The organism is Patulibacter brassicae (assembly GCF_033949425.1).
GTDB lineage: Bacteria > Actinomycetota > Thermoleophilia > Solirubrobacterales > Solirubrobacteraceae > Patulibacter > Patulibacter brassicae.
The window spans coordinates 280,012-334,843 of record NZ_JAXAVX010000002.1 but is presented as its reverse complement, the minus strand read 5'-3'; the positions used below and the strand labels follow the sequence as shown (position 1 = coordinate 334,843).

Sequence of the window (54,832 nt, the reverse complement as noted above, 5' to 3'; positions counted from 1 at the left end):
GCCGTCGGGCCGGTAGCCGATGACGTAGCCGACGGCGAACGTCAGCGTCGCGGCGATCGCGTAGCGGACGAGGTCGGCGACCATCGGGCCCGCGAGCGGCGCGATCCGCGCGATCGGCAGGGCCTTGAAGCGGTCGAAGACGCCCTTCTCCATGTCCTCCCGCAGCTGGACGCCCGCGGCCATGCAGGTCGTGAGCACCGTCTGGGCGAGGATGCCCGGGATCATGAGCGGCAGGTAGCTCTTCACGTCGCCCGAGATCGCGCCGCCGAAGATGTAGGCGAACATCACGGTGAAGAGGATCGGCTGGAACGTGACGTCGAAGAACTGCTCCGGGTTGCGGCGCATCTTCTTCAGCGCCCGCCACGCGAGGGTCAGCGTCTGGGACGCCGCCTCGCGCGGGGACACGCGCGGGCGCGCGGCGGCGACGGCCGCGGCGGCGTCGACGCGGGCGGGGGTCGCGGCCGTCGGGGTGGTGGGGCGTTCGAGGCTCGCGGTGCTCATCGGGCCATCTCCGGGTCGGGGGTCTGGGCGTCGTGGCCGGTGATGGCCAGGAACACCTCGTCGAGGGTCGGCTTGTCGACGCCGACCGAGGCGACGGCGACCTCGGCCTGGCGCAGCGCGATCAGCACGTCGCCGGCCGCGTCGGCGGTCTCCAGGGGGACCGTCAGGCGGCCGGCCTCCGGCGTCAGGACGGGATCGACGCGCAGCACGCGCCGCACGACGTCGGCCGCCAGCGCGCCGTCGGCGCCCTCGGCGAGGCCGAGCGTCAGGGTCGAGGCGCCCACGGAGGCCTTCAGCTCGTCCGGCGTGCCCTCGGCGACCTTGCGACCACGGTCGATGACCGCGATCCGGTCGGCGAGCTGATCGGCCTCGTCGAGGTACTGCGTCGTCAGCAGGACGGTGCTGCCGCTGCCGACGAGCTCGCGGATCGTGTCCCACATCTGGCCGCGGGTGCGGGGATCCAGGCCGGTCGTCGGCTCGTCGAGGAAGATCAGCGGCGGGCGCGTGATGAGGCTCGCGGCGAGGTCCAGGCGCCGGCGCATGCCGCCCGAGAAGGCCGAGATCGGCTTGTCGGCGGCCTCCTGCAGCCCGAACTGCGCCAGCAGCGTGCGCGCCGAGGCGCGGGCGTCGGCGGCGCGCAGCCCGAGCAGGCGCCCGAACATCCAGAGGTTCTCGGTCGCCGTGAGGTTCTCGTCGACCGAGGCGTACTGCCCCGTGACCCCGACGAGCTGGCGGATGCGGTGCGGCTCGCGGCGGACATCGACGCCGAAGATCCGGGCCTCCCCGGCGTCGATGCCCAGCAGCGTGGCGAGCATGCGCAGCGTCGTCGTCTTGCCGGCGCCGTTGGGGCCCAGGACGCCGAAGATCTCGCCGGGGCGGACCTCGAGGTCGACCCCGTCGACGGCGCGGAGCTCGCCGAAGGCCTTCACGAGGCCCTCGGCGTGGACGGCGTTGGTGGTGGTCATGCTCGTCTCCCTCGTCGACCGGGGACGGGACTGCCGGTCGACGACGGAGACGCTAGGACCGCGCGGTTTCACCGCCCCTACGCGCCGGTTTCACGGTCGCGGGGTCCCGGCCGAGCCGCGGGTTGCCGGTGGTGCTCCGCGGGGGAGCACCACGCCATGCCCCGCGCCGCGACCCTGCCCCAGCCGACCCGCGGAGGCCCCGCCGACCTGCGTCCCGTCGAGCGCGTGCTCGGCTGGGCGAGCATCGGGCTGGGGGTGCCGCAGACCCTGGCCCCCGCGGCGTTCGCCCGGGCCATCGGCGCCCCCGACGGCCCGCGGTCGCGGGTGATCACCCGCCTGCTCTGCGGGCCCCGCGAGCTCGCCGTCGGCGCGGGGATCCTCGCGGGCGAGCGTCCCCGCCCCGCCCGGACGCTCCGCGCACGCGTCGCCGGCGACGCGCTCGACGCCGCGCTGCTGGCGCTGGCCTGGCGCACCGGACCGCGCCACCGCGGGCGCCTGGCGGTGGCGACCGTCGCGACGGCCGCGATCGGCGCGACCGACCTCCTCGCCGCCCGGCGCGCCGGCACCGTCGGCGCCTGACCGGACCAGCCGACCGGGTCTCAGGGGGCGACGGCGGCCCGCGCCTGCGCGATCTGCGCGGGGTCCGTCAGCCGCAGGACCGTCCCGTGGCGGATCGATCCGCGGCCACGGATCGGCTGCGACAGCGTCCAGCCGGTCTCGAGCGTCGGGTCGCTCGTCTCGGACCAGTACATCGCCTGGGTGTCGTCGCCCTCCCGTCGGTAGGCGTCGAAGTAGATCCGCCAGCGCCGCTCCCCCACCCGCACCACCGACTGGCCCTCGATCTGGCTCGCGCTCGCCGGCATCCAGTCGTCGGGATCGGCGACGGGGACGCGGTGCCATCGGCCCAGCAGCTCGTCGGCGATCGCGTGCTCGATGTGCCCGGTCGCCTGGTCCTTGTAGAAGAGGTGGTAGCGCCCGTCGTCCTGGCGCAGGACGAACGGGTCGATCATCGTGCGCCGCAGGCCCCGCGCGAGCGGGACCGGCGTCGACCAGGCGCGCCAGTCGTCGCCGACCGGCCGGGTCTCCCACAGGTGGATGCTCGCCCACGGCCCCGCCGCGAGCAGCAGGTGGACGCTGCCGTCGGCGTCCACGAACCACTCGGGTGCCCAGACGATCGGCGTCCGCGGATCGTTGCCGGGCGGTCCCGGGATCCGCGCGACGTGCGCCCAGCTCCGCAGGTCGTCGGAGACGGCGAGCGCCGCGTAGTCGGCGTAGCCGCCGCGGCGTGCCGGCCCGCCGCTCGTGTAGGCGAGCCACCAGCGGCCGCCGTGGTGCAGGATCGACGGGTCGCGGACGATGCCGTGGAGGCCCGCGTACCGGGGCCCGGCGGCGCGGGGGAACCGGAGCCCGTCCGACGAGCCGGTGAGGTGCAGGACCCGCGAGGCGGTCTGGAAGTGCGGCAGGAGGTAGTACGGCTCGGCCGCCGGCCACGGGGCTGATCGCCCGTCGTCGCCGGAGCCGCCGCAGCCGGCGAGCGCCAGCACGAGCCCCATCCCCAGGATCCGCCGCCACATGGTCGCGGCAGGATAGCGACGCCGTTCACGGCCGGGACACAATCTGGATCGATTCCAGATTTCCTGGCATACTGCCCCGCGTGCCGGCGGTCGCGGAGCTCGAGCGGATGTTGCGGGGGGCCGACCTGCGCGTCACCCGCCCCCGTCTCGCCGTGCTCCGCGCCGTCCACGCGCACCCGCACGCCGACACCCACTCGCTCATCGACGTCGTGCGCGCCGAGCTCGGCGAGGTCTCCCAGCAGGCCGTCTACGACGTCCTCCATGCGCTGACCGACGCCGGGCTGCTCCGGCGCATCCAGCCGCTGGGCTCCGTCGCGCGCTACGAGTCGCGCGTCGGCGACAACCACCACCACGTCGTGTGCCGCTCGTGCGGCGCGGTGGCCGACGTCGACTGCGCCGTCGGCCACGCACCCTGCCTCGCGGCGTCCGAGCACCACGGCTTCGTCATCGACGAGGCCGAGGTCATCTACTGGGGCACCTGCCCCGCGTGCGCGAGCCCGAGCGCTCCCTGAAGTCCACCCCTCACCCCGGAGACCCCGTGTCCGATCAGCCCGACGCCACGAAGCCCGACGCCGAAGTCGGCGAGATGAACCAGCCGGAGTCCGCCTCCGGCGGCTGCCCCGTCGCGCACGACCGGCTCCCGCACCCCACGACGGGCGACGCCAACCGCACGTGGTGGCCCGAGCGGCTGAACCTCAAGATCCTCGCGAAGAACCCGCCGGCGGCGAACCCGCTCGGCGAGGAGTTCGACTACGCCCAGGCGTTCGAGCGCCTCGACCTCGCCGCGGTGAAGCGCGACATCGAGGAGGTCGTCACGACCTCGCAGGACTGGTGGCCGGCGGACTTCGGCCACTACGGCGGCCTCATGATCCGGCTGGCGTGGCACAGCGCCGGCACGTACCGCGTGACGGACGGCCGCGGCGGCGCCGGTGCCGGGCAGCAGCGCTTCGCGCCGCTGAACAGCTGGCCCGACAACGGCAACCTCGACAAGGCCCGCCGCCTCCTCTGGCCGGTGAAGCAGAAGTACGGCCGCAGCCTCTCGTGGGCCGACCTCCTGGTCCTCGCCGGCAACGTCTCGCTCGAGTCGATGGGCTTCGAGACCTTCGGCTTCGCCGGCGGTCGCGAGGACGTCTGGGAGCCCGACGAGGACGTCTACTGGGGCGCGGAGACGACGTGGCTCGGCGACGCGTACCGCTACGGCGGCGGCGAGGCCGTCCGCAAGACGGCCGCGAACGCGCAGGGCCTCGAGAGCCCGCTCGGCGCCGTCCAGATGGGCCTCATCTACGTCAACCCGGAGGGCCCGGGCGGCAACCCGGACCCCGTCGCCGCCGCCCAGGACATCCGCGAGACGTTCGGCCGGATGGCGATGAACGACGAGGAGACCGTCGCGCTGATCGCCGGCGGCCACACCTTCGGCAAGACCCACGGCGCCGCCGATCCCGAGCAGTACGTCGGCCCGGAGCCCGAGGGCGCCGACCTCGTGGAGCAGGGCCTGGGCTGGAAGAGCTCCTACGGCTCGGGCAAGGGCGCCGACGCGATCACGTCGGGCCTCGAGGTGACCTGGACGACGACCCCCACGAAGTGGTCCAACGACTTCTTCGAGATCCTCTTCGGCTACGAGTGGGAGCTCGACCAGAGCCCCGCCGGCGCGGCGCAGTGGGTCGCCAAGGACGCCGAGGCGATCATCCCCGGCCCGGCCGCCGACTCGCCGAAGCGCAAGCCGACGATGCTCACGACCGACCTGGCGCTGCGCTTCGACCCGGCCTACGAGAAGATCTCGCGCCGCTTCCTCGAGAACCCGGACGAGTTCGCCGACGCGTTCGCCCGCGCCTGGTTCAAGCTCACGCACCGCGACATGGGGCCGATCCAGCGCTACCTCGGTCCCGAGGTCCCGCAGGAGGAGCTCCTCTGGCAGGACCCGGTCCCGGCCGGACCGCAGCTCTCCGACGCCGACGTCGCCACGCTGAAGGCGAGGATCGCCGAGACCGGCCTGACGGTGACCGAGCTCGTGAAGGCCGCCTGGGCGTCGGCCTCGACGTTCCGCGGCAGCGACAAGCGCGGCGGCGCGAACGGCGCCCGCGTGCGCCTGGACCCGCAGGCGGGCTGGGAGGTCAACGACCCGGCCGAGCTCGCGAAGGTCCTCGACGCGCTCGTCGGCGTCCAGTCGGCGTTCGACGGCGACGTCTCGCTCGCGGACCTCATCGTCCTGGCGGGCAACGTCGGCGTCGAGCAGGCCGCGAAGGCCGGCGGCGTCGAGGTCTCCGTGCCGTTCACCCCCGGCCGCGGCGACGCGTCGCTGGAGCAGACCGACGTCGAGTCGTTCAGCTGGCTCGAGCCGCAGGCCGACGGCTTCCGCAACTACGTCAAGGGCGAGCCGGCGCTGCCGCTCGAGCACCTCCTGATCGACCGGGCGAACCTCCTGACGCTCTCGGCGCCGGAGACGACGGTCCTCGTCGGCGGCCTGCGGGTCCTCGGCGCGAACGCCGGCGGCTCGACGCACGGCGTGCTGACGGAGCGGGTCGGCACGCTGTCCAACGACTTCTTCGTCCACCTCCTGGGCAGCACGTGGGAGGCGGCCGGCGACGGCACCTACCGGACGCAGGACGGGCGCTTCACCGGCACCCGCGTGGACCTCGTGTTCGGCTCGAACTCCGAGCTGCGCGCGCTGGCGGAGGTCTACGCCTCCGACGACGCGAAGGAGCAGTTCGTCCACGCGTTCGTCGCGGCCTGGGCGAAGGTCATGGACCTCGACCGCTACGACGTCCGCTAGGACCCGCGCGGCGCGCTCGCTCCGGCGAGCGCACCGCGCAGATGCGGGAGGCACGGCTGCGCGGTCGCGCGATGCGCCGCCGCGCGAGACGAGCCACGCCCGTGGTCCGGGCCGGGACGGCGATCGGACGGCACGAGCCTCGCGCGCGTGGTCGTCTCGGGCTGCCGAGCGGGAACGCGCCGAGACCGGCCGCGGGGGTCGTCCGGGCGTCCGGAGTGTGAGGTCCGTGACGGTTCGCCCCGAGGCAGCGGCCTACCGTCGGGTGCGATGGCCTACCTCCTCGCGCTGCTCTCCATCGCGGCGCTGTCGCAGACGCCCCGGCGCCTGCGGCAGTGGGCGGTCGCCCGGCCCGTCCCGGGCGCGGCGGCCCCGTACGCGCTGCGTCCGGCCTTCGCGCTCGGCCCGCCGGTCGACGCCGACCAGGTCGAGATCGCCGCGCGCGACCTCCGCGCCTACCACGCGGAGATCGCGGCGTTCCTCGCCGCCCGCGCCGGGCAGCGCTGATCGGCGGACCGGCGGTCGAGCGCCGGCCGGCCGCGCCGCAGGGGACGAGCGCGGGCCCGGACGATGCCCGCGCGGCCCGCGTCCCCGACGGCGACGCGACACCCCGATCGGCACGCGCCGAGCCCGCCGGATTCGACCGCCCCCGCCTGCGGGTAGGCGCCCCGCATGGGAACGATCCTGACGGCCGCGCCGCGCCGCCCCCGCCCGACGGTCGCGATCGCCGCTGGCTGGGCGGCGGCGCTCGTCGCCGTGGCGGTGGTCGGCGCGCTCGGGTCGGACACGAGCAGCACGTGGTACCGCGAGCTCGACCGCCCCTCCTGGCAGCCGCCCGGCGCGGTGTTCGGCCCGGTCTGGACGACGCTCTACGTGCTGATCGCGATCGCCGCGACGCTCGCCACCCGCAGCGCGCCCGCGCGTCGACGCGGCCTCGTGGTCGGGCTCCTCGCCGCGAACCTCGTGCTGAACGTCGGCTGGACGTGGATCTTCTTCCGGGCGCACGCGCCGGTCGCCGCGGGCGTCGAGATCGTCGTCCTGCTCGCGACGATCGTGGCGCTGATCCGGGTCATCGCGCCGCATCACCGCGGGGCCGCCCTGCTGCTCGTGCCGTACCTCGCCTGGGTGTCGTTCGCGACCGTCCTCACCTGGACGATCGCGGCGACGAACTGACCGAGGACGCCGGCTACCAGCCGGCGCCGGTGGCCTCGTACTCGTCGATCCGCGCCTGCATGAGCGTCCGGCACAGGTCGACGGGGAGCTCCCGGTCGTAGGGCAGCTTGATGAAGCCCTCCCCCGCGTCGTAGCCCGTGGCCTCCACCGTGGCGCGGTGCTCGGCGAAGAAGCGCGTCGGGAAGCGCAGCGAGCAGTGGGCCTTGTAGTCCTGCAGCATCCAGAGGCGGGTCTTCTCCCCGCGCACGTAGACCGGCAGGTTCCACGCCAGGCGCTCCTGCGCCTCCGGGTCGGCTTCCCGGCTCAGCGCCCGCAGGGCCTCGACGTGCGCGCGGCGCTCGTCGGGCAGCTGCGCGAAGTAGTCCTCGACGCTCTCGCGCTTGGGGCTCGGCATGCCGCGATCCTAGGGGCTCCCCGGTGCGCGCCTCCGCCGTCCCGGAGCGCCCGGCCGGGGGCGCGCTTCCGTGGAACCACCGATGCGGCGTGCCGCGACGCCGTGGTGTGATCGGTGCGTGCGTCGTCCGCTGACCGCTCTGCTCGTCGTCGCCGGCACGGTGCTCGCCGCGGGGAGCCAGGCCCGTGCCGACAGCCTCGTCTTCATCGACCAGGGAGGGGACGTCGCGATCGCGCGCCCCGACGGCGGCGCGGTGCGCAAGGTCACCCACGCGTCCTCCCCCGACAGCGGCTACCGGGCGCCGTCCGTCGCCGATGACGGGCTGATCACCGCGTTCCTGCGCCAGCGCGACGACGGCGGGAACTCGACCCTCGTCGCGCTGGGGACCGACGGCACCGTGCGTCAAGGGCCGTTCCTCTTCCCGCGCTCCGGGATCTGCGGGGGGCTGAGCCCGTTCCGCACCGCGACCTCGCCCGACGGCGCGTTCGTGGCGGCGCAGTACTGGAAGGGCTCCAACACCTGCCTCGGCAGCTCGCCGACGCCGTCCGTCCGCCTGGTGACGCGGAACGCCGCGACGCCGTCGCCGGACACGTACCCCTCCTACGACTACCTGACCGAGCCGCGCTGGGTGCGCCACCCCGACGTGCGCCTCGCCGGGATCAACGGCGGCACGCTGTCGGTCTGGCAGAACGACGCCACGAAGATGGAGCCGTGGCTCGCGCTGCCGGTGGACAGCCCCTACCGACTGGCCGGCTTCGACATCCACCCGACCCAGACGCGCCTCCTGCTCGATCTCGGACCGGCGAGCGGCACCGGCGTGCAGCCCCACCGACTCGAGCTCTACTCCTACACCGAGATGTCGACCGGCGACGCGCCGCCGACCGACCCGAACCCGCAGCTGCTCTGCGCGACCGACGGCTACGTCAGCAACGACACCGGCGGCGGTCGACCGATCTGGTCGCGAGACGGCACCCAGATCGCCTGGACCGGTCCCGAGGGCATCTTCGTCTCCCCCGCGCCGGTCCCCGACGGCGGCACCTGCAGGCTCCAGCCGCGACTCGTCGTCCCCGGCGCCGGGCCGGACGTCGCCTGGGCGCCGTTCGACGTCTCCGATCCTGCCGCTCCCGGCGGCTCCCCGAGCGGCGGCGGCACGGCGGGGCCCGGGGCCCCGTCCGGGACGGGCGGCTCCGCGTCGTCGGGGCCCGCGTTCAAGGGGGCGACCGTCACGGCCGCCCGTCGCGGCTTCGCGCTCCGGCTGACGGTCACGCGCGCCACGACGGTCACCGTCACGATCACGCGCCGCGGGGCGCGCAAGGCCCTCGGCGTCCTGCGCTACCGGGCGCGCAAGGGCACCTTCCGGCGCACGATCACGAGGGTCCGCGGCAAACGGCTCACGCGCGGGCGCTACCGGATCGTCGTCCGCGCCGGCACGACATCGCGGACGCTCCAGGTCCGCGTGCGCCGTCCCGCGCGGTGAAGCCTCGCGCCGGCGTGCCGGCCGGCCACCCATCCTGAGACGCCGAGCCGGCCGGTCCGTCGGCGATCGCCGACGAGCTCGGCGGCGGTCGCTCCGCAGCACCGCAGCGCGTCGGGTGGCGCCCTCCCCGTCGTGCTCCACCGCACCAGCGGGCCTCGGGGGCGAGGCGCCGCCACGCGGAGCGGCTGCGGGAAAGGACCAGCACCCCGTCGCGTGCACGAGGACCAGGGGCGACGCCCCTAGAGCGTCCTCGTGCCCAGGGCTCCTCCATCGACGACGACGGTCGTGCCGTGCACGTAGGTCGCCGCGTCGCTCGCGAGCCACACCGCGGCTGCGGCGATCTCGTGCGGCTCGCCGACGCGACCTGCCGGGAAGGCCCGGGCGGCGTCGTCGAGGAACGCCGCCGCACCGGCCGTCCCGGCCGTCCGCGTGATGCCCGGGGCGATCGCGTTGAAGCGCACCCCGGTCCCGGCGAACTCCGCGGACCACCCGCGGGTCAGCTGCTCGACCGCCGCCTTCGACGCCGCGTAGATGGCGCCCGAGGGCATGCCCACGGTGGAGATCCAGGACCCGAGACTCAGCACGACCCCCGACCCGCGCGCAGCCATCGCGGGAGCGACGGCCGCCGTCAGGACGTGCGGGGCACGGACGTTCGTCGCCCACACCGCGTCCAGGGTCGCGTCGTCGATCTCCGCCGTGGGCGCCGCCGGGTAGATCCCGGCGTTGTTGACCAGGACGTCGACGCGCCCCCCGAGCGCCTCGGTCGCCTCCTCCGCGAGCGCCCGGACGGCGTCGCCGGACCGTCCGAGGTCGGCGTGCACGTAGGTCGCTCGCCCCCCGGCGTCCTCGATCGCAGCCACCGTCGCGTCGCCCCGCTCTCGAACCCGACCGGTCACCACGACGTGCGCCCCTTCCGCGGCCAAGGACATCGCGATCGCCTGCCCGATCCCGCTCGTGGACCCCGTCACGAGCGCGGTGCGCCCGTCCTGCGTCGTTCCCATGCTGCGCTCCGTGTCTCGCAGGCCCCTTCTGGACCAGGCGGTCCATTCGTTGTAGCAGATTGGACCTGCTGGTCCATTTGGGTACGATCGAGAGATGGCGCCCGCACCGCTGACCGCGAAAGGCGAGGCGACGAGAGCGCGGATCGTGGCGGCCACCGCCGAGAGGATCCTGGCGGCCGGACTCGGCGGGACGAGCCTGGACGACGTCCGAGCGGCGACGCTGACGAGCAAGGGGCAGCTGTTCCACTACTTCCCCGGGGGCAAGGCGGAGCTCGTCCGCGCGGTCGCGGAGTGGCAGGGGCAGCGCGTGCTCGACGCCCAGCGCCCGGCCCTCGACGCGCTGGACAGCTGGGCGTCCTGGGAGGAGTGGCGCACCCGGCTCCTCGCGCACTACGACGCCCAGCACGGGTGGGGCTGTCCCATCGGGTCGCTCGCGAGCGAGGCGGCCACGAGCGACCCGCAGCTCGCCGCCGCGCTGGCCGACTACCTGCGCACGTGGTCGGGGTACCTGGCGGCCGGCGTCGAGCGCATGCGCCGCGCCGGCATCCTGCGCGCGGACGCCGATGCGAACCGGCTCGGCACCGCCGTTCTGGCGGCGATCGAGGGCGGGCTCCTCCTGACGCGCACCGAGCAGGCGCTCTGGCCGCTGGAGGTCGCCCTCGACGGCGCGCTGGCCCACCTGCGTTCCTGGGAGGCCCCGGCCGAATAGCGGCGGGCAGCCACGCGCCCGGCCCACGCTCCGCGAAACGGCGCCCGGCCGAGCCCCTCGAGAACGCGAAAGGCGCCCCCGAAGGGGCGCCTCGCGTGAGTAGCGGGGGCCCGCTTCGTTCGCAGTGGCGACCGGCTGCGGCAGGTCGTCTCGCTCCCGGCACCCAAACGCGAGCCGGTTTCGACGACATGAGACGCGGCCGGTGCGAGGCCGCGAGCCACCCGCCGGTTCAGCGCGGCCGGTACACGTCGCGCCGATGCTCGATCCGCAGCACGACGACCTCACGAGGCTCTTCCACGATCCGGTAGAGGACCCGGTACGTCCCACGCCGCGCCGACCACACGCCCTCGAGCTGGCCACGCAACGGCTTGCCGACCCGCCGTGGCTCGCGCACCAGCGCGGTCGTGAGCAGATCGATCACCGCACCAGCGACCGCCTCCGGCAGCTCGTCGGCCAGCGCCCGCCGGGCCGGGGGCGTCAGAACAAGGGCGTACTCCTCCCCCGCGCTCAACGCCGCAACGCGCGAACCGCGTCGACGCCCCGCACGACGTCACCACGAGCGTAGGCCGCATCCGCCTCGCGAACGTCGGCCATCGCCCCGGGGTCGGTCAGCACCGAGACCGTCTCCTCCAGCTGCGCCAGATCCTCCGGACTGACGATCACCGCCGCCTCATGACCGTTGCGGGTGATCGTGACCCGCTCGTGATGACGCTCGACACGGTCGACCACCTCAGAGAGATGATCCCGCACGCTCCGCAGCGGCTCCACGCTCATAGCCACAATTGTGGCCGGCTGCCGCTCGGCAGTCAAGGGCACGCGTCCAGATGGCGCGAAGCGAGCGCCGGTGAAGACAGGACCCGTGCCGGCAAGCCGGGCATCCGCGGCGCCTCCGCCGCAGGCAGACGCACATGCGCCAGCTCGCCGCCACCTGGCCCGACGAGCCATTCGTGCAAGGCCGCGTTGCACAAGTCTCCTGGACCCACCACATCGCGCTGCTGGACAAGCTCGACGACCCGCAGCTCCACCGCTGGTACGGCGAGAACGCCGCCGAGAACGGCTGGTCCCGCGACGTCTTCGTCTACCAGATCGAAGGGCACCTGCACCTCCGCCAAGGCCAAGCGCTGGCGAACTTCGACCGCACCCTGCCGGCACCCGGATCCGACCTCGCCCGCGAGCTCTCCAAGAGCCCCTACCTGTTCGAGTGGCTCGGCCTCGACGAACGCGTCGCGGAAGCCGAGATCGAACGCGGCCTCATCGACCAGTTGTGCATTCGGCCGGCGGTTGCGAACGTGCCCGCATGGACTACGAGTTGCTCGATCGCGGGTGGGCCGAAGTGCTCACTTCTCCGCTGAAGGCTGACCGTTCGAACGTACGAGTCGTCTCCCCGTTCATCAAGACGAGCGCCGCGCGTCGATTGCTGAAGTCGGGGCTCCCTGCCGAGATACGGGTGATCACCCGATTCAGCCTTGTGGACTTCGCTTCAGGGGTGAGCGACCTGACGGCGCTGCGCGTACTTCGCGAAGCTGGGGCCCGAATCCGGGGCGTTCGCGGTTTGCATACGAAGCTCTACCTCCCGACCCCCACGTTCGCCGTTGTCACGTCAGCGAACCTCACAGAGGCGGGCCTAAGCCGTAATCGAGAGCTCGGCGTGGCATCACGAGATCCATCGTTCGTTCAAGCGTGTTCCTCGTATTTCGAGTCGCTGTGGAACGGTGGAGGAGAAGACCTCTCGTTCGATCAGATCGACGCATGGGAAGCGACGATTGAAAGGGTCTGGGCACAAGGTGCGCCGCCAGACCTCCGTTCCCCGCTCCCAGACTTCGGATCTTCCATTGCCTCCGACGACGTTGCAGCAGGGGGCGACAACTCCTCGCCGCCAATCTTCGCTGAAAGTCCCCGGGCCTGGGTCAAGTTCTTCGGCGAAGGAACTAATCGCGAAAGTCGTGCGACTCCGGTGCTAGACGAGGTCCGGAGGTCGGGGTGCCATTGGTCGTGTACGTACCCAGCCAAACGGCGGCCGGTCAGCGTTCGCAACGGCGACACGATGTTCCTATCTCGCCTTGTTCGAGACCCGGACGACATCGTCGTCTTCGGTAGGGCGATCGGAATGGCGTACGTCCCGGGGCGCGATGATGCTTCCCCGACGGACATCGCCGAGCGTCCGTGGCGAGAGCAATGGTCTCGGTACATCCGGGTCCACAACGTTCAGCTCTTGGACGGCGCGCTCGGCGGCGGCGCTTCGCTGAACGCACTGATGAGCGACCTGGGTCCTGATTCCTTTCGCGTCACCCAGCACAATGCGATCGGCGGAGGGAACACGGAGCCGCGGCGGGCGTACCGTCAGCAGCCGGCGGTGGAACTTTCGGCACAAGGGCACGCGTGGATGTCGGCGGCGCTCGAAGAGCGGTTTGCTTTGTCCGGAACCGCAAGCAGGTGGGCGATGGCCGCCCTCGACTGGCCGATCCCGCCCGCCTCGACGTAGCTTGAGGACTCAATCGGCGGTCCTGGACGCGTCCGCGTCGCCGTCGACGGCGCATCGAGAATCGCAAGCCACAATCGAATCGATACCCGATCCGCGCTCAGATCAGGTCGATGAGCAGGCAGATCTCGATGTCACCTTAGGTCGAGTCGCCGGCCCGCTTCGTTCGGGATGGTGACCGCGTGCGGCAGGTCGAAGCCCTCAACGTGACGGGACGCCGCCCCCTCCCGCTGGCCGGCTGAGGTCGCGTCCCTACGGTCCGGTGCTCCGCCGCAGCCGAGCAGCGAACTGCGGTGCGCCAGCCCGACCGAAGGCATCCACGAGCGCGTCGACGTTCGGCCCACTCCACGCTCGCGCTTGACGCTCGACGATCCCGGCGACGAGGTCGGGCTCCTCGTCGACCAGCGGGACGAGCACCGCGTCGGGCGTCGCGAGCACGACACCGCTCGCCCAACGCATCTTCGGGCCGCTGCGCGTGGAGCGCCTGCAGAAGCAACTCGCCGCCGAGCAGCACGGACGCCAGACCCACCAACAACGCGCCGCCAAGCGCCTGCGCGAGCAGCTCACCGACCTCGACCGCCGCATCAAGGCCCAGATCCAGGCCCTGGAAGCCGGCATCGAACCGGACCTCGTCGCCGCACGCATCGCCGAGCTACGCAGCGACCGCGACACCGCCCAAGCCGCGCTGCACGACCTCGCCCCCCACGACCTCGACCAACGCGAGGACGACCTCGCCGACCGGCTGCGACGGATCCCCGACCTCACCCAGTCCTACCGCGACGCGCCGATCGAGGTCCAGCGCCAGACCCTCGACGCCTTCGACGTCCAGATCCTCGTCGACAAGCCCGGCGGCCGGATCGAGATCTCCGCCACCATCAGCGACCAGATCGCGACGGCCTTGGAGAACGAGAAGGCCCTCCGTGAGGAGGGCCTTCTGGTCACTAGTTCCGAGGTAGCGGGGGCAGGATTCGAACCTGCGACCTTCGGGTTATGAGCCCGACGAGCTACCTGACTGCTCCACCCCGCGGCGGACTGGGAACGATAGCGCGTCGCGCGCGCTGATGCCGTGCGGCCGACGCGTTCGGCGGGTCCGTCGGATCGGGCCTCAGACGCGCCGCAGGAGGAAGGCCAGCGGCTCGTCGTCGCCCTTGGCGTCCATGAGGCCCAGGACGGTGTCGGCGTCGATCGCGCGGAAGTGGTCGAGGATCGGGTGGTGGTCGTAGATCATCGTCGCGGTCGTGATGCCGCGGTACGCGACGCGACGCAGCGACGCGGCGCCGAGGACCGGGCTCGCGACCCGCTCGCCTGCCGCGTCGTGGCCGACGATCGGGTCGACGTCGTCGGGTGCGCGGAAGGTCTTGCCGACCCAGCCGAGCTGCGCCAAGCGACCCTCGCCGCGGTGGCCGGTCCGGACGATCGTGCCGTCCCACTCGCCGATCATCGCCTCGACGTCGACCGCCGGCAGCGCGTCGAACACGGTCAGCACGGCCTCGAGCTCGACGGGGTCGCCGGCGGCGGCCGCCGCGAGCAGCGCCTGCGGGGTGTGGGTCGTCGTGGGTGCCATCGGCGCACAGCCTACGGCGGCGTGGGACGGATCGGGCGCCTCCGTCCCATCGTCGCTCCCGCCTCCGGAGGGCCCGCACCACCACCGCGCGTACCGAAGGACGGCACCCGTCACCGCCTGGCGTGTCGTCCCAGCCCCGGGGGCCGGGGCTCAGCCGACACGCGAGGCGGCGGCCGTCCGCAGCGCCGGTCGGACGGCCCCGCCGCTCGCCCCGGCGCCGACCCCAGGCAGCGCGGGGCGCACCGGGAACCCGGGCCGAGGCGAACGCGAGACCCGGCGGACCTCAGCGACCCATGCGCCGCAGGCCTACGAGCGCCAGCGCGCCGAAGCCGACGGTCATCCCCGCCAGCGACACGAGCCCGGGCCAGGTGTGGGCGAGGCTCAGGTCGATCCCCGACACCGTCGCCTGCCGGCCGAGCTCCAGGACGTGGGACACCGGGTTGATCCGGGCGACGTGCTCGAGCCAGCCGGTCAGCAGCGGCTGGGGCGTGTAGGCCGTCGAGAGGAACACGCCGAGGAAGACGCCCATCTGCATCAGCGGCCCGGCCTGCTGGGTGCGGAAGATCACCGCCATCGCGATCCCCCACATCGCCGCCACCGCGCAGAAGCCGACCGACGCGAGGTACAGCAGCACCACGCCGAGCACCCCACCGGTGACCTCCGCGCCGATCGCCACGCCGACGACGAGGACGAGCGTCACGGGGATGAGCGCCCGCGTGATCGCCCCGAGGACGGGACCGAGCACGAGCAGGGGCCGCGCCACCGGGGCCACGAGCAGCCGGTCGAACCACCCCTGCTCGATGTCGCGGGCGAGGTTCGCGCCCGCCGCCGCGCCCGCGAAGCCCGCGCCCTGCAGGCAGCAGAGCGGCACGACCCACGACAGGTAGGAGTCCGTGGGGAACTCCGGCAGGCCGACGAGCCGGCCGAACTGGCCACTCGTGCCGAGCAGGAAGATCAGCGGCGCCAGCGAGGAGCCGAAGATCGCGCCGCGCACGCGCGTCACCTCGCCGAGCGAGCGGATCCACAGCGCCCAGGCCACCGGCGCGGCCGGCGTCGTCGTGCGGGCGCTCACGACCGCTGCTCCCGCGCGCGGCGGTCGGTGACGGACGGCGCGCTCACGAGCGCCGCGCCCGGTCGGCGAGGGCGAGGATCGCCAGCAGCGTCGCGCCGGCGGCGAGCGCCACCGCGGCCAGCAGGCCGAGCCACGGATCCCCGAGCGCGGTGTCGCCCTGCAGCAGGCCCCGCGCGCCCTCCACGACGTACGTCAGCGGGTTGAACGCCGAGACGTCGTGGAGCGTCGGAGTCAGCAGGTCGCGCGGGAAGAACGCCGGCGCGGTGAAGAGGAACACGAAGACGAACGGGAAGATCGACTGCATGAGGCTCATCGAGCCGGTCCGGATCGCGATCGCGCACGCCAGCCCGCCGATCCCGATCGCGGCGATCGAGGCGAGGCCCGCGGCGCCGAGCGCCCCGAGGACGCCCCCGTCGTAGTGGGCCCCGAACACGAGCGCGATCAGCAGGAACCACGCGGCCTGCAGGACGGCGAGCCCGAGCGTCCCCGCCAGCCGGCCGAGCACGAGGCTCGAGCGGCGCACGGGGGCGGCGAGCAGGCGATCGAAGAACCCGCTCTCGATGTCGGAGGCGATCGCGATGCCGCTCGTCAGCCCGGCGAGCAGCGCCCCCTGCAGGAGCGTGCCGGGGACGACGAAGCCGAGGAACGACGACACCTCCGGGAACGCCTCGAGGTCGCGCCCCGCCCGCGTCCCCGACGCGATCACCGCGAGCACGAGCAGCGGCAGCACGAACGTCGGCATGAGCAGCTGCGCCCGGCGGAACTGGACGCTCAGTCCCCGCCGTCCCAGTGCGCCGACGACCCGCGACTCGCGCGCAGCGCCCCCGATCACGCCGGCGCTCCCTGCGCGGCCGGGTCGGCGTCGGCCGCGGCCTGCGCGGCGCCCTCAAGCGTCGACCCGGTGACGGCCGCGAAGACGTCGTCGAGCGTCGGGCTCTCGACCTCGAGCGACTCGACGGCGATCCCCGCCTCGTCGAGCGCCCGCACCGCGGCGGGCACGGTCGCCTTGCCCTGCGCCGCGCGGATCGCCACCCGCGAGCCCTCCTCGCACGCCACCAGGGGCCCGATCGCCGCGAGCGCCGCGCGCGCGGCCGGCAGGTCGGCGCCCTCGGCGAGGTCGACGTGCAGCGTCGGCTCGCCGACGCGCGCCTTCAGCTCGTCCGGGGTGCCCTCCGCGACGAGCGAGCCGCCGGCGATGATCCCGACGCGTCCGGCGAGCTGCTCGGCCTCCTCGAGGTATTGCGTCGTGAGGAAGACCGTCGTGCCGTCGCCGTTGAGGCCGCGGACCTCGCGCCACAGCGCGGAGCGGCTCGTCGGGTCCAGGCCGGTCGTCGGCTCGTCGAGGAAGAGGACGCGCGGCCGGTGCACGAGGGCCATCGCGAGGTCCAGCCGCCGGCGCATGCCGCCGGAGTACTCCCCCACGCGCCGCCCACCGGCGTCGGTCAGCCCGACGCGCTCCAGCAGCTCGGTCGCGCGGCCGCGCGCCTCGGCGCCGCGCATGCCGTGCAGCGCGCCCTGCATCCGCAGGAGCTCGGTCCCCGTCATCAGCGGGTCGATCGCGGCCTCCTGCAGGGCGACGCCGATCGAGCGCCGCACGGCGTCGGACTCGGCCACCACGTCGTGACCGGCCACCCGTGCCTCGCCCCCGGTCGGCCGCAGCAGCGTCACGAGGATCCGGACGGTCGTCGTCTTGCCGGCGCCGTTCGGACCGAGGAAGCCGTAGATCTCGCCCTCGTCGACCGCGAGGTCGAGCCCGTCGACGGCCTTGATGCCGCCCTTGAAGGCCCGCTCGAGACCGCGGACGGCGATCGCTGGTCCGCTCGACGACGTTCGCTCGTGCACGGCGCGAGCCTAGAGGGTGCGCCGGCCCGGCCCCGTCGCGCGGCGATCGCGCCCCGGCCCGTCGCGCGCGGACGCGGCGCGTCGCCGCTCACCGGGGTCGGCGCAGGCGTCGTGGGGACCGTCGCGGCGCGCGCCTCAGCGCGGGACGACGATGCCGCCCTGGCCCTGCAGGACCAGCCGGGCGACCTGCTCGGCGAGCTCGTGCGGCGTCCACCGCTCCGGCTCGGCGAGCAGCGCGCGGGCGGCGGCCTCGGCGAGGCCGGCGAGCAGGAAGCCGAGCAGCCGACCCTGGCGCTCGGCGTCCGGGACGCGCTGCTCCACGAGCCAGGCCTCGACGAGCGCGGCGATCGCGTCGGTCTGCGCCTGCCGGCCGCGCTGCACGCGCCGATTGATGGCGGCGTCGGTGCCGCCGGCCCCGAGGAACACGACCTGGAAGGCGGCCGGCGCCTCGCGCACGGCCTCGAGGAAGGCGCCGAGCGCGTCGACGATGACCGGCTGCAGGTCCGTGTCGAGCTTCTCGGGCAGCGACCCGGTGATCGCCTTGAGGATCCGCTGCTCCTCGCGCCGCAGGAGCTCGCCGAAGAGCGCCTCCTTGCTCGGGAAGCTCGAGTAGACCACCGGCTTGGAGACGCCGACGCGCCGAGCGATCGCCTCCATCGACGCACCCTCGTAGCCCCGCTCGAGGAAGACCTCGAACGCCGCGTCGAGGATCATCGGCCGACGGCGCTCGGGGCCGAGGTGCGCGGCGCGCGGCCGCTCCGAAGCACGCCCGGTGGCGCGACCGGCGGCCTTGACGACCGCCTTCCGCGCCGAGCGCGCGGTCTTCGGGAGCGATGAGGGACGCGGAGGCCTGGCCATTCCTACCCGGGGTAGCAGGCTAGCGGGCGAAGGCGACGGACGCATCCCCCCGGCCGGGCCGTCGGTGCCCTCGCGGGGGCTCACGCGACCGATCGCCCGATCCAGGCGAGGATCCGGCTCGCCACGTCCTCGGGGCGCTCGAGCGGCAGGAAGTGCCCCGCGCCCGGGACGCGCTCGCTGCGGCTTCCGGGCGCCAGCAGGGGCTCGGCGACGTCGGCCATCTCGGGCTGCAGGCAGCCGTCCTGCTCGCCGTGCAGCGTCAGCACCGGGACCGCCGGGCGCAGCCCGAAGAGCGCCAGCGCCCCACCGCCCCGGAGGTTGTCGCGGTAGTACTGCAGCGCCGCGCGGCGACGCCCGGGGCCCGCGAGCGCCAGCAGCGCCCGCTGCGCCTCGTCGCGACCGTCGAGCCCCGGCGACCACGCGCGCCACAGGCGCGGGATCACCCGGCCGAGGGTCCGCTCGACCGGCAGCTGGTTGTAGGCCATGTACCAGCTCATCCCGAGCTGCCGGGCCCCGGTGCCCCAGGTCGCGGGTCGACGCCAGACGGTGAGCAGCGCGAGCGGCGGCGGCACCGACATCGCGACGATCCGGGCGAACGGCTGGGCCGGGCGCGCCGCGACGGCCCAGGACGCGATGGCCCCCCAGTCGTGCCCGACGAGGACCCCGCGCTCGTCACCGCCGAGGGCGGCGTGCAGCGCGATCGCGTCGTCGCCGAGGTCCGCGGCGCGGTAGCGGTCGTTCGGAGCGAGGTCGGTCGGGGCGTACCCCCGGGACCACGGGGCGACGACCCGCCACCCCGCCGCCGCGAGTCGCGGCGCGACGTGCCGCCAGGTCCACGCCGAGTCGGGATAGCCGTGCAGGAGCAGCGCCAGCGGCGCGCGATCCGCGTCCGGGCCCGTCGGCGACCAGGTCAGCGTGCCGAACGTCAGCCCGTTGGCCCGGACGGTCCCCTGCTCGGGCATGGCGACGCCGCTCATGGCCGGACACGTTATCCGGATAGAGCGTCCGATCCGCCCCCCGCGGCCCGCCGTACCGGGACGACGCGCGTCACCCAGACCCCGAATCCCAGTCCCAAACGACTCGAGTCACGGAGGGCGGGGCGGGCGGTGCGGCCGGCGAGCCCGGGTCTTCGGCCCTCAGGCCGCGGGGTGCGCCTTCGCCCAGGCGACGATCGTCTTCGTCCCGTGGACGACGCCGCCGTCGTCGTCGACGAAGACCGGGACGTCCTCCTGGCCGGTCAGCTCGCGGATCCGGTCGCGCTTGCCGCGGCGGGTGAAGCCGAGCGCCTTGTAGCCGCCGACCGTCTCGATCTCGAACGCGTGGCCCGCGTCTCGCAGCGCCTTGGCCGCCTTGCCGCACGGGTGCACCGCCGCGGCCCGGTCCCGTTGGTTGCACGTGTAGAGCGTCGCCATCGCCGGATCCTCCCAGCGCCCCCGACGGCGCGCCAGCGAGCCGGTGCGCGGCCCCGCCGCGACCGCCCCCGGAGCGTCGCCGGCGGACCGTCCCGGGACGCGGCGGGCACGGGCCCGCCGGGGGCCCGCGGCCGGGTGGATCGCCCGGGGACGCGCGGCCGGCGGGATAGCCTGGCGCGCATGCGCCTGGCCGCCGTCGACCTCGGCTCGAACTCCACCCGCCTGCTCATCGCGGACCTCGACGACGAGGGGCGGATCCACGAGCTCGCGCGCCGGGCGACCGTCACGCGCCTCGGGCACGGGGTCGAGCGGACCGGCCGCCTGGATCCGGCGGCGGTCGACCGCGTGGTCGACGAGCTCGTCGTGATCCGGGAGCTCCTCGACCGGCACGAGGTCGAGCGGACCGTCGGCGTGCTGACGAGCGCGGTGCGCGACGCGGAGGACGGCGCCGCGCTGCTGGCGACGGTGCGCGACCGCTTCGGGATCGACGCGCGGACGATCCCCGGCGAGCGGGAGGCGCAGCTCACCTTCCAGGGCGCGACGAGCGGGCGGCCCGACGACGGCCGCCCGGTGGCGGTCGTCGACGTCGGGGGCGGCTCGACGGAGATCGCCGTCGGGCGCGCCGGCGCGCTGGACTTCCGCGTCTCGCTGCAGGCCGGCGTCGTGCGCCAGAGCGAGCGCCACGTCCACCACGACCCGCCGGAGCACGAGGAGCTGACGGCGATGGGCGACGACGTCCGGGCGATCCTCACCGCGGCGGTGCCCGAGGACGTCCGGGCCCGCGTCGGCACCGTCATCGGGGTCGCCGGGACCGCGACGTCGTGCGCGGCGATCGCGCAGGAGCTCGAGCCCTACGACCCCACGCGGGTCCACGGCTACCCGCTGACGCTCGCCGAGATCGAGGAGCAGCTCGCGCGCCTCGCCCAGATGACCGAGGCCGAGCGCCGGACGGTGCCGGGGCTGCACCCCGACCGCGCGCCGACGATCGTCGCGGGCTGCGTCCTGCTGGCGACCGCCCTGCGGGCCTTCGACGTCCGGCGCTGCGAGGTGTCCGAGCAGGACATCCTCGAAGGCGCGCTGATCGCCGTGATCACCGGCGACTGGTAGCGCCCGCGTCGTCGACGGGCGCCCGCTCGCCGGCGGCGTCCGCGCGCCCGTCGGCGACGGCCGTCCCCGGCGCGTCGCTCGCCGCGGCCGCCGCGGCGTGCTCGGCCTCGCCGGGCTCGGGGGCGCCCGCCGCTCGGCGCTCCGCCGCCAGGCGACCGAGCTGCCCCTCGATCTCCGGCAGCGGGTCCTCGACCCGGCCGGCGAGCAGCGGCGCGTGGAGGCGCACCGGGGTGCGCTTGCCCCGCACGGGCGCGGGCGGCCGGCCCGAGACGGTGCCGTGGTCGCGGCGCAGCCGCCGGCGGGTCTCCTCGGTGAAGAGCACCACGTCACCGGTCTGCCGGGTGATCGCCTCGACGCGGCTGGCGGTGTTCACGGCGTCGCCGATGACCGTGAACGTCACGCGGTTGCCGCCGCCGAGCGTGCCGGCGACGACCGGCCCGCTGTTGACCCCGATGCCGACCTGCAGCCGGCGCCCGAACCGCTGCCGCACGACGCGCGCGACCTCGATCGAGGCCGTCACCGCCGCGTCGGCGTGGTCGGCGAGCGCGACCGGCGCGCCGAAGACCGCGAGCAGGCCGTCGCCCTGGAACTGGTTGGCGCTGCCGCCGTAGCGCTCGATGACCGGCACGACGATCCCGTAGAACTCGTTGAGCAGCGCGAAGACGTCCTGGGCGCTGGCCTGCTCGGCGAACGCCGTGAAGCCGCGGATGTCGATGAACGCGACGGTGACCTCGCGCAGCTCGCCCTCGAGCCGCGGCCCCTCGTCGAGCAGCCGCTCGGCCACGACCGGGTCGACGTAGGCGTCGAGCGCCTCGTGTAGGCGCTCCCGCTCGCGCAGCCCCTCGAGGGCGATGTTGAACGAGCGCGCGAGCCGTCCGACCTCGTCGCCGGCGAGGACCGGCGCACGCTGGTCGAGGTCGCCGGTGGCGACGGCCTCCGTCGTCTCCTGCAGCGCGCGCAGCGGCGCCACGACGCTCCGCGCGAGCAGCGCGGCGAGCCCGAGGGCGATCGTGCCGCTCACGAGCAGCGCGACCGCCACGCCGAGGCCGAAGCTCGGCAGGCTCGTGTCGTCCGCGCTGAAGCCGGCGACGATCCCGCCCGCGACGACCGTGATCAGCGGGACCGCGACGAGGATCCGCCACCGGAGCGACAGCGTCTGGTCGAGGTACGCGTCGTCGGGCAGCTGGGGCGCGAGCGCCTCGACGACGGGCCGCAGCACGAGCTCGAGCTCGAGGTAGCGGATGAGCACGCCCCCGGAGAGCACGACGGTGCCGGCGAGCCCGAGCGCGAGGCCGCTGGGCACCGCGGGCAACCCGGCGACGAGGCAGATGATGAGGATGGTCAGCACCGCCCAGCCGACGGTGCGCAGCGCCGCGTCGGCGCCCACGAGGCGCAGCGGCAGCCGGGTGACGGCCCGCCACGCGACGATCGCCCGGCCGGGGTCCTCCGGCTGGGCGTGCCACGCGCCGACGGCGCGCAGCTCGCGCCAGGCGACCCGCGTGACGACGAGATTCTCCACGAGCGTGAACCCCTGGGTCACCGCCAAGAGCGCCAGCCACTCCCCCGTCGAGAGCGAGACGTAGCGGGCCAGGACCCCGATCGCGATCGCGACGACCGCGTGCCCCTGGGCGATCACGAGCAGCACCGCGAGCCGCGGGTAGCGCGACCCGAGGCGGCGGTGGAGCTCGTGCAGGGGGCGCCGCGGCACGGCACGGATTCTCCCAGGCCGAGCGGCCCGTGGGGCCCCCGAATCGAACTCGCGTTCGATCGGCCGCGAACGTGGCGGATCGCCGTCCGTCAGCCGTCGCGCGGCGGCAGGCGCGCGAGCAGCTCCGCCTCGCCGAGGCCCGCGACCTCGACCGTCTTGTCCCGACTCGTGAGCCCGAGCGCGAGCCGCACCGCGCCGCGCGAGACGCCGAGCTCGCGCGCCAGCAGCCGGCACAGCGCCATGTTCGCGCGGCCGTCGACCGGCGGGGCCGCCACCCGCACGAGCAGCCGATCGCCGCGCCAGCCGAGGATCCCGTCCCGCCCGCCCCGCGGCTGGAGGCGCACGTCGATCCTCGCGTCCCGGCCCATGCCCGCCGCAGGATACGGCCGTCCGGCGGACCCGCGCCCCCGGTCTCCGGATGAGGAGCGGATGAGAACCGCAACTCCTCTTCAGGTTCGGGGTTCACCATGGTGGAGCCGGCGCCTCGGACGATGCGCCGCGCCCCGCTCCCCCAGGTCACCGTGGAAGTCTCCGCCCTCGACACCGCCCCGAGCCTCCGCGGCCCCTCGACGCTCCTGCGCCTGCAGAGCGACGAGCGGCTCGTGACGCTCACCCGTCGCGGCAACCAGGCGGCCTACGAGGTCCTGGTGCAGCGCTACCAGTCGCGGCTGCTGGCGTTCTGCCGGCACATGCTCTCCAGCCGCGAGGACGCCGAGGACGTCCTGCAGGAGGTCTTCGCGAACGCCTTCAACGCGATCCTCGGCGACGACCGCGCGATCAACGTCCGGCCATGGCTCTACCGGATCGCCCGCAACCGGTGCCTGAACCACCTGCGCAAGATCCAGCCGATCGGCGTCGACACGCTCGACGACCGGATCGCGGACAACGGCACCTCGGCGGCCGACACCGCGCACAAGCGCGAGGAGTTCCGCGAGCTGCTCGGCGACGTGCGCGCCCTGCCGGAGACCCAGCGCACCGCGCTGCTGCTGCGCGAGATCGACGCGCTCTCCTACGACCAGATCGCCGAGGCGATGGACACCACGGTGCCCAGCGTCAAGTCGCTGCTCGTCCGGGCCCGCGTCGCGCTCGCCGAGGCGTCCGAGGCGCGCAACCTCACCTGCGAGGAGGTCCGCGAGGAGCTCGGCGAGGTCTCGGAGTCGCTGAAGCGCGTGAGCCCGCCGGTCCGGCGCCACCTGAAGGAGTGCGAGCGCTGCGCGACCTTCCAGACGCACCTCAAGGCGAACAACCGCGCGATGCAGGCGCTGTTCCCGCTCGGCCCCCTCGTCGTCGTGAAGAAGCTCCTCGCCCACGCCACCGCGGGCGCCGGCGCCTCCGGCGGCGCGGCCGTCTCGGGCGCGGCGGCGAGCTCGGTCGCCGGCGGCCTCATCACGACGGGCGTCTCGACGATCGCGACGAAGACCGCCGCCGGGCTCGCCGCCGCGGCGATCTTCACCGCCGGCGCGGTCGAGGTCGATCACGCGCGCAACCAGTCCGTGGCGACCGGCCAGCCGCAGGCGCTGCTCGCCGAGGCGCACGAGGCCGCGCCGGCCGCGCCGCCGGAGGTCCGCGTGGCCCCGACCCCGAGCGCGCCGCCCGAGCGCGCCGCGGCCGCCGTGCCCGCGGCGACGACCGAGCGCACGACGACCACCACCGACGCGCGCCCCCGCCGCACGACGACCGCCGTCACGCCGGTGCCGCCCGCCGCCACGACGGCGCCCGCGACCCCCGTCCCGCCGGCCGCCGCGCCGTCGTCGCCGACGACGACCACGACGGCGCCGCCGGTCGACAGCGGCTCCCAGACCGTGACGCTGCCGGCGACGCCGCCGACCGCGACCGGCACGCCGACCACGGGTGCGCCGCCCGCCGGCACGACGACGCCGAAGGCCCCGGCCCCGAAGGCGCCGGCGCCGTCGACCGCCACGCCGGCGCCGCCGGCCCCCACCCCGGGGGCCGCCGGCCCGATGACCGTCACGACGGTCGCCGGCACCCCGGCGCCCTGAGCCGGACGGCGGCGCGCCGGGTGCCGCCTACGGCGCCTCGGTCCCGAACGCCACGCCGTAGAACGGCGTCCGCATCGGGCCGTTGGAGCCGGCGAGGCGGATGTTCGGCACCACCGGCGAGCTCTGCGACCGCAGCGACAGGTCGAGCACCCGCGAGCGGGTTCCCGCGACGTCGGGCATGAGCAGGACGCGCACGCCGAACCACGTGCGACCGCCGCGCCGGAACTGGTAGCGGGCGAGCCAGCCGGCGTTGTCCTTGCCGATCTTCACGCGGCCCTCGCCGCGCAGCTGGAACCGCGCGTCGGGTCCCAGCTCGGCCCGGACGCGCCGCATGACGCCCACCATCCGGATCGCGAGCTGGGCGATCGGCGCGCCGGCCGGCTCCGGGCGGCTCGGCGCCGGTCCGCCGTCGCGGTAGACGAGCTCCTCGGCGCCGCGGGAGAGCGTGCGCTCGCCGTCGGCGCCGCGCGCGTAGCGGGCGGCGACCGCGAGCCGCAGCAGCTCGCCGGGCTGCGCCGGCTCGCGCGTGACGCGGTCGTCGATCCGCGTGTTGAAGGTCAGCGGGCCGCGGACGACGAGCTGCTCGTCGCCCGAGCGGCTGAGCGCGAAGGCGACGGCGGCCACCGCGACGGCCGCGACGAGGACCCCGACGACCGTCCACCGTCGCCGGCCGACCCGTCGCGCCCAGGGGCCGAGGAGGTCCACGGCGGAGGGTCCGAGGTCGGCGCGGGCGATCGGCACCGGGCGAGGGTAGCGGGTACCCCCCGCGGTGGCCTCGGTCCCGTGGGAGCCCGGCGCGGGGCCGGGCGGTCAGCCGCCGACGTCGAACAGCGCGTCGAGGTCGTGACGGCTGAACGCCTCGAACGCCACGAGCGTCTGCGTGCGCTCGACGCCCTCGAGCCGCGAGATCCGGCCGGTGACGACCTCGGCGAGCTGCTCGTGCTGGGGGACGCGGACGATCGCGACGAAGTCCCAGTCCCCGGTCACCGAGTACGCCTCGCCGACCCCGTCGGTCTCGGCGAGCCGCTCGCCGAGGTCCCCGAGGGCCCGGCGGTCGGCCTGGACGAGGACGATCGCGGTCGCCACGGCTCAGACCTCGAGGCTCGCGCCCGGGGCGAGCACCTCGACGCGCGCGATGCCGGCGTCCTCGACGTCGCGCTTGTAGGCCTCGGCGTCGGTCTCGATCGGCGGGAACGTGTCGTAGTGGACCGGGACGACGACCGGGGCACCGACGAGGCGCGCCGCCTCGACGGCGTCGTGGCGGTCCATCGTGTAATGGCCCCCGATCGGCACGAGCGCCGCGTCGAGGCGGTCGCGCCGGCCCGGCAGCGCGAGGTCGCTGAAGAGCGCCGTGTCGCCGAGGTGGTAGATCGTCTTGCCGCCGAGGTGGATGACGATCCCCGCCGGCGTGGCGACGGTGCCGCTCGGCGTCGTGCTCGTGTGCCACGCCGGCACGTACCGCGCCCAGCCGCCGTCGAAGGTCACCGTGCCGCCGAGGTTCGGATCGGCGACGTCCTCGATGCCCTGGTCGGCGAGCTCGTTGGCGATCTCGACGATCGCCACGACCTTCGCTCCGGTGCGCTTCGCGATCGGCACCACGTCGCCGTAGTGATCGCCGTGCCCGTGGGTCAGCAGGATGACGTCGGGCGCGACGTCGTCCGGGCTCGTGCTCGCCTTCGGGTTGCCGCTCAGGAAGGGGTCGACGAGCACCGTGGTGCCGTCGGCCTCCAGCAGGACGGCGGACTGGCCGAGGAACGTCAGCGTGGTCATGGCTCGGGGGTCTCCTCACCGGGTTCGGGGGTCGGGCGGGCCTGGGCCTCGAGCTCGCGGTGCAGCTCGAAGCCGACGGTCACGCCGACGAGCATCGCGAGGCGCGACTCGTCGGCGAGCAGCTGCTGCAGCCGTCCCACGCGGGCGTGCAGATCCGGCTCGGCGGCCGCCTGCGCGACCTGCTGCTCGTGGCCCTGGCTGAACCAGCCGCCGTCGTGCAGCGCCTCGTCGATGATCCGCTGCAGCCCGGGCGCCGCGTGGGTGACGACCTGCTCGGCGCGTCGCAGCCGCTCGGGGTCGCTGATCGCCTGGACGGCGGCGTCGACCTGCTGCGCGGAGTACGGGGCGTCGGGCACTGCGGCCAGCATACGAACCCGCTGCGCCGGGCGCGCGGGCAGGCCGCGCGGCCGCGGGATCAGCGCCGCGCGGCGGAGAGCGCGAGCCCGAGCAACGCGCCGAGCGGCACGCCGATCGCCGCCGCCACCGGCGCCCCCGCCGCGGAGACCGCGCAGGTCACGAGCGTGAGGCCCAGCAGCGTCGTGGCGCCGAGCAGGTCGCCGTCGATCGACTCGTTGCGCTGGCGCGCCCGCAGCTCGGCGACGATCCACGCCATCGCCAGCGCGGTCGCGGCGCCCCCGCCGCCCGCGTAGAAGTCCGTGCCGCCGGCCGACGCCGCGAGCGCCAGGCCCCCGACACCCGCCACGAGGAACGTCAGCAGCACGACGACGCTGCCGAGCAGCCCCGCGCGCCGCTCCCAGAGCCAGCCGAAGACGCCGAGCGTCGTGAGCACGCCGATGCCGTGCCAGACGCCGGAGTACGAGAGCGCCGCCGTGGCGTACGTCCACGGCTCCGACCCCCCGGGGCCGGCGAAGAGGAACAGGTCGCCGACGGACACGGCGCGCGCGGCCGGGATGCCGACGAGCGACAGGAGGACGATCACGATCGTCACCCACGCGCGGCGGTCGGCCGACGACGCGCGCCCGCCGCGCGACCGCGAGGGCCTCGGCGCCTTCGCGGCACGCGGTGCCTTGACCTTGCGCCGCCGCTTCAGCGGGACGACGACGTCGTCGTCGAGCTGGCGGTCCGGCTCGACGGTCGGCGCGCGCAGCAGCGCCTCGAGGTCGCCGTCGCGCCGCTCGAGCCGCGGCGCGCGGCGGCGCAGGCGAGCGCCGCAGTACGGGCACTCGGTGACGAACGTCGACACCTGCTGCCCGCAGCTGCGGCACGCGGTGAAGAGCTCGGCGGCGCCCGGCATCACACCGATTGTAGGCGGACCGGCCCCCCGTGCGGCGCGGCTGTCGCCCCCGGTGTCGCCACGCGCCCGGACGGGCCGCGGCGGGGGACGAGGAGCGGGGCGCGCGTTCGGCGCGCCGCCGCTCGGTCGCGGACCCGATCAGGCGATCGTGATCTGCGGATCCAGGTACACGTCCTGGATCGCGTGCAGCAGCGCCACGCCCTCGGCGAGCGGGCGCTGGAAGGCCTTGCGGCCGGAGATGAGGCCGGCGCCGCCGGCCCGCTTGTTGATGACCGCCGTCTTCACGGCCTCGGCCAAGTCGCTCTCGCCCGACGAGGCGCCGCCGGAGTTGATGAGCGGCGAGCGGCCCATGTAGCAGTTCGCCAGCTGGTAGCGGGTGAGGTCGATCGGGTGATCGCTCGTGAGCTGCTCGTAGACGAGCTTGTGCGTCTTGCCGACCTTGATCGCGTTGAAGCCGCCGTTCAGCTCGGGCAGCTTCTGCTTGATGATGTCGGCCTCGATCGTGACGCCGAGGTGGTTCGCCTGGCCGGTGAGGTCGGCGGCCGTGTGGTAGTCGACGCCGTCGACCTTGAAGGCCGAGTTGCGCAGGTAGCACCAGAGGATCGTCGCGAGGCCGAGGCGGTGGGCCTCCTCGAACGCGCGGGCGATCTCGACGATCTGGCGGTTGGACTCCGGCGAGCCGAAGTAGATCGTCGCGCCGACGGCGGCGGCGCCGAGCTCGGCCGCGCGCTGGACGGACGAGAAGGAGATCTGGTCGTAGGTCTCCGGCAGCGAGAGGAACTCGTTGTGGTTGAGCTTCACCACGAACGGGATCTTGTGCGCGTACTTGCGCGAGACGGCGCCGAGGACGCCGAGGGTCGAGGCGACGGCGTTCGTGCCGCCCTCGATCGCGAGCTCGACGATGTTCGCCGGGTCGAAGTACGCCGGGTTCGGCGCGAACGACGCGGCGCCCGAGTGCTCGATGCCCTGGTCGACGGGGAGGATCGAGACGTAGCCCGTGCCGCCGAGGCGCCCGCTGTCGAAGATCCGCTGGAGGTTCACGAGGACCTGCGGCGAGCGATCCGTCTGCGCGACGACGCGGTCGACGAAGTCCGGGCCCGGCAGGTGCAGCTGCGACGCGTCGATGGTCGTCGAGCGGTGCCCGAGCAGGGAGTCGGCCTCGTCGCCGAGCAGCTCGGTGACCCGATCGATGGACGAAGCGGTCTGGACAGCCATGCGGGCTCCTTCGGGATGCGGACTCGAGACTCGGAGGACGGGAGGACCCCGGCCGGAGGGGGCCGGATGGTATCCGATGCCCCGCGAGCGGGAGCGCGCCCGGTCCGCGAGCGGCCGCCCGGCCGGCCCGCCCCGCCGCCGCGGCGTCCCGTCGCGACGATGGCGTCACGCCCCGCACCGGGTCGCCGCCGGTCCTGCCCCGGACCCGCGTCGTGGCGGGGACCGCGCCGCGCGCGGCGCTAGGACCGGCGGGGTGCGCTCGCCGGCCGCCGCCCCGCCCCTCCCCGCGCTGCTCCTCGCCGCGGCGGTGGGCGGCTGGCTGGCCGCCCCGGGGCCTCCGCGCCCGGCGCCCACCGGCGCCGCCGGCGGCGGGTCCCCCGCGGCGCTCGCCGTCCTCGCGCGCCCGGGCGCGCGTGCCCGCGTGACCGCGGTCCTGGACGGCGACACCGTGCGGGTGCGCCCGGTCGGCGCGACCGCTCCCGAGGCCACGGTGCGGTACCTCGGCGCCGACGCGCCCGAGTCGGTCCACCCCCGCGAGCCGGTCGGCTGCTTCGGCCCCGCCGCGGCCCGGCGCAACCGCGCCTGGGTCCTCGGCCGGGTCGTCGTGCTGCGCTTCGACCGCGAGCGCGTGGACCGCTACGGCCGCGTGCTCGCGGCGGTCCGCCCGGTCGGCTGGCGCCGCACGACGAGCGAGCGGCTCGTCGCCGAGGGCGCCGCGCGCACGCTCGTCATCGCGCCCAACGGGGCCGATGCGCCGCGGCTGCGCGCGCTCGAGGCCCGCGCCCGCGCGGCGCGGCGCGGGCTGTGGGGCGCCTGCCCGGATGCTCTACGCTCCCGCCGATGACGGGGCCCCGACGAGGCGCGCGTGGTTCCATGGACGAGCTCGAGCGGCGGCTCGCGCGGGAGACCGAGCTGGCCAAGCGCGAGCGCGAGCGCGCCCTGCGCGAGGCGCAGCGGCGAGCGGCCGAGCGCCAGTTCGACCACGTCAAGCGCCGCCGGCTGCTGCGCTACCTCCTCCTGTTCTCGGTCCTCGTCGGCACCGCGGTGCTCGTGACGCTCGTCATGTTCCGCGTCCTGAGCATCGTCTTCGCGTAGCGGCCGGGGGTCCCCCGTGCGCGCCGCGTGGCGTGCGGCGCACCGCGCCGCAGCCCGAGGGGACGCTAGATTGGCCTGCGTACCATGGCTCGCCGCTCGCTCCGCCCCCACCTGAACCAGATCCGCACGTGGGTGCGCCAGGGTCGCACCGACGCCTGGATCGCGCACCAGCTCGAGGTCACCGGTCAGCAGATCGCGTCCTTCAAGGCGGAGAACGACCTCACGGCCGCCTCGCCGGACGACCCGCTGGCCGTCGTCGCGCCGGAGGAGGTCGACCTCCGGGCTGAGGACGACGCGCAGATCGCCGCCGAGCTCGAGGCCGCCGAGGCGCAGCGCAAGGCCGAGGAGGAGCGCAAGGCCGCCGAGGAGGCCGAGAAGGCCGCCGCGCGCGCCGCCGCCGGCGAGGACGCCGAGGAGGACGACGAGGCCGAGGGCGACGACAAGCCCAAGCGCCGCCGTCGTGGTGGTCGCCGCCGTCGTCGCGGTGCGGGCGCCGGCGACGCCGTCACGCTCGAGGCGACCTTCGATCACGGCGACGAGGGCTACGGCCTCTGGCTGGACCCCGCCGTCGCCGACGCCGCGGTCTACGCCGAGCACTGGGCCGGCCACCGCCCGGTCGAGGTCGTCGTCGAGGCCGACCAGATCGTCATCCGCCGCGCCGGCGAGTCCGCCGGCGACGACGAGGAGTAGGACCCGCGGCGGCGCGTCGACGCGCCGCCGCCGGGCCCCGGCCCGTCCGACCGGCCGCCGCGCGACCAGCCGGACGGAACCCGCGGCTCACCCGATGATGTAGCCGAGCCCCTGCCAGAACGTCGTGGGGTTCGGGTTGTCGAGCTTCGGATCGTCGACGCTCTTGGACGCGTTCGTCTGACGCCCCGGACGCATCTCGACGTGCGTGTGGGTCGCGCCACCGGCGCGGTTGGACTCCGTCGCGATCTTCTGGCCGACCTTCACCGTCGCGCCCTTCCGGATCGTCGGCGCCGTGTGCAGGTAGATCACCGTCTTGTTGAGCTTGCGGTTGTAGATCGCGATCGTCGACAGGCTGCGGGTCGCGCCGATCACGACGTTCGTGACCTCACCGGCGACGAGCGCGTGGACCGGGACGCCGAAGCCCTTCGCGAAGTCGATGCCCTCGTGGCGGCCCGGCGTGTTCCGGTAGCCGTCGAAGCCCGCCGTCAGCGTGCCGCCGGCCCCGCCGTAGAGCACCGTCGTCATCTTGCGCTTGCCGGTCGTGCTGCCGCCACCGCCACCGCCGCCGGTGCCGCCACCGCCGCCGCCGATGCGGTGCGAGGCGTTCTGGTTCTTCAGCGTCGCGTTGAGGTTGACCTTGCCGCGGGCCGGGATCCGCTGGCTGGCGCCCTGGTAGCCGCTGTTGAAGAACACCGTGACGGGCTTCGACGTGCGGTTCCAGACCGACGCCGCCTCGTTCTTCACGCACTTCCCGCGACCGTTGCCCCGGCCGCGGAATTCGTAGCAGGTGGGCTGGCGGTCGCCGTAGTTGCTGATCGAGGTCTTGAAGTCCGAGACCGAGCCCTTGTGGTTGCTGTTGAAGTAGAGGCAGAACTCGCCCGCGTTGCAGACCCCGTCGCGGGCGGCTGCCTGCGAGGCGGGGGCGGCGATCAGCGAGGTGCCGAGGAGCGCGCCGGCGACGCCGGCGAGCGCGAGCTTCCTGTGCATGAGGTGACTTCCTGGAAGGGGGGATTCCGGATGGCGACGCCGTGACCGGCGGATGGGGTCGCGACCGTCCCTCGGCGGTGCCCCGAGGGGCGTCCGCCGTGGCGCGGTCTCGAGCGGCGCGACCACCGGCTGGTGGTCCTGCCTCCCCGTCCGTCGTGCGTCGAGGGCGAGCGTAGGGGGCCGAGCGGCCGGCCGCCGCGCTTTCTCACGCAGCGTGAGACGCGGTCGCCGCGACGGCCACGCCCCCGTCTCGCGCGCCGCGCGGAGCGTCAGTCCTCGTCGCCGCGATCGAGCGCCAGGAAGCGCCCGCCGCCCCAGTCCTGCGCCTGACGCAGGTACTGGTGGAACGCCGCGTCGACGATCCGGGCGTCCCACGTCTCGGGGTGCTCGGGCGCGAGCCGCGAGGCGAGGTCCAGCGCCCACCCGCCACCGGCCTCGTAGAGCTCCACGAGCTCGTCGACGGTGAACGCGCTGCCGAGCCGGCGGCGCAGCTCGGCGTAGGTCGCCTCGAGCACCGGCTGCACGCGGCGGAGCGTCGGCTCGTCCAGGCGCTCGACGAACCGGTCGCCGGCCCGCCACTGCTCGATCGCCAGCGTCGTGCGCACCGACCGAGCGTAGCGACCGTCCGGCCGGGTCCCGTCGCCGCGGCGGGGACGGCGCGCCGCGCCGGTCCGGCGGGCGTCGTCCGTGGTGCGGCGACCTCCCGTCGCCGCACCACGAACGCCCAGGGCCGCCGTCCGCGCGCGGCGCGGCGGCCTCCGACGCCGGGGCGTCAGTCCTTCGGCAGGCCGCGGACCCAGTAGAGCCGCTGGCCGGGCTTGACCATGCCCAGCTCCTGGGCCTGCGCGACCATGCCGCGCGCGGTGAGCAGCTCGCGCTTGCGCGCCTCGAGCCGCTTCTGCGTCGCGGTGAGCTCCGCGAGGCGCTGCTCCTGCTGGGCCGCCTGGCCGTTCGCGCTGACCCAGTCCAGCAGCGGCCGGACGTAGCTCGACGCGAGCACGAGGAGCACGATCACGAGCGCGATCCGCCCGATCCGCCCCCACGCGAGCGTCACCTCGGGACGCGCGGTTCCGGGACGGCGCTCGCCCGGGCGGGCGCCGCGCGGGAAGGTCGTCGTCGAGCTGCTCACGACCGGCTGGTTCGCCACGAGCCGGCCGTCTCCTCGCGCCGCAGCGTCGCTTGCAGCGGCCCGCGCGGACGGCGCGCAAGATCCCTTGCACGACCCGGGAACGCCCGTTCGCCCGGCGGTCAGGCGCCGAGCTGGCGGCGGCGCTCGCGCGAGCGCTCCCGCCGGCGGCGGACCTCGTTGCCGCCCATGATCGACACGAGCCGCAAGCGGATCGTCGGCGCGCCGGCCGGGGCCGCCACGCCGGGCGGGTGGACCTCGTTGCCACCCATGACCGACGTCTCGGCGACCTCGAGGTTCACCCCCTCGGGGATGAGGATGTCGGCGCCACCCATGATCGAGACGACGGTGATCTCGACGATGTTCGACGAGAGCTCGGCCTCGGTCAGGTCGAGCGTCCCGCCGCCCATGACGTTCACCATCCCCAGCCGCCGCGGCACGCGCCAGCGGCCGGAGCGCTCGCTGCCGCCCATCACCGCCCAGACGCGCTGATGGTCGATCCCGTACCCCGGACGGACGGGCAGCGGGCTGTGGGTCGACGGCGGCGCGTCGAGCGGATGCGCGGCGTCGGGCCCACGGGGCACGAGGACGTCGGCGACGAGCCGCTCGAGCTCGACGCGGTGGCGGGCCGCGAACGCGGCCGTGAGGCGCTCGTCGAGCTCCTCGAGCGTCAGGCGCCCCTCTCCCGTGGCCTCGCGCAGGAGCTCGGCGCACCGCTCCCGCTCGAGGTCCGACGCCCGCAGCGCCGGCGCGTCCGCGTCGCGCGGGGCCGGCAGCGACGGCGCGGCGTCGTCGTCGGGCTCGGGGGACGGAGCGCTCACGCCCCCGAGGCTACGTCCTGCGAACTACGAGCGGAAGACGCTCCGGCCCGGGTAGACGGCGGCGGCCCCGAGCGCCTCCTCGATCCGCAGCAGCTGGTTGTACTTCGCCACGCGATCCGACCGCGACGGCGCGCCGGTCTTGATCTGGCCGCAGCCGGTGGCGACGGCGAGGTCGGCGATCGTGACGTCCTCGGTCTCGCCCGAACGGTGCGACATGACCGCGGTGTAGCCGGCCTCGCGGGCGATCCGGATCGCCTCGAACGTCTCCGTCAGCGTGCCGATCTGGTTGACCTTGATGAGGATCGAGTTGCCGACCCCGGCCTCGATCCCGCGCGTGAGGCGCTCCGGGTTCGTGACGAAGAGGTCGTCGCCGACGAGCTGGACCCGGTCGCCGACGAGGTCCGTGACGACCTTCCAGCCGTCCCAGTCCTCCTCGTTCATGCCGTCCTCGATCGAGAGGATCGGGTACTTGCCGGCCATCTCCGCCCAGTACTCGGCGAGCTGCTGGGCGGTGAGCTTGCGGCCCTCGTGCTCGAGGTCGTACAGGTCGTCGTCGCCGTGGATCTCGCTCGTCGCGGGGTCCAGCGCGATCGCGACGTCGTCGCCCGGGCGGTAGCCGGCGGCCTCGACGCCGTCCACGAGCACCTGCAGCGCCTCCTCGTTCGAGCCGAGGTTCGGCGCGAAGCCGCCCTCGTCGCCGACCGCGGTCGCCAGCCCGCGCTGGTGCAGGAGCTTCTTCAGCGCGTGGAAGACCTCCGCGCCGGTCCGCAGGCCGTCGGCGAAGCTCGCCGCGCCGACGGGGATGATCATGAACTCCTGGAAGTCGACGGAGTTGTCGGCGTGGGCCCCGCCGTTCAGGACGTTCATCATCGGGACCGGCAGCGTCGTGCCGGCGCCCTCGACGCCCTCGAGGGTGAGCGACTTCCAGAGCGGGAGGCCGGCGTCGGCGGCCGCGGCGTGAGCGGTGGCCAGCGAGATGCCGAGGATCGCGTTGGCGCCGAGGCGCGACTTGTTCGGCGTGCCGTCGAGCTCGATCAGCGCGTGGTCCAGGCCGGCCTGGTCGGCGGCGTCGCGGCCCCTGGCCGCCTCGGCGATCTCGCCGTTGACGTTCGCCACGGCCTGCGTCACGCCCTTGCCGAGGTAGGCATCGCCGCCGTCGCGCAGCTCGGTCGCCTCGAACTCGCCGGTCGAGGCGCCGGAGGGCACGGCCGCCCGGCCGTGGGCGCCGGAGTCGAGCGTCACCTCGACCTCGACGGTCGGGTTGCCCCGGCTGTCGAGGATCTGACGACCGTGGACGCTGGCGATCTGGCTCATGGCGGCAAGTCTGCCGCCTGCGCAGGCGCCGCGTCGGCACGTGCCGCGGCGGGGCGGGGCGGGCGTCCTCAGGAACTCGTGAGGAACCGCCGACGGGACCTGCAGGAAGCGCTGCGAGGGTGGGGACCGTGATCGATCCCCCCTCCCCGAACGCCGCCACCCCGGACCCCGTCCGGGGCACCCCGGGGGTCGTCCCCGGGGGATCCCCGATGGTGGGCGCCGAGGGCGCACGCCACGATGCGCGTCCGTCCCACGACGACGTCCCGTCCTCCGTCCCGGAAGAGCCCCCATGACGACCATGACCGCCCACCTCACCGTCACCCCGCAGCGCACGCGCCGACGCGGCGCGCGCGGCGGATTCGGCCTCAACGCCCGGCGCGCCGCCGCCATCCTCTGGGCCGGCGACGCCGCCGGGGACGTCGTGCCGGCCGGCGAGGCGATCGACGTCCAGCGGATGCTGCTGGCGATCGGGCTGCTGGAGCCCGACGCGCTGACCGGCACCTGGAACGCCGCGACCCTCGGCGCGATCGCAGCGTTCCAGCGCGACCACGGGCTCGACCCCGACGGGGTCGCCGGACCGCGAACGTTCGACCTGCTGCAGCTGCGCTGCGAGGCGTCGTCGCAGCTGGCCTGATCGTCAGGTGCCCTCGGAGAGCACGGCCCGCGCGTAGTACGCCAAGCGCGCGTCCTCCTCGAGCTCCGCCCACCGGCGCCCCTCGGCGTCGGCGAGTCGCTCGGCCTCCAGCACCCGGTCGCGGAACCGGGCGCTGGAGGAGCGCAGCGCGATCTCCGGGTCGGCCTTCGCCTTCCGCGCGACGTTCACGACGGCGAAGAGCGCGTCGCCGACGGCCGCCATCGTCGCCGGCCGGTCCTCGCGGCCGATCTCCTGCTCGACGAGGTCCAGCTGCGCGCGGGCCGCATCGAGGGCCTCGCGCGCGTCGGCCGGGTCGAACCCGCTCGAGGCGGCGCGCCGCTGGACCTTGCGGGCGTAGAGCAGCGACGGGAGGTTGTCGGGGACCTCGCCGAAGATCCCGCGCTCGCGTCCCGGCTCGTCCTGCTTGATCCGGTCCCAGTTGCGCAGCACGTCGGCGGCGTCGCGGACCTCCGGGCGGTCCTGCGGGTCGTCGGCGGTGCCGAAGATGTGCGGATGGCGCCCGATGAGCTTCGTGCGGCAGTGCTCCGCGACCGCCGCCAGGTCGCCGGCACCGCGCTCCTCGAGCAGCAGCGAGAGGAAGTGGACCTGGAAGAGGACGTCGCCGAGCTCGTCGAGGAGCTTGCCGTCGTCGCCCCGGTTCGCGGCGTCCGCGAGCTCGTACGCCTCCTCGAGCGTGTGGGGCACGATCGAGCGCTCGTCCTGCTCGCGATCCCACGGGCACTCCTCGCGCAGGCGCCGGGTCAGGTCGTCGAGGGCGCCGAGCGCCGCGGTGATGTCGTCGCGAGCCACGCCCTCACGGTAGCCGGGGACGCGGCGGTCCCGGTGCGCGTGCACCGGGACCCCGGCGCCTCATCCGCAGACGGTGAAGCGGCGCAGCGCCGTCGCGGCGCGCGTCCCGCGCGCGCCCCGGGCGACGACCCGCACGGTGTAGCGCCCGCGCTTGGCGAGGGCCTGCTGCATCGTGCGCGGCAGGCGCACGGTCGTCCGCACGCCGCCGGCGTCGACGACGATCCGGCCGCGCCGGCCGGTCGGCGGGCGCCGCGCCGGTCGCGGACGGACCGGGCAGGTGGCGGGCCGACGCCGCGCTGCCGTCCCGGCGACGTAGCGCTCGCGGAACAGCGAGACCTCGAGCCGGGTCGCGTTGCGGGCGCGCAGGCGGAGCGTCCAGCGCCGGTCGCGCCCCTGTCGGACGTCGAGGATCCGCACGCTCGGCCGCCGTGGCCGGGCGGTGGCGGGCGGCTGGGGTCCCGGAACGGGCACCGCCACCGGCGGGGCGACGGGCTCGGTCCCGGGCGGCGGCGCGGGCGCCTCGGCGACCGCCACGGACCGCGCCGCGGCGGTCGCGTTGCCGGCCGCGTCGGTCGCCCGGTGCTCGACGAGGTGCTCGCCGGCGGCGGGGAAGGTCGTGCCGAGCGTCCCACCCGTCGCGGCGACGACGCCGTCGACGCTCCAGGCCTGCGACGCGACGCCCCAGGCGTCCGAGGCGGAGGCGGCCGCGGTCAGGGGCACCCCGACCGTCGCCCCGTCGGGGACGTCCAGGCCGTCGATGCGGGGGGCGGTGCGGTCGTCGACGGCGATCGTCGACGTGCCGGTCCCGTCGCCGCCGATCGCGACCACCACGGTGCCCTCGCCGTCGGCGGCGGCGTCGAGCGGAGCGTCCGCGCTCACCGCCGGCCCCGCCGACGGGTCCGGCGCCACCGCGCAGGCGCCGTCGACGGCCCCGATCGCCAGTCGGCCTCCGCGACCGCCGACGGCCGCGACCTCGCCCCCGCGAGCCACGAGCACGGCGCTCGTGAGGTCCGAGGCGGCGCTGCAGCTGCCGTCGAGCGCGGCGACCGTGGTGGCCGCCGTCTCCGGGTCGAGCCAGCGCACGAGCGTGCGGGTCGCGCTCGAGGCGACCTGCAGGCTCCCGCCGAGCGTCTCCGCGTCGCCCGAGGCGAGCTCGGTGATGTCGGCCGGGCCGCTGCCGCCGCGGATCAGGCCGTCGGGCTCCTCGATCGACGCCTGCGTCCACACCGCCGAGGGGGAGCCGTCGCGCGAGGGCACCGCGACGAGGTCGTCGACCGTCGAGGCCTCGTCGGCGAGGTCCGCGATGACCACCGGGGCGCCGGAGGCCCCCGGGCCCGTCGCGACGGCGCCGATCTGCTGGGCGACGTCGTCCTCGTCCGCGGTCACCCAGGCGACGGTCACGACCCCGGTCGGGCCGAGCGCCGCCGAGGTGGCGCCGACGCTCGCCGTGCCGGCCGGTGTGCTCTGGGACCACGTGCCGTCGGGTGCCCGGCGGTGCAGCGTCAGCCGGCCGGCGTCCGAGAGCACCGCGAGCACGAGGCTGCCGTCCGGCGCGGCGGCTCCGCCGTCGACGACGTCGTCCGGCGACAGGGCCAGCGACCCGGCGGGCGTCAGGGTGCCGTCGGGTCCGGCGCGCAGGACGCTGACGGTCTGCGCGTCGTCGTCGGCGGCGATCAGCGCGACGAGGCCGCCGTCGCCGAGCACGTAGCCGGAGCCGTCGGCGTCGACCGGCTGAGCGGCGCCCGCCGTCCAGCCGGACGCCCCGGGGGCGTGGACGGCGGTCGCCACGCCCGCGTCGCCGGCCGCCACGACGGCAGCGGCACCGGGGCCGCCGGTCAGGACGCGCTGCTCGTCGCCCGCCGGACCCGACGCGGCGGGGGCCCACGCCGCGGACGCGGCGGCTGGAGCGGCGAGGCTCGTCGCGACGCCCGCGACGAGCAGAAGGGAGCGTCCGCGGAACGGCGCGGCGCGGCGGAGATCGGCCATCGGGAACCTCGGGGGGACGGAGGGAGCGGCGCCGAGCGCGCCGGCCGGAGGATCCTAGCTCGCCGACGCGTGCCCGCCGACGAGCTCGGCGCGACCGCGACCGTCTCCGCGCGCACCGATGGCCAGGGCCGGCTCCACCGAGCCGGCGGCGGGGTGCGCCGGCCACGCGGGACGGGCGCACCCCGCGGGCGGGGCTACTGGGCGGGCTGCTGGGCCGGGGCCTGCTGCTGGCCGCCGGGCGCCGGGGCCGGCGTCGTCGGCTCCTTGTAGCCCTTGCAGAAGGTCGAGGTGTAGCCGTCGCGGCACTCGGTCTTCTTGCGCCACTTCTTCGTGATCTCTTCCTGCCAGTCGGTCCAGGCCGTGCTCTGCTTGTCGGCCACGAGCCGCTGCTTCAGCAGCTCCTTCACCTGCGCGAAGGGGGTGACCTTCGCCGGGGTGATCGTGTCGACGCGCACGACGTAGTAGCCCGACTCGGTCTTCACCGGCCCGACGATCTCGTCCTTCTTCGCGGCGAACGCGGCCTGCTCGAGGCCGCGCTCCTGCTGGCCCTTCGTGACGCCGGAGAGCTTGCCGCCGGCGTTCTTGCTGACCTGGTCCTCGGAGTACTTCTTCGCGACGTCGGCGAACTTCGCGCCGCCGTCGAGCTCGCGCTTGGCGGCCTGCGCCTTCGCCTCGGTCTTCGTCAGGACGATGTGGAGGCCGCGCGTCTCGGGCGTCGTGTACTGCGCCTTGTTCTTCTCGTAGTACGCCTCGACGTCCTTGTCGGAGACCTTGGCGCGGTCCTTCACGATCTTCGCGTTGAGCTTCTGCAGCAGCGCGTCGGTCTTCTGCTGCGCGCGCAGGGGCTCCTCGGTCAGGCCCGCGACGGACTTGTACTTCGCGAGGTTCTGCTTGCCGCCGAGGACGTTCGGCTGGGCGAGGTACGCGTCCCAGCCCTTCTTGAGCTCGGCGTCGGTGACCTTGACGTCGTTGTCCTCGGCCTCCTTCGCCACCACGATCTGCACGATCGGGCTCTCGAAGGCGATCTGCTTCATCTGGTCGTACCCCGACTTGCACTGCGTCTTGAGCGTCGCGTCGGCGACGGGCGGCTCGCCCTTCGCGGGCTTCGGCATCTGGGCGCGGATCGCCGCGATGCAGGACTTGAAGTCGGGCGGCGTCGGCACGATCAGCTTGGGGTTCTTGCCCTGGAGTGCTGTCGGGCCGTTGACCTGGAACGTCGCGAACTTGAAGCTCTGGTCGTACTGCGCCTTCGTGATGTCCTTGCCGTCGACAGACGCGACGGAGTCGGCGGAGAGACCGCCGCAGCCGGACAGGAGGAGCGCGGTCGGGATCCCCACGGCGCACGCGGCCAGGGTCGGGCGAGCATGGCGAAGCATCGCGCGGCAACATATCGACCGCTCGTAAGGGGCGGCTTTAGGCCGTCTGGGAGGAGACTGAGCCGCTGGAGGCCCGAGCGCCGCGGCGGGGGGCAGGACGGATCAGGCCACCGACGCGGCGGCCTCGGCGGCGAGCACCGCGACGCGGGCGGCCTCCGACGCGGCGACGACCGCCTCGAGCCGCTCGATCCCCTCCTTCGGGACCGTGAGGGTGATCTGCGTCTTGCCGCCCTCGTAGCGCAGCTGGCCGGCGCGGCCCTCCCACTCCTCCTGCAGGCGCGCGACGCCCGCGGCGTCGAGCTCGATCGGCCCGGCGGTGAGCTTCGTCCCGCGCAGCATGACGCTGCGACAGCCGGCCTCCCCGAAGCGGATCCGCGCGCGCTGGAGCAGCAGGAGGTTCTCCAGCGGCTCGGGCGGCGCGCCGAAGCGGTCCTCGAGCTCGGCGCGGAAGGCCTCGAGGTCGGCGACGTCGCGCGCGCCGGCGATCCGGCGGTGGACCTCGACCTTCGCCTGCTCGTACGGGACGTACTCCGCGGGGACGTAGGCGCTGACCTGCGCGTCGAGCCGAACCGGCTCGCGATCGTCGTCGTCGCCCTCGGTCCCGCCCTCGCGCTCGCGCTCGGCGACCGCCTCCTCGAGCATCGCGAGGTAGAGCTCGAAGCCGAGGGCCGCGACGTGGCCGGACTGCTCGTCGCCGAGCAGGTTGCCGGCGCCGCGCAGCTCGAGGTCGCGCATCGCGATCTGGAAGCCCGCGCCGAGCTCGGTGTGGTCGGCGAGCGCCGTCAGGCGGTGCATCGCGTCCTCCGTCAGCGCCGCCGCGGACGGGTAGAGGAGGTAGGCGTAGCCGCGCTCGCGCCCACGGCCGACCCGGCCGCGGATCTGGTAGAGCTGGCTCAGGCCGAAGAGGTCGGAGCGGTCGACGATCAGCGTGTTCGCCTGCGGGATGTCGATCCCGGACTCGATGATCGACGTCGCCACGAGGACGTCGGCCTCGCCGCGGAGGAACCGCATCATGTGGTCCTCGAGCTGCTGGTCGCTCATCTGCCCGTGGGCGACCTCGAACTCCATGTCGGGGCAGAGCCCGCGCAGCCGGCTCGCCGTCTCGTCGATCGTCTCGACGCGGTTGTGGAGGAAGAACGCCTGGCCGCCGCGGGCCTTCTCGCGCATGAGCGCCTGGCGCACGAGCTGCTCGTCGTACTCTCCGACGTACGTCTTCACGGGCCGCCGGCCCTCGGGCGGCGTCTCGATCGTCGAGATGTCGCGCAGGCCCGCCAGCGACATCTGCAGGGTCCGCGGGATCGGCGTGGCCGACATCGCGATGACATCGACGCGGAGCTTCAGCTGCCGCAGGAGCTCCTTCTGCTTCACGCCGAAGCGCTGCTCCTCGTCGAGCACGACGAGGCCGAGGTCGTGGCCGCGCATGTCCCGCCCGAGCAGGCGGTGCGTACCGACGAGGACGTCGATCTTGCCGTCGTTGAACGCGGCGACCGCCGCGCGCTGGTCGGCCGTCGAGCGGAAGCGGGAGACGTGGTCGACGGTGATCGGCAGGTCGCGCAGGCGCTCGGCGAAGGTCGCGTAGTGCTGCTGGGCGAGGATCGTCGTCGGCGCGAGGATGAGGACCTGCTTGCCGTCGGCGGCGGCCTTCACCGCCGCCCGCAGGGCGACCTCGGTCTTGCCGAACCCCACGTCGCCGCAGATCAGGCGGTCCATCGGCCGGTCGGACTCCATGTCGGCCTTCACCGCGTCGATCGCCTCGAGCTGGTCGACGGTCTCCTTGTGCGGGAACTTCGCCTCGAACTCCTCGACGAGCTCCCCGTCCTGCGGGAAGGCGTAGCCGCGACGCGCGCGGCGCTCGGCGTAGAGGTTCAGCAGCTCCCCGGCCATCTCGTGGGCGGCCTTGCGCGCGCGGGTCTTGATCGCCTCCCAGCCCTTGCCGCCGAGCTTCGAGAGCTGGACCTGGCCGGAGCCGCCCGCCGAGGTGTAGCGGGTGATCTTCGCGAGCTGGTCGACCGGGACGAAGACCTTGTCCTCGCCCGCGTAGTGGAGCTTCAGGTAGTCGCGGGTGACGCCGGCGACGGTCTTCGTGTCGAAGCCGTCGAAGCGGGCGATGCCGTGGTCCTCGTGGACGACGATGTCGCCGGTCCGCAGGTCGGCGAAGCTCCGCAGCGCGCCGCGGCGGCCGGAGCGGCGGCGGGCCTCGTCCTCGTCGGAGGAGCGGCGACGACGCAGGAGCCGGTGGTCGGGCAGGACGGCGAGGTTGATGCCCGGGGCGATGAAGCCGTGGCGCAGGTCGGCGATGACGAAGCCGGCACGGCTCGGGTCCCATCCACCGGGCGTCGTCTCGTGGCCGCCTTGGCGGGGGTGGGCGGGCGGGCCTCCGATCCACTGGGCGCGCACGCGGCTGAGGTTGTAGGCCGCGCGATCGCCGTCGCCCTGACGTCGCCAGGTGACGACCGTCCGGTAGCCCGAGCGCAGGAGCTTCTCCAGCTCCGTCTCGGCGGCGGTGAGGTTGCGCGCGGCGAGGTCGCCGAACTGACCGTGGAGCTGCAGCTCCTGGTCGCGCAGGAGGCTGTTGATCCGCAGCCCGGCGCGCCGGTCGAGCTCGCCCATGACGACGTCCGGGCGGACGTAGAGGTGCCCGAGGTCGCGGTCGTGGAAGGCCGCCTCGACGTCGTCCCACTGGTCGCGCAGCGCCGGCGCGAGCTCCTCGTCGGCGGCGAGCACGACGGCCGCGTCGTCCGGGACGAGGTCGAGGAAGCTCCCGAAGCGGTCGACGGGCAGGAGCTCGGCGACGTCCGGCGGCTGCCCGTCGTCCCGGCTGAGGAGCGACGCGATCTCCGCCGACTCGCGGTGCTCGGCGGCGAGCTCGGCCGCCGGCGCGACGAACACCTCCTGCAGCTCGTCGAGCGAGCGCTGGGTGAAGACCGAGAACGCGCGGATCGACTCGATCTCGATGTCGAAGAGGTCGATCCGGACGGGGTTGTCCTCCGTGCCGGGGAAGACGTCGAGGATGCCGCCGCGGATCGCGAACTGGCCGCGGTCGGTGATCTGGTCGACCCGCTCGTAGCCCGCGCGCACGAGCTCGCCGGAGACCTCGTCGAGGTCGAGCAGCTCGCCGACGCGCAGCGTGAAGCCGTGCGGGCGCAGCGCCGGGTCCGGGACGGTCTCCAGCAGCGCGACGGCCGAGGCGACGATCACCGGCGGCTCGTCCGGGACGGCGACGCCCGACGGCATCGCATCCGGGTCCTCGAAGGCCAGCAGCGCGTCGAGGGCGGCGACGCGCTGGCCGACGAGGCTCGGCGGCGGAGCGAGGTGCGACTCGTACGCGACGCCGCGCGAGGGGTAGAGGCGCACCGGCCGGGGGTGCAGCCAGGCGCGCAGGTCGCGGGCCAGGTCGCGGGCCTGCTTGTCGTCGCCGGCGACGACGAGGGCCGGGCGCCCGAGCCCGATCGCCCCGTCCACCCCGTCGAGCGCCGCCGCGATGACGTAGGGCCGCAGCGCCGTGGCGACGAACGCGTTGCCGCCCTCGCGCGCGATCCGGGCGCCGGTCGGCTCGTCGGCGAGGTGGCGCAGGAGGGGACGCAGCGAGGACATGCGGAGCTTCTTCGAGGAGCGGCGGGGACCGGGACGACGGCGGCCCGGTCGGCGCCGGGCGGGACCCTCCAGTCTACGACCCGGCGACCTGCGTCCCCTCCCGCGCCTCCGTCGACGGCGGCGCCGACGCCTGCGGTGCACGAAGCCGGACCCCCGGAGCGGAACGTCGGGGCGGGCGACGGAGCGGGACGCCGGGGCGGGCGACAAAGCGGAACGTCGGGGCGGAACGTCGGGGCGGGGCGACGGAGCGGAACGTTCCCGCGGGACGGCCTCCCGAGGGCAACGCGCCGGAACGTTCCGAGAACCGCACGCGACAGGGCGGAGCCCTGAGCGCTCGGGGCCGGGCCTCAGCGGCGCACGGGTCCGGAACGTTCCGGGGTGCTCTCCCTCTCCGGCCAGGAACGCGGAACGTTCCGGTCGCGACCCCCGGGCCGCCGCGTCGCGCCGGTGGCCGCGGCTCGGCGCGACGGCTCCGGCCTGGCCGCCGTCGTCGTGTCCGTCACCCGGCGGCGGGGACGATGCCTCGGAGCAGGCGGACCGTCCGCGCCTCGTCCTCGACGACCTGGAGCCAGTCCAGGCGCAGGACCTCGAACCCTGCGGCGCGCAGGTGGAGGTCGCGCTCGTGGGCGCGCCGTGCCGCGCGACGATCGCGGTGCGTCCACCAGCCGTCGAGCTCGATCGACAGCCGGCGGGCGCGCCAGAGGGTGTCGACCTCGACCGCCCCGACCGCGGTGTCGATCGACACGTTGACCGCCGGCCGATCGAAGCCGTGCCGATCGAGGAGCTCGAGGAACCGCAGCTCGAGCTCGCTCTTGGAGCGGGCGGCGGGACCGTGGCCGAGCAGCTCCGCCAGCGCCGTGCGCAACGCCGTCGCCCCGGGGCGGCCCGACGCGGTCAGCGCGTCGACCGCCGCCCGATCGAACGTCCCGAGATCGATGCTCCGCCGGAGCGCCCGGTCGAGCGTCCGGCCCGGGTCACGCCACGCGAGGTCCAGCAGCGTCCGAGCGACGGTCGTGCACGCGATGCCGTCCACCCTCGTCCGCTCCTCGGCGGAGAGGACACGGACACGCCGGCCGCGCACGCCGCGCAGCGGGCTCGGCGTGCGGAGCAGCGCGACCTCGGCGGGCCCGCCGCCGTCGAGGAGCCCGTGTAGCCGTGCGGCCGACCGACCGGAGAGCACCGCCGTCGCCCCGGACGCAAGGACCGCCGCCATCCACCACGACCGGTCCGGCCAGGGTCGGCGCAGGTCCCAGGCGTAGACCCCTCGATGCACCGGGACGAGTCGACCCCGGCCGATGCGATGCGCGATCGCCTTCGCGGAGACGCCGGCCGCGAGGAGCTGGCGGCGAGCGACCATCCCGTGCTGCGCAGCGGCGAGGCGCTCGATCGCCCGGTCGACGGTCAGCGAGCGCCCCGCCACCACGTCCTCGGACCGTGCGGCGACGGCGGAGCCGACGCGGGACCGTCCCCGTCCACGTCCCGCGCGCGAGGCGCCCCGGCGATCGTGGCGGGTGGCTCGGGACTCCTCGGCGACCATGCGACGAGCGTGCCCGGCCCGCGCAGGTCGAGGGGCGACCGACCGTGGCGATCACGCGCCGGATCGCCGCCGAGAGGGTGGCGCGCCGAGGCGAACCGGATCGGAGCGGGGCGTGCCCGGCTTGCCGGGCACGATTGGCCCGCGGCCCGCGGCCCGTGGCCCCGGTCCGAGGGCCCCCGGTCCGGCGTTCCGCTGTGGGCCCCTCGGGAGGGTGCCGGAGCGGAACGCACGCAGTCCCGCGGCGATCCGGGTCCGGCGATCGGCCGCCCGGGACTGCCCCGTTCCGCTCCGCGGCCCCCGCGAGGGACGCGGAGCGGAACGGGGGCCGCGATCAGCCGGAGATGGTGATCGTGAACCGCTTGCGCGTCGTGCTGCTCGTCGGGGAGCCGTCGCTCATGCGGGGGCTCACCACGAAGTGGGAGCTCGTGTTCGTGCCGGTCGGGGCGCAGGCGACGACGCCGGCGATCGCGCAGCGCGTCGCGGCGATCTCGCCGGAGAACTCCGGGTTGCTGTCGGGGCCGGCGGCCTTGCCGTTCATGACGCCGTCGCCGTTCTGGTCGGTCTGGTTCTGCAGCCCGAGCGTCGCGGTGATCGCCTTGCCGGAGAGGTCCTCCCCCGCGTCGACGTAGACGTTCTCCGACGCGCCGGCCGGGTTGCCGACGTACGCCGACTTCATCGTGAAGCCGCCCGACTGGGCCTCGATCTCGCCTGCGGCGTTCACGACGAGCCAGCGGACCTTCTGGGTCTTCTGCAGCGCCGCGGCGACCGCCTGGTCGACGGCTTCCCGGATGAGCGCGTCGGCGTCCTTGCCGTCGACGCGATCGGCGTTCAGGCCGGTCGCCACGCCGGTGGCGTTCGTCGTGAACGGCCGCACGCCGTCGCCGCCCTGGTTCACGGAGATCGTGCCGCCGAGGGAGCCCTTCGTCGCGCGGAACTCGAACGAGAGCCCGTTGCTGAGGTTGTTCGCGCGCAGGCACGGGTTGCGCTCGTCGGTCGGCTGCGTCCGCGCGCTGGAGCGACAGCCGTAGATCGCGCCGCCGCCCGTGGTCGAGAGGTTCGACTGGCGCGTGGCGTAGCCCCCGGTGCGCCCGGGGCCCGCGTTCTCGGTCGCGACGATCGAGGTCTCGTCGTCGGCGCCGTTGCGCTCGCCGAGGAGGAGGTTCCCGCCCGTGGCGGCGTAGCCGATCGGGGCGAGGCCGACGACGAGCACGCCGGTGCCCAGCAGCACCGCCCGCGTCCGTCCCCTGCCGCCTCGCCAGGTCGCCGCCAGGCCGCGCCGGCCGCGCGTGCCCTCCTGCTCGTGCTCCTGCTGCATCGGTCCCCTCCGGGTCGTGCCGCCGCGGCGCCGGGGTCGGCGGCGGTCGGTACCGGGGACAACGGCCGACCCGGACGAACGGATGCGCGCCACGTCGGCGCCGTCGCGCCAGCCGCGCGGAGGACGGACCATGCGCCGTCCGCCGTCCGGGCGATCGGCGGACGGCCGTCACGCAGGGTCCGCCCCGTGGCCGTGTACCGTCCTAGGACGGACGCCGACCTGCTGCACGAGGTGCGGCCGGGACCGCGGTCCGGTCCCCGCCGCCCGACCTCCTGCCGCCGCCATGCCGAACGTCCCGACGTCCTCCACCGTGCCCGGCGCCACCACGGCGCCGTCGGTCTCCCCGCTCGCCCCGGAGTCGAAGTTCGTCCTCGAGGGACTGACGTACGACGACGTCCTGCTGCTGCCCGGCCCGTCCGAGGTGCTGCCGAACGCCGTCGACACCGGCACGTGGCTCACGCGCAACATCCGACTGCGGGTGCCGCTCGTCTCCGCCGCGATGGACACGGTCACCGAGGCGCGGATGGCGGTCGCGATGGCGCGTCAGGGCGGCATCGGGATCCTGCACCGCAACCAGTCGATCGAGGAGCAGGCGGCCCAGGTCGACACGGTCAAGCGGTCCGAGGCGGGCATGATCCGCCACCCCGTGACGATCGGCGCCGACGCCTCGATCGAGGAGGCGGACCAGATCATGGGCCGCTACGGGATCGGCGGCCTGCCGGTCTGCGACGCCGACGGCCGGCTGCTCGGCATCGTCACGAACCGCGACATCCGGTTCGAGAGCGACCATCGCGCCCCCGTCGTGAGCGTCATGACGGCGATGCCGCTCGTCACCGCGCAGCCGGGCATCTCGGCCGACGAGGCGATGCGGCTCCTGCGCGAGCACAAGATCGAGAAGCTGCCGCTCGTCGACGGCGACGGGCGCCTCGCGGGCCTCATCACGCTGAAGGACTTCACGAAGACCGAGAAGTACCCCAACGCGTCGAAGGACGCCGCCGGCCGCCTGCTCGTCGGCGCCGCCGTCGGCGTCGGCTCCGACAGCCGCGAGCGCGCACACGCGCTCGTCGACGCCGGGGTCGACGTCCTCATCGTCGACACCGCCCACGGCCACCAGCGCGGCGTGCTCGAGGCCGTCGCCCAGGTGAAGCGCGAGACGTCGGTCGACGTCATCGGTGGCAACGTCGCCACGCAGGCCGGTGCGCAGGCGCTGATCGACGCCGGCGCCGACGCCGTGAAGGTCGGCGTCGGACCCGGCTCGATCTGCACGACCCGCGTCGTGGCCGGCGTCGGCGTGCCCCAGGTCTCCGCGATCTTCGAGGCGGCGCGCGCCGCCCGGCCCGCCGGCGTCCCGGTGATCGGCGACGGCGGCCTGCAGTTCTCCGGCGACATCGCCAAGGCGCTCTCGGCCGGCGCCTCGAGCGTCATGCTCGGCTCGCTGCTGGCGGGCTGCGAGGAATCCCCCGGCGAGCTCGTCTTCATCAACGGCAAGCAGTTCAAGAGCTACCGCGGCATGGGCTCGCTCGGCGCGATGCAGGGCCGCCAGAGCTTCTCGAAGGACCGCTACTTCCAGGAGTCGGTCGCCGGCGACGACAAGCTCGTGCCCGAGGGCGTCGAGGGCCAGGTCCCCTATCGCGGCCCGCTGAGCGCCGTCGCCCACCAGCTGATCGGCGGCCTCCGCGCGTCGATGGGCTACACCGGATCGGCGACGATCGAGCACCTGCAGAACGAGGGGCAGTTCGTCCGGATCACGTCGGCGGGGCTGAAGGAGAGCCACGCCCACGACATCCAGATGACCGTCGAGGCCCCGAACTACACCGTCCGGCCCCGCTGAGCCGGGGTCGTCGCCCGCACCCGGTTCGCCGGGGCCGAGTCGGCGTTCGGCCTCGACCCCTGACCGCGGGACCCGTGCCGGAGGACCGGCCCGGCCCCTGACCGACTGACGCCGGAGCGGCCGCCTGGCCCGTTGACGGCCGGGACCGGCGCTGGAGCGGTGGGCTGTGCCCCTTGTCGGCCTGGGGGTGGGTGCGAGGCGCCGTCGGGCCTGGTCGCCGGCCCGTCCCGCCTCGGCCTGCTCGAGCGATGACCGCCGGCTCCGACGGCCCGTCGACGCCTCGCGCCCACCCCGTCCCGTCTCGGAGCCCCTCAGCACGCGACCTGGACATCTCGGCCGCGGGTCGCGCGGGCGATGCGCGTCGCGAGCCTGCTCCGTTCCGGGGACCGTCTGCCCCGACGCACCGCCCCAGTGGTTCGCGCGCCGCTCGGTCGCCCACCCGACCCCGCTCCAGCGCTCCGCGGCCCGGGACGGCGCCCTCCCGCCGCTGCGCAACTCGGAACGGCGGACTCCGCCAATCCGCTTTCGCCGCGCCGGAGAGACCGTCGCGGGAGGAGCGACGAGCGAGAGAGACGGCGAGCGGGCACGCGAAGGCGAAGCTCGGCCCGAACGCGCCACCGAGCTCCCGGAACACGCGACCCAGCCGGTCGTCCCCGGAACCGCCTCCCCACACCACGCCGCCGCACCGAAGCCGCCGACCAGCCAGACCCGCCACGCACACCAGGCGGAACGCCCCCCCCCACGCGCTCGCCGCCCTCACTCGCCCCCCAACCCGCGCCAACGCTCCGAACCCCATGCCGCGAAGCGGGTCGGGGCGACAGCGCCGGGCCGCGAGCTGCACTGCGCCGCAACCGACCCCACGACCCCGACCAGCCCCAAGGGCGGCGCATGCTCGCGGCCCGGCGCCCCCGCTCCGACCCGCGGCCACGAAGCGCGCCACGACGGCCAGGGCCACGAACGACGCAGAGGCCGGGAGGGACGTCCCCCGCGCCACGTCCTCGGAGCGCCCAGGCCCGACGCCGCAGCCCCAACCGCACAGGGCGCGACGGGGGCGCGGGGGACGTCCCTCCCGGCCCCAGCCCAACGCCGAGCCACCCACGCACGACGCAACGCCCCACGAGGCGACGAGCGACGCGAACCACCGAGACGCGGCGCGCTGACGCCGGACGATGCGGGTCAGTCCCGGCGGCGCCGCAGCGCCCCCGGGGCAGGCCGCCCTCAGGTCAGCTCGATCGCGCCCGAGACGATCGACTCGACGCGCCGCGCGGCCTCGTCGACGAGGTCGGTGACCTCCCAGTCCTCCTGCTTCCAGCGACCGAGGACGTGCGCCGAGACGATCTCGGGATCGGTCGAGTCGGGGCGGCCGACGCCGACGCGGACGCGGCCGAAGACCTGGTCGCCGAGCTCCCGCTTCAGCGACTTCAGCCCGTTGTGCCCCGCGAGGCCGCCGCCCATCCGGTGGCGGACGTCGCCGAAGGGCAGGTCGATCTCGTCGTGGACGACGACGATCCGCTCGAGCGGGACCTTCAGCGCGCCCCGGGCGGGGCTGACGGCGCGGCCGGAGTCGTTCATGAACGTCTGCGGCAGGAGGATCGCGACGCGCGGCCCGCCCGGCTGCGTGCGTCCTTCGTAGAGGCGGCCGCGGTACTTCTCGCGCGGCCGGCCGAGGTCCCAGCGCCTCGCGAGCTCCTCGGCGACGAGGAACCCGACGTTGTGCGGCGTGCGCTCGTAGCGCACGCCGGGGTTGCCCAGTCCGACGATCAGCCAGTCGGCGGGGGTGGCGCCGCGCAGGACCATGCTGGAGCGCTCAGGCGGGGGACGCTGCGGGAGGGCGGCCGCGCGCGGGGCGCGGCCGCGCCGGCGTCACTCGCCGGCGCCGTCCTCGTCGCCCGACTCGCCGTCGGCGGCCTCGGCCGGGGCGTCGCCCTCGGCGGCCTCGTCGGCGGCGGACTCGACCACGAGGCGCGGGGCGCTGACGCTCACGACGAGCTGCTCGGCGTCATCGACGATCGTGACGCCGCTGGGCACCTGGACGTCGGCGAGGGTCAGCGTGTCGCCGATCTCGAGCTCGAGGACGGAGACGGAGACCGACTCGGGGATGTCCGTCGGGAGGGCCTCGACGGTGACCTCGCGCAGGACGTGCTCGACGACGCCGCCCTTCTTGTTGCCCGCGGACTCCTCGACGTCGGTGAGCTCCAGCGGCACCGGCTGCTGGATCTTCTGCTTCAGGTCGACCCGCAGGAGGTCGACGTGCAGGATCTCGCCGCGCACGGGGTGGCGGTGGGCGTCCTTGACGACGACCGGCTGGCTCGCGCCACCGTCGATGACGACGTCGATGACGGCGCCGGAGCCGGCGATCGCGTTGCGCAGCTCGCGGGCGTCGGCGACGATCGGCTGCGGGGCGTCGCTGCCGCCGTAGATCACGCCGGGGACGCGGCCCGCGCGGCGCGCGCGACGGGCCTCGCGCGAGCTCTGGGCTTCGCGAGAATCGACGGCGAGCGAGGAGGAGTTCGTGGACATGGGCGGCGAGCGATGGTAGCGGACGTCACCCCGTGGGTGCCGCCTCCCCATCCTCCTCGACGCCCCCGCCACCCTCCTCGCCGGGCGTCAGCGGACGGGTGTTCCCCTGGGGCGACGGCGGGATCGCGACCGGGGCCGTCGACGCGGGCGCCAGCTGGTCGACGCCGGCGAACTCGTCGTGGAGCGTCTGCCAGGCGGGCTTGCGGGTCCAGCCGCGCCGGTCCAGCAGCCCCTTGCCGTGCCACGGCGGCGTCGGCTCCCAGTTGCCGCCGGCCCAGTTCGGGCGCACGCGGAACTCCCGCAGCCCCCACCAGATCGCGCCCGACAGCCACGGCCGCGACCGGTAGACGGCGAAGTGGTAGGCGGCGTAGGCCCGCTGGAACTCGTAGGTCCCGTGCGCCTGGAGGTCGCCGCTGCGGTTCGCCTCGGCGCCCGTCTCGGTGACCATGAGCGCCTCGTTCGGGTGGCAGCGGCGCAGGCCGTCGAGGAAGGGGCCGAGGTTCGCCGGGTCGGCGAGGGCGTCGTTCGGCCCGCCGTACCAGCCGAAGTAGTCGTTGATCCCAATGAGGTCCAGCGGCCCGTAGGCGCCGACGCAGCCGTGCTGGACGCCGGCCTGGCGGGCGTAGGAGAGCGGACGGGTGCGGTCGCGCTCGTCGGCGACCGCGCGCGCGTCGCGGAAGTACCGGCGCAGCGTCGGGCCGGGCTTCGTCGTCATCTCGTTGCCGACCGACCAGGTGAAGATCGACGGGTGGTGGCCGTTGACGCGGATCATCGTCCGCAGCTGCCGCAGGGCGTCCCGCTTCACCGACGCCTTCGCGAGCTGCGCCTGACGCAGCTGGTAGACGGGGATCTCGGACCACACGAGGAGCCCGAGGCGGTCGGCCTCCTCGAGGATCCGGGGGTGGAACGGGTAGTGCCCGCGCAGCACGAGCCCTCCGAGCTCGCGCGCCTGGCGCAGCAGCAGGTCCTGGCCGGCGTCGGTGAGCGCGCCGCCCTGCTCGACGTCCTGCTCGTGGACGCCGACACCGCGGAGGTTCACCGGGCGGAAGTTCACCTCGAGCCGCCCCGCCTTCACCCGGACGGACCGGAAGCCGGTCCGCGCCCGCCACCGCACGACCCGGCGCCAGCTGGCGGGTCCCGCCGCCGCGCCCGCACCCGCGCGCCCGACCCCGAGGTCGGCGCTGAGCGTCGCGAGCTCCTGCTGCGGCCGGTCCGGGCTCCAGACCCGGGGTCGCGGCACGGTGAAGCGGTGCGTGACGAGCTTCGTGCCGCGCGCGCCGAGGACGAACGGCCTCAGCGCGACCTCGCGCCCGGCGATCGCGAGCCGCAGCCGGACCGTGCGACGCGGCGCGCCGGTCATGTTGCGCACGGTGACGCGGAGCGCGAGCGTGCCCGAGCAGGTCGGGCACGGCAGGTTCGGCGTCAGCTGGACCTCGCCGACGTCGAGCTGCTCGGCGAACCGCAGCGTCACCTCCTGCGGCATGCCGGCCTCGTTCCACCAGCCGCCCGACGGGGTGCCGTCCTTCAGGGTCGTGCCGGGCGGCAGGTCGGCGGCCGTGCGCCGGCTGTCGGTGCGGACGGTGACGGTGAGCGTGCGGTCGGCGCGGACGAGACGCGGCGGGATCTCGACCTCGAACGGCTCGTAGGCGCCCCGGTGGTGGGTGACCTCGGTCCCGCCGACGAAGACGCGGGCGTCGACGGCGGTCCGCTCGAAGCGCAGGATCCAGCGGCCCTGCCGGTCCTCGACGCCGTCGGGCAGCGTCGGAAGGCGCAGCTCGCGGCGGTACCAGTGCACGCCGCCGCTCATCGACGCGACGCCGTCGTCGGTCGCGTTCGGCACGCTCGGCACCGTGCCCGGCGACCAGCCGTCGACCCCGAGCGGCTTCTGCCAGCCCTGCTGCAGCCCGACGTCCTGGGGATCGGCGCGCACCCACCAGCGGCCGCCGAGGTTCCAGCGCCGCAGCGGTCCGGCGAACACGCGCACCCGGCCCTCCGGCGCCAGCGCGGGTGGGCGCAGCGTCGAGGTCGCGCCGGGCGTCGGTGAGCCCCCGTCGGCGCCGGCCTGCGCACCGGCCGTGGCGGCGCCGCCGCCGAGCGTCGCCACGGCGATCGTGGCGACCGCGAGCGTCCGGCGGAGGACCGAGAGCGGCAGGGGAAGCACGGCGCGGTTCCTATCAGCCGCCGTCGGGTCGCCGCGCCGCTCGGGCCGGGGCCGGACGTCACCCCGTCGCGCCGTGCCGGGGTCGTGGCGAGGCGCGGGCGCCGCCGTGTGGTTCCGCGACCCGCGCGACGGGTAGGCTGGGGCGCGATGGGCCTGCTCTTCAAGCCGTTCGCGCTGCTGCTCGGCCTCGTCGCCGGGCGGCTCTCCGCTGCCATCTTCGGTCGCATCTGGGGTGCGGTCGACGGCGATCCGCCGCCCGATCCGCGAGTCCGCGAGGACGACGGGGGCCGTGCGGTCGCGGCCGCGGCGATCCAGGCCGGCGTCGCCGCGGGCACCGCCGCCGCGGTCAACCGCTACGGCATGCACGTCTTCGAGCACCTCTTCGGTCGCTGGCCGGGCAAGCACCGCCAGGCCGACGGCACGACGGACTGACCCGCTCCGTCGTCGCGACGCCCGCGATCAGGGTCGGTCGGCGCGGCGGACGACGAAGCCGCGGTCGGCGAGCGTCTCGAGCGCGTCCTCGAACGCCGCGAAGTCCCGACGCAGCAGCAGCTCGACCGGCCGGCCGGCGGGGCCGCTCGTCCGCAGCCAGCGCTGCAGCGCCGGCAGCCCGACGCGCGCGGCGGGCTCCTCGGTCAGCGCGAGCAGCAGCGCGAGCTGCGGCTTGTGCTCGAGCTCGCCGCCGAGGACCTCCAGCGGGTCCGCCCCGAGGACCTCCAGCAGCTCGTCGTCGGCGAGCCCGAGGCGCTCGGCGAGCAGCTGCGCGGCGGTCGACGACACGGGGGACGCTCGGGCGGCGGCGAGGACCGGCTCAGAAGAGCTGGTTCTCGCCCTCGAAGACCTCGGAGACCGAGTCGTCGGTGAAGATCCGGCGGATGGAGTCGGTGAGGAGGTTCGCGCACGACACGACGTGGACGTTGTCCGGCGCGCCGGGCCGCAGCGGGATCGTGTCGGTGACGACGATCTGCTCGAACGGCGCGGCCGCGAGGTTCTCGTACGCCTTGCCGCTGAAGACGGGGTGCGTCGCGGCGGCGTAGACGCGCGAGGCGCCGGCCTCCTTGACGACCTGGCCGGCGGCGCGCAGGGTGCCGGCGGTGTCGATCATGTCGTCGACGATGATCGCGGTCTTGCCGCGGACGTCGCCGATGACGTGGCCGATCTCGGCGACCTGCTGCTGGGGGCGCTCCTTGTCGAGGATCGCGAGGTCCGCGCCCATGCGGTTGGCGAACTTCTTGTTGAGCTTCACCCGGCCGGCGTCCGGCGCGACGACGACGAGCTCGTCGTCGAGCTGGAGGTCGATGAAGTAGTCGGTGAGCATCATCATCGCGGTCATGTGGTCGACCGGGATCTGGAAGAAGCCCTGGACCTGACCGGCGTGGAGGTCCATCGTCAGGACGCGGTGCGCGCCCGCGGACTCGAGCATCCGGGCCACGAGGCGGGACGAGATCGGCTCGCGCGGCGCGGACTTCTTGTCCTGGCGCGAGTAGCCGTACCACGGGGTCACGGCGATGACGCGGTGCGCGGACGCGCCGACGGCCGCGTCGATCATGACGAGCAGCTCCATCAGCGCGTCGTTGGCGCTGATGCCCGTCTCGGGGTTGCCGCAGGTCGGCTGCACGAGGAAGACGTCGGCGCCGCGGATCGACTCGTCGAACCGGCAGTAGACCTCGCCGTTGGAGAAGGTCTTCAGCGTGATCGGGCCCGGGTCGACGCCCAGTCGCCGCCCGATCGCCTCGGCGAGCGCCGGATTGGCGCGCCCGCTGAAGAGCATCAGTCGCTTGTCGTAGCCGAGCGGGAGGCTCGTGCCGGTGTCGGCGGTCGGCAGGATCGCGCTCACGTGCAGGGTCCAGGTCCGGGGCGAGGGGTCGGCCGGCGTGCCCTCGGGCGACCGCCGCGTCCCGCAGCGTAGCCGGACCGGGCCCGGGAGTGCGCGCGCGCCACGCCGGCGTCCAGCCGGACGGGCCTCGACATCGAACGCCCGTCCGTCCCGGAGGCCGTCGCGGGCGCGGGTGCCGCGGGACCCGACCGCCCGGCCGCGAGCCTCGCGCGCGTCAGCCCTCGGCGGCGCGGCGCGCCTCGACCTGCTCGGCGTAGCCGGCGAGGTTGCGCTGCCGCTCGCGAGCGATCCCGAGCGCCCCGGCCGGGACGTCCTTCGTGATGACGCTGCCCGCCCCCGTGTAGGCGCCGTCGCC

The 54,832-nt window shown here is 74.9% G+C and carries 58 protein-coding genes and 1 tRNA gene (2 of these 59 running past the window's edge); 17 read left to right on the top strand and 42 right to left on the bottom strand.

The features are described from left to right. Both SK069_RS06665 and SK069_RS06660 read right to left on the bottom strand, forming a co-directional pair. Positions 1-501, bottom strand: the 5' portion of a protein-coding gene (locus SK069_RS06665) for an ABC transporter permease (RefSeq protein WP_319953415.1). 360 nt of this gene lie to the left of the window's left edge; 501 of the gene's 861 nt are visible here — the first part of the coding sequence; it begins with the start codon at positions 499-501; its stop codon lies off the left edge, out of view. Beyond that, positions 498-1,466: an ATP-binding cassette domain-containing protein gene (locus SK069_RS06660; RefSeq protein ID WP_319953414.1), complete on the bottom strand. Its 969-nt coding sequence runs from the start codon at positions 1,464-1,466 to the stop codon at positions 498-500. Before SK069_RS06660 ends, SK069_RS06665 begins: the two co-directional genes overlap by 4 nt. A 156-nt stretch (positions 1,467-1,622) precedes the next feature. Between SK069_RS06660 and SK069_RS06655 the strand changes: the two genes are divergently transcribed. After that, positions 1,623-2,045 (top strand): hypothetical protein, encoded by a 423-nt coding sequence (locus SK069_RS06655; protein WP_319953413.1) that lies wholly within the window; start codon positions 1,623-1,625, stop codon positions 2,043-2,045. Between the two features lie 20 nt (positions 2,046-2,065). On the opposite strand, the gene SK069_RS06650 is transcribed toward SK069_RS06655, so the two are convergent. Continuing rightward, positions 2,066-3,040 (bottom strand): glycoside hydrolase family protein, encoded by a 975-nt coding sequence (locus tag SK069_RS06650; RefSeq protein WP_319953412.1) that lies wholly within the window; start codon positions 3,038-3,040, stop codon positions 2,066-2,068. A gap of 107 nt (positions 3,041-3,147) precedes the next feature. Here SK069_RS06650 and SK069_RS06645 point away from each other — a divergent pair, with 107 nt between their 5' ends. The 4 genes from SK069_RS06645 (at position 3,148) to SK069_RS06630 (ending at position 6,980) form a co-directional block, all read left to right on the top strand. Further along, entirely contained in the window at positions 3,148-3,552 is a 405-nt protein-coding gene (locus SK069_RS06645; RefSeq protein ID WP_406628267.1) for a Fur family transcriptional regulator, read from the top strand. 26 nt (positions 3,553-3,578) lie between these two features. Beyond that, a complete protein-coding gene (gene katG, locus SK069_RS06640) occupies positions 3,579-5,810 on the top strand; it encodes a catalase/peroxidase HPI (RefSeq protein ID WP_319953410.1) in 2,232 nt (743 codons plus the stop codon). Between the two features lie 267 nt (positions 5,811-6,077). After that, complete coding sequence (locus SK069_RS06635) at positions 6,078-6,314, top strand: hypothetical protein (RefSeq protein WP_319953409.1); 237 nt, start codon at positions 6,078-6,080, stop codon at positions 6,312-6,314. 165 nt (positions 6,315-6,479) lie between these two features. Then, the gene (locus SK069_RS06630) at positions 6,480-6,980 is read left to right on the top strand and encodes a TspO/MBR family protein (RefSeq protein ID WP_319953408.1); all 501 of its coding nucleotides are present in this window, start codon (positions 6,480-6,482) and stop codon (positions 6,978-6,980) included. A 13-nt stretch (positions 6,981-6,993) separates the two neighbouring features. Here SK069_RS06630 and SK069_RS06625 read toward each other — a convergent pair whose 3' ends face one another. Beyond that, on the bottom strand, positions 6,994-7,374 hold the full coding sequence (locus SK069_RS06625; protein ID WP_319953407.1) for an iron chaperone: 381 nt from the start codon (positions 7,372-7,374) through the stop codon (positions 6,994-6,996). 118 nt (positions 7,375-7,492) lie between these two features. On the opposite strand from SK069_RS06625, the gene SK069_RS06620 reads away from it, so the two are divergent. Beyond that, positions 7,493-8,851 carry a hypothetical protein gene (locus SK069_RS06620; protein ID WP_319953406.1) on the top strand — a complete coding sequence of 453 codons (1,359 nt, stop codon included), beginning with the start codon at positions 7,493-7,495 and terminating at the stop codon, positions 8,849-8,851. 239 nt (positions 8,852-9,090) lie between these two features. On the opposite strand, the gene SK069_RS06615 is transcribed toward SK069_RS06620, so the two are convergent. Next, on the bottom strand, positions 9,091-9,852 hold the full coding sequence (locus tag SK069_RS06615; protein ID WP_319953405.1) for an SDR family NAD(P)-dependent oxidoreductase: 762 nt from the start codon (positions 9,850-9,852) through the stop codon (positions 9,091-9,093). A 94-nt stretch (positions 9,853-9,946) separates the two neighbouring features. Between SK069_RS06615 and SK069_RS06610 the strand changes: the two genes are divergently transcribed. Then, positions 9,947-10,561, top strand: a complete 615-nt coding sequence (locus tag SK069_RS06610; protein WP_319953404.1) for a TetR/AcrR family transcriptional regulator — start codon at positions 9,947-9,949, stop codon at positions 10,559-10,561. 229 nt (positions 10,562-10,790) lie between these two features. Here SK069_RS06610 and SK069_RS06605 read toward each other — a convergent pair whose 3' ends face one another. Continuing rightward, positions 10,791-11,072: a type II toxin-antitoxin system RelE family toxin gene (locus tag SK069_RS06605; protein WP_319953403.1), complete on the bottom strand. Its 282-nt coding sequence runs from the start codon at positions 11,070-11,072 to the stop codon at positions 10,791-10,793. After that, positions 11,069-11,335, bottom strand: a complete 267-nt coding sequence (locus tag SK069_RS06600) for a type II toxin-antitoxin system Phd/YefM family antitoxin (RefSeq protein ID WP_319953402.1) — start codon at positions 11,333-11,335, stop codon at positions 11,069-11,071. Before SK069_RS06600 ends, SK069_RS06605 begins: the two co-directional genes overlap by 4 nt. 134 nt (positions 11,336-11,469) lie before the next feature. Here SK069_RS06600 and SK069_RS06595 point away from each other — a divergent pair, with 134 nt between their 5' ends. Next, the gene (locus tag SK069_RS06595) at positions 11,470-11,913 is read left to right on the top strand and encodes a DUF1016 N-terminal domain-containing protein (protein WP_319953401.1); all 444 of its coding nucleotides are present in this window, start codon (positions 11,470-11,472) and stop codon (positions 11,911-11,913) included. Beyond that, positions 11,859-13,043, top strand: coding sequence for a phospholipase D family protein (locus tag SK069_RS06590; protein WP_319953400.1), 1,185 nt, complete (start codon positions 11,859-11,861; stop codon positions 13,041-13,043). The genes SK069_RS06595 and SK069_RS06590 overlap by 55 nt, the downstream gene beginning before the upstream one ends. 249 nt (positions 13,044-13,292) lie before the next feature. Here SK069_RS06590 and SK069_RS06585 read toward each other — a convergent pair whose 3' ends face one another. The 10 genes from SK069_RS06585 to SK069_RS06540 all read right to left on the bottom strand — a co-directional run bounded on the left by SK069_RS06585 (position 13,293) and on the right by SK069_RS06540 (position 19,788). Next, positions 13,293-13,478, bottom strand: a complete 186-nt coding sequence (locus SK069_RS06585; RefSeq protein ID WP_319953399.1) for a hypothetical protein — start codon at positions 13,476-13,478, stop codon at positions 13,293-13,295. Positions 13,479-13,811: 333 nt separating this feature from the next. Next, on the bottom strand, positions 13,812-13,982 hold the full coding sequence (locus tag SK069_RS06580) for a hypothetical protein (RefSeq protein ID WP_319953398.1): 171 nt from the start codon (positions 13,980-13,982) through the stop codon (positions 13,812-13,814). An 11-nt stretch (positions 13,983-13,993) separates the two neighbouring features. Continuing rightward, positions 13,994-14,067: transfer RNA gene (locus tag SK069_RS06575), tRNA-Met, on the bottom strand. Positions 14,068-14,145: 78 nt separating this feature from the next. Then, complete coding sequence (locus SK069_RS06570; RefSeq protein WP_319953397.1) at positions 14,146-14,604, bottom strand: DUF4334 domain-containing protein; 459 nt, start codon at positions 14,602-14,604, stop codon at positions 14,146-14,148. 283 nt (positions 14,605-14,887) lie between these two features. Then, the gene (locus tag SK069_RS06565) at positions 14,888-15,676 is read right to left on the bottom strand and encodes an ABC transporter permease (RefSeq protein WP_319953396.1); all 789 of its coding nucleotides are present in this window, start codon (positions 15,674-15,676) and stop codon (positions 14,888-14,890) included. Between the two features lie 43 nt (positions 15,677-15,719). Further along, positions 15,720-16,508 carry an ABC transporter permease gene (locus SK069_RS06560; RefSeq protein ID WP_319953395.1) on the bottom strand — a complete coding sequence of 263 codons (789 nt, stop codon included), beginning with the start codon at positions 16,506-16,508 and terminating at the stop codon, positions 15,720-15,722. Further along, positions 16,505-17,518: an ATP-binding cassette domain-containing protein gene (locus SK069_RS06555; RefSeq protein ID WP_319953394.1), complete on the bottom strand. Its 1,014-nt coding sequence runs from the start codon at positions 17,516-17,518 to the stop codon at positions 16,505-16,507. Before SK069_RS06555 ends, SK069_RS06560 begins: the two co-directional genes overlap by 4 nt. Before the next feature lie 135 nt (positions 17,519-17,653). Next, complete coding sequence (locus tag SK069_RS06550; protein WP_319953393.1) at positions 17,654-18,232, bottom strand: TetR/AcrR family transcriptional regulator; 579 nt, start codon at positions 18,230-18,232, stop codon at positions 17,654-17,656. Positions 18,233-18,456: 224 nt separating this feature from the next. After that, positions 18,457-19,353 carry an alpha/beta fold hydrolase gene (locus SK069_RS06545; RefSeq protein ID WP_319953392.1) on the bottom strand — a complete coding sequence of 299 codons (897 nt, stop codon included), beginning with the start codon at positions 19,351-19,353 and terminating at the stop codon, positions 18,457-18,459. Between the two features lie 159 nt (positions 19,354-19,512). Further along, complete coding sequence (locus SK069_RS06540) at positions 19,513-19,788, bottom strand: glutathione S-transferase N-terminal domain-containing protein (protein ID WP_319953391.1); 276 nt, start codon at positions 19,786-19,788, stop codon at positions 19,513-19,515. Positions 19,789-19,968: 180 nt separating this feature from the next. Between SK069_RS06540 and SK069_RS06535 the strand changes: the two genes are divergently transcribed. After that, positions 19,969-20,895 (top strand): Ppx/GppA phosphatase family protein, encoded by a 927-nt coding sequence (locus SK069_RS06535; protein WP_319953390.1) that lies wholly within the window; start codon positions 19,969-19,971, stop codon positions 20,893-20,895. On the opposite strand, the gene SK069_RS06530 is transcribed toward SK069_RS06535, so the two are convergent. Both SK069_RS06530 and SK069_RS06525 read right to left on the bottom strand, forming a co-directional pair. Further along, a complete protein-coding gene (locus tag SK069_RS06530; protein WP_319953389.1) occupies positions 20,879-22,603 on the bottom strand; it encodes an adenylate/guanylate cyclase domain-containing protein in 1,725 nt (574 codons plus the stop codon). The genes SK069_RS06535 and SK069_RS06530 overlap by 17 nt on opposite strands. 89 nt (positions 22,604-22,692) lie before the next feature. After that, entirely contained in the window at positions 22,693-22,971 is a 279-nt protein-coding gene (locus SK069_RS06525) for a DUF167 domain-containing protein (RefSeq protein WP_319953388.1), read from the bottom strand. A gap of 153 nt (positions 22,972-23,124) precedes the next feature. On the opposite strand from SK069_RS06525, the gene SK069_RS06520 reads away from it, so the two are divergent. Next, positions 23,125-24,603, top strand: a complete 1,479-nt coding sequence (locus SK069_RS06520; protein WP_319953387.1) for an RNA polymerase sigma factor — start codon at positions 23,125-23,127, stop codon at positions 24,601-24,603. Between the two features lie 27 nt (positions 24,604-24,630). On the opposite strand, the gene SK069_RS06515 is transcribed toward SK069_RS06520, so the two are convergent. From SK069_RS06515 to SK069_RS06490, 6 genes are all read right to left on the bottom strand, one after another. Continuing rightward, entirely contained in the window at positions 24,631-25,344 is a 714-nt protein-coding gene (locus SK069_RS06515; RefSeq protein ID WP_319953386.1) for a hypothetical protein, read from the bottom strand. A gap of 69 nt (positions 25,345-25,413) precedes the next feature. Continuing rightward, positions 25,414-25,689 (bottom strand): Lrp/AsnC family transcriptional regulator, encoded by a 276-nt coding sequence (locus tag SK069_RS06510; protein ID WP_319953385.1) that lies wholly within the window; start codon positions 25,687-25,689, stop codon positions 25,414-25,416. 3 nt (positions 25,690-25,692) lie between these two features. Next, the gene (locus SK069_RS06505; protein ID WP_319953384.1) at positions 25,693-26,373 is read right to left on the bottom strand and encodes a metal-dependent hydrolase; all 681 of its coding nucleotides are present in this window, start codon (positions 26,371-26,373) and stop codon (positions 25,693-25,695) included. Continuing rightward, positions 26,370-26,729 carry a hypothetical protein gene (locus SK069_RS06500; protein ID WP_319953383.1) on the bottom strand — a complete coding sequence of 120 codons (360 nt, stop codon included), beginning with the start codon at positions 26,727-26,729 and terminating at the stop codon, positions 26,370-26,372. The genes SK069_RS06505 and SK069_RS06500 overlap by 4 nt, the downstream gene beginning before the upstream one ends. 59 nt (positions 26,730-26,788) lie before the next feature. Beyond that, positions 26,789-27,628, bottom strand: coding sequence for a rhomboid family intramembrane serine protease (locus SK069_RS06495; RefSeq protein ID WP_319953382.1), 840 nt, complete (start codon positions 27,626-27,628; stop codon positions 26,789-26,791). Between the two features lie 138 nt (positions 27,629-27,766). Next, positions 27,767-28,843 carry a class I fructose-bisphosphate aldolase gene (locus SK069_RS06490; RefSeq protein ID WP_319953381.1) on the bottom strand — a complete coding sequence of 359 codons (1,077 nt, stop codon included), beginning with the start codon at positions 28,841-28,843 and terminating at the stop codon, positions 27,767-27,769. 253 nt (positions 28,844-29,096) lie between these two features. Between SK069_RS06490 and SK069_RS06485 the strand changes: the two genes are divergently transcribed. The 3 genes from SK069_RS06485 to SK069_RS06475 all read left to right on the top strand — a co-directional run bounded on the left by SK069_RS06485 (position 29,097) and on the right by SK069_RS06475 (position 30,628). Further along, a complete protein-coding gene (locus tag SK069_RS06485) occupies positions 29,097-29,687 on the top strand; it encodes a thermonuclease family protein (RefSeq protein ID WP_319953380.1) in 591 nt (196 codons plus the stop codon). Positions 29,688-29,716: 29 nt separating this feature from the next. Continuing rightward, complete coding sequence (locus SK069_RS06480; protein WP_319953379.1) at positions 29,717-29,938, top strand: hypothetical protein; 222 nt, start codon at positions 29,717-29,719, stop codon at positions 29,936-29,938. 84 nt (positions 29,939-30,022) lie between these two features. Beyond that, positions 30,023-30,628, top strand: a complete 606-nt coding sequence (locus SK069_RS06475; protein ID WP_319953378.1) for a hypothetical protein — start codon at positions 30,023-30,025, stop codon at positions 30,626-30,628. An 87-nt stretch (positions 30,629-30,715) separates the two neighbouring features. On the opposite strand, the gene SK069_RS06470 is transcribed toward SK069_RS06475, so the two are convergent. From SK069_RS06470 to eno, 5 genes are all read right to left on the bottom strand, one after another. Further along, complete coding sequence (locus SK069_RS06470) at positions 30,716-31,615, bottom strand: peptidase inhibitor family I36 protein (RefSeq protein WP_319953377.1); 900 nt, start codon at positions 31,613-31,615, stop codon at positions 30,716-30,718. Between the two features lie 269 nt (positions 31,616-31,884). Continuing rightward, positions 31,885-32,220, bottom strand: a complete 336-nt coding sequence (locus SK069_RS06465; RefSeq protein WP_319953376.1) for a hypothetical protein — start codon at positions 32,218-32,220, stop codon at positions 31,885-31,887. A 167-nt stretch (positions 32,221-32,387) separates the two neighbouring features. Next, positions 32,388-32,744: an FtsB family cell division protein gene (locus tag SK069_RS06460; protein ID WP_319953375.1), complete on the bottom strand. Its 357-nt coding sequence runs from the start codon at positions 32,742-32,744 to the stop codon at positions 32,388-32,390. Positions 32,745-32,863: 119 nt separating this feature from the next. Continuing rightward, on the bottom strand, positions 32,864-33,562 hold the full coding sequence (locus SK069_RS06455) for a DUF1707 SHOCT-like domain-containing protein (RefSeq protein ID WP_319953374.1): 699 nt from the start codon (positions 33,560-33,562) through the stop codon (positions 32,864-32,866). Between the two features lie 24 nt (positions 33,563-33,586). Next, entirely contained in the window at positions 33,587-34,876 is a 1,290-nt protein-coding gene (eno, locus tag SK069_RS06450; protein WP_319953373.1) for a phosphopyruvate hydratase, read from the bottom strand. Between the two features lie 289 nt (positions 34,877-35,165). Between eno and SK069_RS06445 the strand changes: the two genes are divergently transcribed. After that, complete coding sequence (locus SK069_RS06445) at positions 35,166-35,510, top strand: peptidoglycan-binding domain-containing protein (protein WP_319953372.1); 345 nt, start codon at positions 35,166-35,168, stop codon at positions 35,508-35,510. Between the two features lie 3 nt (positions 35,511-35,513). Here the strand turns inward: SK069_RS06445 and mazG are convergent, their stop codons facing one another. The 6 genes from mazG to SK069_RS06415 all read right to left on the bottom strand — a co-directional run bounded on the left by mazG (position 35,514) and on the right by SK069_RS06415 (position 46,128). Further along, the gene (gene mazG / locus SK069_RS06440) at positions 35,514-36,320 is read right to left on the bottom strand and encodes a nucleoside triphosphate pyrophosphohydrolase (protein ID WP_319953371.1); all 807 of its coding nucleotides are present in this window, start codon (positions 36,318-36,320) and stop codon (positions 35,514-35,516) included. Positions 36,321-36,380: 60 nt separating this feature from the next. Continuing rightward, the gene (locus SK069_RS06435) at positions 36,381-38,306 is read right to left on the bottom strand and encodes a hypothetical protein (RefSeq protein WP_319953370.1); all 1,926 of its coding nucleotides are present in this window, start codon (positions 38,304-38,306) and stop codon (positions 36,381-36,383) included. Positions 38,307-38,500: 194 nt separating this feature from the next. Beyond that, positions 38,501-39,682, bottom strand: coding sequence for a peptidyl-prolyl cis-trans isomerase (locus SK069_RS06430; protein WP_319953369.1), 1,182 nt, complete (start codon positions 39,680-39,682; stop codon positions 38,501-38,503). A gap of 102 nt (positions 39,683-39,784) precedes the next feature. Continuing rightward, complete coding sequence (gene mfd / locus SK069_RS06425) at positions 39,785-43,276, bottom strand: transcription-repair coupling factor (RefSeq protein ID WP_319953368.1); 3,492 nt, start codon at positions 43,274-43,276, stop codon at positions 39,785-39,787. 499 nt (positions 43,277-43,775) lie between these two features. Then, positions 43,776-44,696 carry a type IV toxin-antitoxin system AbiEi family antitoxin domain-containing protein gene (locus tag SK069_RS06420; protein WP_319953367.1) on the bottom strand — a complete coding sequence of 307 codons (921 nt, stop codon included), beginning with the start codon at positions 44,694-44,696 and terminating at the stop codon, positions 43,776-43,778. 448 nt (positions 44,697-45,144) lie between these two features. Further along, entirely contained in the window at positions 45,145-46,128 is a 984-nt protein-coding gene (locus tag SK069_RS06415; RefSeq protein WP_319953366.1) for a hypothetical protein, read from the bottom strand. 283 nt (positions 46,129-46,411) lie between these two features. Here SK069_RS06415 and guaB point away from each other — a divergent pair, with 283 nt between their 5' ends. Continuing rightward, on the top strand, positions 46,412-47,959 hold the full coding sequence (gene guaB, locus SK069_RS06410; RefSeq protein WP_319953365.1) for an IMP dehydrogenase: 1,548 nt from the start codon (positions 46,412-46,414) through the stop codon (positions 47,957-47,959). 1,218 nt (positions 47,960-49,177) lie between these two features. Here the strand turns inward: guaB and pth are convergent. From pth to SK069_RS06395, 3 genes are all read right to left on the bottom strand, one after another. Beyond that, a complete protein-coding gene (gene pth / locus SK069_RS06405) occupies positions 49,178-49,756 on the bottom strand; it encodes an aminoacyl-tRNA hydrolase (RefSeq protein ID WP_319953364.1) in 579 nt (192 codons plus the stop codon). A 66-nt stretch (positions 49,757-49,822) separates the two neighbouring features. Next, positions 49,823-50,479: a 50S ribosomal protein L25 gene (locus tag SK069_RS06400; protein ID WP_319953363.1), complete on the bottom strand. Its 657-nt coding sequence runs from the start codon at positions 50,477-50,479 to the stop codon at positions 49,823-49,825. A gap of 25 nt (positions 50,480-50,504) precedes the next feature. After that, positions 50,505-52,640 carry a glycoside hydrolase family 2 protein gene (locus tag SK069_RS06395; protein WP_319953362.1) on the bottom strand — a complete coding sequence of 712 codons (2,136 nt, stop codon included), beginning with the start codon at positions 52,638-52,640 and terminating at the stop codon, positions 50,505-50,507. A 147-nt stretch (positions 52,641-52,787) separates the two neighbouring features. Between SK069_RS06395 and SK069_RS06390 the strand changes: the two genes are divergently transcribed. After that, positions 52,788-53,072: a DUF4235 domain-containing protein gene (locus SK069_RS06390; RefSeq protein WP_319953361.1), complete on the top strand. Its 285-nt coding sequence runs from the start codon at positions 52,788-52,790 to the stop codon at positions 53,070-53,072. A gap of 27 nt (positions 53,073-53,099) precedes the next feature. Here SK069_RS06390 and SK069_RS06385 read toward each other — a convergent pair whose 3' ends face one another. From SK069_RS06385 to glmU, 3 genes are all read right to left on the bottom strand, one after another. Beyond that, complete coding sequence (locus SK069_RS06385; RefSeq protein WP_319953360.1) at positions 53,100-53,420, bottom strand: hypothetical protein; 321 nt, start codon at positions 53,418-53,420, stop codon at positions 53,100-53,102. Positions 53,421-53,451: 31 nt separating this feature from the next. After that, positions 53,452-54,411: a ribose-phosphate diphosphokinase gene (locus SK069_RS06380; RefSeq protein WP_406628266.1), complete on the bottom strand. Its 960-nt coding sequence runs from the start codon at positions 54,409-54,411 to the stop codon at positions 53,452-53,454. Between the two features lie 280 nt (positions 54,412-54,691). Further along, positions 54,692-54,832: the final stretch of a bifunctional UDP-N-acetylglucosamine diphosphorylase/glucosamine-1-phosphate N-acetyltransferase GlmU gene (gene glmU / locus SK069_RS06375; protein WP_319953358.1), read on the bottom strand. Its footprint extends 1,260 nt past the window's final position; the window shows 141 of its 1,401 coding nt (coding positions 1,261-1,401); its start codon lies off the right edge, out of view; the stop codon is at positions 54,692-54,694.

Coding starts and splice junctions, on each gene's coding strand:
- pth (WP_319953364.1), bottom strand. CDS start 49,756: ATGGTCCTGCGCGGCGCCACCCCCGCCGACTGGCTGATCGTCGGACTG.
- SK069_RS06625 (WP_319953407.1), bottom strand. CDS start 7,374: ATGCCGAGCCCCAAGCGCGAGAGCGTCGAGGACTACTTCGCGCAGCTG.
- SK069_RS06505 (WP_319953384.1), bottom strand. CDS start 26,373: ATGACCACGCTGACGTTCCTCGGCCAGTCCGCCGTCCTGCTGGAGGCC.
- SK069_RS06660 (WP_319953414.1), bottom strand. CDS start 1,466: ATGACCACCACCAACGCCGTCCACGCCGAGGGCCTCGTGAAGGCCTTC.
- SK069_RS06475 (WP_319953378.1), top strand. CDS start 30,023: ATGGCTCGCCGCTCGCTCCGCCCCCACCTGAACCAGATCCGCACGTGG.
- SK069_RS06645 (WP_406628267.1), top strand. CDS start 3,148: ATGTTGCGGGGGGCCGACCTGCGCGTCACCCGCCCCCGTCTCGCCGTG.
- SK069_RS06540 (WP_319953391.1), bottom strand. CDS start 19,788: ATGGCGACGCTCTACACGTGCAACCAACGGGACCGGGCCGCGGCGGTG.
- SK069_RS06535 (WP_319953390.1), top strand. CDS start 19,969: ATGCGCCTGGCCGCCGTCGACCTCGGCTCGAACTCCACCCGCCTGCTC.
- SK069_RS06470 (WP_319953377.1), bottom strand. CDS start 31,615: ATGCACAGGAAGCTCGCGCTCGCCGGCGTCGCCGGCGCGCTCCTCGGC.
- SK069_RS06630 (WP_319953408.1), top strand. CDS start 6,480: ATGGGAACGATCCTGACGGCCGCGCCGCGCCGCCCCCGCCCGACGGTC.
- SK069_RS06445 (WP_319953372.1), top strand. CDS start 35,166: ATGACGACCATGACCGCCCACCTCACCGTCACCCCGCAGCGCACGCGC.
- SK069_RS06380 (WP_406628266.1), bottom strand. CDS start 54,411: ATGCTCTTCAGCGGGCGCGCCAATCCGGCGCTCGCCGAGGCGATCGGG.
- mfd (WP_319953368.1), bottom strand. CDS start 43,276: ATGTCCTCGCTGCGTCCCCTCCTGCGCCACCTCGCCGACGAGCCGACC.
- SK069_RS06390 (WP_319953361.1), top strand. CDS start 52,788: ATGGGCCTGCTCTTCAAGCCGTTCGCGCTGCTGCTCGGCCTCGTCGCC.
- SK069_RS06600 (WP_319953402.1), bottom strand. CDS start 11,335: ATGAGCGTGGAGCCGCTGCGGAGCGTGCGGGATCATCTCTCTGAGGTG.
- SK069_RS06495 (WP_319953382.1), bottom strand. CDS start 27,628: ATGCCGGGCGCCGCCGAGCTCTTCACCGCGTGCCGCAGCTGCGGGCAG.
- SK069_RS06595 (WP_319953401.1), top strand. CDS start 11,470: ATGCGCCAGCTCGCCGCCACCTGGCCCGACGAGCCATTCGTGCAAGGC.
- guaB (WP_319953365.1), top strand. CDS start 46,412: ATGCCGAACGTCCCGACGTCCTCCACCGTGCCCGGCGCCACCACGGCG.
- SK069_RS06650 (WP_319953412.1), bottom strand. CDS start 3,040: ATGTGGCGGCGGATCCTGGGGATGGGGCTCGTGCTGGCGCTCGCCGGC.
- SK069_RS06435 (WP_319953370.1), bottom strand. CDS start 38,306: ATGGCCGATCTCCGCCGCGCCGCGCCGTTCCGCGGACGCTCCCTTCTG.
- SK069_RS06570 (WP_319953397.1), bottom strand. CDS start 14,604: ATGGCACCCACGACGACCCACACCCCGCAGGCGCTGCTCGCGGCGGCC.
- SK069_RS06545 (WP_319953392.1), bottom strand. CDS start 19,353: ATGAGCGGCGTCGCCATGCCCGAGCAGGGGACCGTCCGGGCCAACGGG.
- SK069_RS06430 (WP_319953369.1), bottom strand. CDS start 39,682: ATGCTTCGCCATGCTCGCCCGACCCTGGCCGCGTGCGCCGTGGGGATC.
- SK069_RS06400 (WP_319953363.1), bottom strand. CDS start 50,479: ATGTCCACGAACTCCTCCTCGCTCGCCGTCGATTCTCGCGAAGCCCAG.
- SK069_RS06550 (WP_319953393.1), bottom strand. CDS start 18,232: ATGATCCTCGACGCGGCGTTCGAGGTCTTCCTCGAGCGGGGCTACGAG.
- SK069_RS06525 (WP_319953388.1), bottom strand. CDS start 22,971: ATGGGCCGGGACGCGAGGATCGACGTGCGCCTCCAGCCGCGGGGCGGG.
- SK069_RS06490 (WP_319953381.1), bottom strand. CDS start 28,843: ATGGCTGTCCAGACCGCTTCGTCCATCGATCGGGTCACCGAGCTGCTC.
- SK069_RS06615 (WP_319953405.1), bottom strand. CDS start 9,852: ATGGGAACGACGCAGGACGGGCGCACCGCGCTCGTGACGGGGTCCACG.
- SK069_RS06590 (WP_319953400.1), top strand. CDS start 11,859: ATGGACTACGAGTTGCTCGATCGCGGGTGGGCCGAAGTGCTCACTTCT.
- SK069_RS06480 (WP_319953379.1), top strand. CDS start 29,717: ATGGACGAGCTCGAGCGGCGGCTCGCGCGGGAGACCGAGCTGGCCAAG.
- SK069_RS06610 (WP_319953404.1), top strand. CDS start 9,947: ATGGCGCCCGCACCGCTGACCGCGAAAGGCGAGGCGACGAGAGCGCGG.
- SK069_RS06415 (WP_319953366.1), bottom strand. CDS start 46,128: ATGCAGCAGGAGCACGAGCAGGAGGGCACGCGCGGCCGGCGCGGCCTG.
- eno (WP_319953373.1), bottom strand. CDS start 34,876: ATGAGCCAGATCGCCAGCGTCCACGGTCGTCAGATCCTCGACAGCCGG.
- SK069_RS06655 (WP_319953413.1), top strand. CDS start 1,623: ATGCCCCGCGCCGCGACCCTGCCCCAGCCGACCCGCGGAGGCCCCGCC.
- SK069_RS06635 (WP_319953409.1), top strand. CDS start 6,078: ATGGCCTACCTCCTCGCGCTGCTCTCCATCGCGGCGCTGTCGCAGACG.